The 56303-nt window shown below is 61.6% G+C and carries 54 protein-coding genes and 2 tRNA genes (1 of these 56 running past the window's edge); 29 read left to right on the top strand and 27 right to left on the bottom strand.

From position 1 onward, the window contains the following. The 3 genes from ahcY to VJS46_RS01305 form a co-directional block, all read right to left on the bottom strand. Positions 1–595: the 5' end (the start) of an adenosylhomocysteinase gene (gene ahcY, locus VJS46_RS01315; RefSeq protein WP_324057534.1), read on the bottom strand. It extends 818 nt beyond the left edge of the window; the window shows 595 of its 1413 coding nt (coding positions 1–595); the start codon lies at positions 593–595; the stop codon falls past the left edge of the window. A 126-nt stretch (positions 596–721) separates the two neighbouring features. Further along, positions 722–1207 carry a hypothetical protein gene (locus VJS46_RS01310; protein ID WP_324057533.1) on the bottom strand — a complete coding sequence of 162 codons (486 nt, stop codon included), beginning with the start codon at positions 1205–1207 and terminating at the stop codon, positions 722–724. A gap of 197 nt (positions 1208–1404) precedes the next feature. Next, positions 1405–1923 carry a YqgE/AlgH family protein gene (locus VJS46_RS01305; protein ID WP_324057532.1) on the bottom strand — a complete coding sequence of 173 codons (519 nt, stop codon included), beginning with the start codon at positions 1921–1923 and terminating at the stop codon, positions 1405–1407. Between the two features lie 212 nt (positions 1924–2135). On the opposite strand from VJS46_RS01305, the gene VJS46_RS01300 reads away from it, so the two are divergent. The 4 genes from VJS46_RS01300 to galE all read left to right on the top strand — a co-directional run bounded on the left by VJS46_RS01300 (position 2136) and on the right by galE (position 6384). Next, positions 2136–2618: a peroxiredoxin gene (locus VJS46_RS01300; protein WP_324057531.1), complete on the top strand. Its 483-nt coding sequence runs from the start codon at positions 2136–2138 to the stop codon at positions 2616–2618. Positions 2619–2795: 177 nt separating this feature from the next. Further along, on the top strand, positions 2796–4247 hold the full coding sequence (locus VJS46_RS01295) for an AMP nucleosidase (RefSeq protein ID WP_324057530.1): 1452 nt from the start codon (positions 2796–2798) through the stop codon (positions 4245–4247). A 194-nt stretch (positions 4248–4441) separates the two neighbouring features. Next, positions 4442–5401: a UDP-glucuronic acid decarboxylase family protein gene (locus VJS46_RS01290; RefSeq protein WP_324057529.1), complete on the top strand. Its 960-nt coding sequence runs from the start codon at positions 4442–4444 to the stop codon at positions 5399–5401. Beyond that, positions 5398–6384 (top strand): UDP-glucose 4-epimerase GalE, encoded by a 987-nt coding sequence (gene galE, locus VJS46_RS01285; RefSeq protein WP_324057528.1) that lies wholly within the window; start codon positions 5398–5400, stop codon positions 6382–6384. The genes VJS46_RS01290 and galE overlap by 4 nt, the downstream gene beginning before the upstream one ends. Before the next feature lie 102 nt (positions 6385–6486). Here the strand turns inward: galE and VJS46_RS01280 are convergent, their stop codons facing one another. Genes VJS46_RS01280 through VJS46_RS01270 form a run of 3 tightly spaced genes read right to left on the bottom strand, consistent with a single transcriptional unit; the run spans position 6487 to position 11481 of the window. Beyond that, positions 6487–8292, bottom strand: coding sequence for an ABC transporter ATP-binding protein (locus VJS46_RS01280; RefSeq protein WP_324057527.1), 1806 nt, complete (start codon positions 8290–8292; stop codon positions 6487–6489). Continuing rightward, on the bottom strand, positions 8285–10330 hold the full coding sequence (locus VJS46_RS01275; protein WP_324057526.1) for a glycosyltransferase family 2 protein: 2046 nt from the start codon (positions 10328–10330) through the stop codon (positions 8285–8287). The genes VJS46_RS01280 and VJS46_RS01275 overlap by 8 nt, the downstream gene beginning before the upstream one ends. Next, entirely contained in the window at positions 10327–11481 is a 1155-nt protein-coding gene (locus tag VJS46_RS01270) for a glycosyltransferase family 2 protein (RefSeq protein ID WP_324057525.1), read from the bottom strand. Before VJS46_RS01270 ends, VJS46_RS01275 begins: the two co-directional genes overlap by 4 nt. A gap of 108 nt (positions 11482–11589) precedes the next feature. Between VJS46_RS01270 and VJS46_RS01265 the strand changes: the two genes are divergently transcribed. Continuing rightward, complete coding sequence (locus tag VJS46_RS01265; RefSeq protein ID WP_414707951.1) at positions 11590–12624, top strand: glycosyltransferase family 2 protein; 1035 nt, start codon at positions 11590–11592, stop codon at positions 12622–12624. Here the strand turns inward: VJS46_RS01265 and VJS46_RS01260 are convergent. Together VJS46_RS01260 and VJS46_RS01255 are read right to left on the bottom strand one after the other, a co-directional pair. Continuing rightward, complete coding sequence (locus VJS46_RS01260) at positions 12579–13904, bottom strand: glycosyltransferase (protein ID WP_324057524.1); 1326 nt, start codon at positions 13902–13904, stop codon at positions 12579–12581. The genes VJS46_RS01265 and VJS46_RS01260 overlap by 46 nt on opposite strands. Beyond that, positions 13867–14067: a hypothetical protein gene (locus VJS46_RS01255; RefSeq protein WP_324057523.1), complete on the bottom strand. Its 201-nt coding sequence runs from the start codon at positions 14065–14067 to the stop codon at positions 13867–13869. Before VJS46_RS01255 ends, VJS46_RS01260 begins: the two co-directional genes overlap by 38 nt. Before the next feature lie 67 nt (positions 14068–14134). Between VJS46_RS01255 and VJS46_RS01250 the strand changes: the two genes are divergently transcribed. Further along, entirely contained in the window at positions 14135–14914 is a 780-nt protein-coding gene (locus tag VJS46_RS01250; RefSeq protein ID WP_324057522.1) for a DUF2569 domain-containing protein, read from the top strand. 155 nt (positions 14915–15069) lie between these two features. On the opposite strand, the gene VJS46_RS01245 is transcribed toward VJS46_RS01250, so the two are convergent. From VJS46_RS01245 to VJS46_RS01225, 5 genes are all read right to left on the bottom strand, one after another. Beyond that, positions 15070–16008 carry a right-handed parallel beta-helix repeat-containing protein gene (locus VJS46_RS01245; RefSeq protein WP_324057521.1) on the bottom strand — a complete coding sequence of 313 codons (939 nt, stop codon included), beginning with the start codon at positions 16006–16008 and terminating at the stop codon, positions 15070–15072. Between the two features lie 238 nt (positions 16009–16246). Further along, positions 16247–18913 carry a methionine synthase gene (metH, locus tag VJS46_RS01240; protein ID WP_324057520.1) on the bottom strand — a complete coding sequence of 889 codons (2667 nt, stop codon included), beginning with the start codon at positions 18911–18913 and terminating at the stop codon, positions 16247–16249. A gap of 129 nt (positions 18914–19042) precedes the next feature. Beyond that, complete coding sequence (locus tag VJS46_RS01235) at positions 19043–20086, bottom strand: homocysteine S-methyltransferase family protein (RefSeq protein ID WP_324057519.1); 1044 nt, start codon at positions 20084–20086, stop codon at positions 19043–19045. After that, positions 20083–21030: a methylenetetrahydrofolate reductase gene (gene metF / locus VJS46_RS01230; RefSeq protein ID WP_324057518.1), complete on the bottom strand. Its 948-nt coding sequence runs from the start codon at positions 21028–21030 to the stop codon at positions 20083–20085. The genes VJS46_RS01235 and metF overlap by 4 nt, the downstream gene beginning before the upstream one ends. Next, complete coding sequence (locus VJS46_RS01225) at positions 21027–21998, bottom strand: metalloregulator ArsR/SmtB family transcription factor (protein ID WP_324057517.1); 972 nt, start codon at positions 21996–21998, stop codon at positions 21027–21029. Before VJS46_RS01225 ends, metF begins: the two co-directional genes overlap by 4 nt. 250 nt (positions 21999–22248) lie before the next feature. Here VJS46_RS01225 and VJS46_RS01220 point away from each other — a divergent pair, with 250 nt between their 5' ends. From VJS46_RS01220 to modC, 10 genes are all read left to right on the top strand, one after another. Further along, complete coding sequence (locus VJS46_RS01220; RefSeq protein WP_324057516.1) at positions 22249–22455, top strand: circumsporozoite protein; 207 nt, start codon at positions 22249–22251, stop codon at positions 22453–22455. 207 nt (positions 22456–22662) lie between these two features. Beyond that, positions 22663–22863, top strand: a complete 201-nt coding sequence (locus VJS46_RS01215; protein ID WP_324057515.1) for a hypothetical protein — start codon at positions 22663–22665, stop codon at positions 22861–22863. A gap of 104 nt (positions 22864–22967) precedes the next feature. Continuing rightward, entirely contained in the window at positions 22968–23306 is a 339-nt protein-coding gene (gene yajC / locus VJS46_RS01210; RefSeq protein ID WP_324057514.1) for a preprotein translocase subunit YajC, read from the top strand. Positions 23307–23313: 7 nt separating this feature from the next. Beyond that, the gene (gene secD / locus VJS46_RS01205) at positions 23314–24912 is read left to right on the top strand and encodes a protein translocase subunit SecD (protein ID WP_324057513.1); all 1599 of its coding nucleotides are present in this window, start codon (positions 23314–23316) and stop codon (positions 24910–24912) included. Positions 24913–24927: 15 nt separating this feature from the next. Then, positions 24928–25905, top strand: coding sequence for a protein translocase subunit SecF (gene secF, locus VJS46_RS01200; protein WP_324057512.1), 978 nt, complete (start codon positions 24928–24930; stop codon positions 25903–25905). Further along, positions 25902–26279: an MTH938/NDUFAF3 family protein gene (locus VJS46_RS01195; protein WP_324057511.1), complete on the top strand. Its 378-nt coding sequence runs from the start codon at positions 25902–25904 to the stop codon at positions 26277–26279. The genes secF and VJS46_RS01195 overlap by 4 nt, the downstream gene beginning before the upstream one ends. Before the next feature lie 18 nt (positions 26280–26297). Further along, the gene (locus VJS46_RS01190; RefSeq protein ID WP_324057510.1) at positions 26298–26666 is read left to right on the top strand and encodes a winged helix-turn-helix domain-containing protein; all 369 of its coding nucleotides are present in this window, start codon (positions 26298–26300) and stop codon (positions 26664–26666) included. Between the two features lie 65 nt (positions 26667–26731). Further along, entirely contained in the window at positions 26732–27508 is a 777-nt protein-coding gene (modA, locus tag VJS46_RS01185) for a molybdate ABC transporter substrate-binding protein (protein WP_414707950.1), read from the top strand. Beyond that, positions 27505–28203, top strand: a complete 699-nt coding sequence (modB, locus tag VJS46_RS01180) for a molybdate ABC transporter permease subunit (protein WP_324057508.1) — start codon at positions 27505–27507, stop codon at positions 28201–28203. Before modA ends, modB begins: the two co-directional genes overlap by 4 nt. Further along, positions 28193–28852 (top strand): molybdenum ABC transporter ATP-binding protein, encoded by a 660-nt coding sequence (modC, locus tag VJS46_RS01175; protein WP_324057507.1) that lies wholly within the window; start codon positions 28193–28195, stop codon positions 28850–28852. Before modB ends, modC begins: the two co-directional genes overlap by 11 nt. Here the strand turns inward: modC and VJS46_RS01170 are convergent. The 3 genes from VJS46_RS01170 to VJS46_RS01160 all read right to left on the bottom strand — a co-directional run bounded on the left by VJS46_RS01170 (position 28821) and on the right by VJS46_RS01160 (position 31043). Next, positions 28821–29264, bottom strand: coding sequence for a hypothetical protein (locus tag VJS46_RS01170; RefSeq protein ID WP_324057506.1), 444 nt, complete (start codon positions 29262–29264; stop codon positions 28821–28823). The two genes, modC and VJS46_RS01170, sit on opposite strands and share 32 nt — an antisense overlap. 14 nt (positions 29265–29278) lie before the next feature. Next, positions 29279–30724, bottom strand: a complete 1446-nt coding sequence (locus tag VJS46_RS01165) for a GMC family oxidoreductase (protein WP_324057505.1) — start codon at positions 30722–30724, stop codon at positions 29279–29281. Between the two features lie 245 nt (positions 30725–30969). Beyond that, positions 30970–31043, bottom strand: a tRNA-Cys gene (locus tag VJS46_RS01160). 216 nt (positions 31044–31259) lie between these two features. Here VJS46_RS01160 and VJS46_RS01155 point away from each other — a divergent pair. The 5 genes from VJS46_RS01155 (at position 31260) to VJS46_RS01135 (ending at position 37235) form a co-directional block, all read left to right on the top strand. After that, positions 31260–31913, top strand: coding sequence for a protein-L-isoaspartate O-methyltransferase (locus VJS46_RS01155; protein WP_324057504.1), 654 nt, complete (start codon positions 31260–31262; stop codon positions 31911–31913). 9 nt (positions 31914–31922) lie between these two features. After that, positions 31923–33374 (top strand): TolC family outer membrane protein, encoded by a 1452-nt coding sequence (locus VJS46_RS01150; RefSeq protein ID WP_324057503.1) that lies wholly within the window; start codon positions 31923–31925, stop codon positions 33372–33374. Positions 33375–33383: 9 nt separating this feature from the next. Next, the gene (locus VJS46_RS01145) at positions 33384–33893 is read left to right on the top strand and encodes a DUF2497 domain-containing protein (RefSeq protein ID WP_414707949.1); all 510 of its coding nucleotides are present in this window, start codon (positions 33384–33386) and stop codon (positions 33891–33893) included. Between the two features lie 240 nt (positions 33894–34133). Further along, entirely contained in the window at positions 34134–36869 is a 2736-nt protein-coding gene (locus VJS46_RS01140) for a valine--tRNA ligase (RefSeq protein WP_324057501.1), read from the top strand. A gap of 289 nt (positions 36870–37158) precedes the next feature. After that, positions 37159–37235, top strand: a tRNA-Pro gene (locus VJS46_RS01135). Between the two features lie 135 nt (positions 37236–37370). On the opposite strand, the gene VJS46_RS01130 is transcribed toward VJS46_RS01135, so the two are convergent. The 4 genes from VJS46_RS01130 to VJS46_RS01115 form a co-directional block, all read right to left on the bottom strand. Then, complete coding sequence (locus VJS46_RS01130; protein WP_324057500.1) at positions 37371–38315, bottom strand: acetyl-CoA carboxylase carboxyltransferase subunit alpha; 945 nt, start codon at positions 38313–38315, stop codon at positions 37371–37373. Between the two features lie 11 nt (positions 38316–38326). Further along, the gene (locus tag VJS46_RS01125; RefSeq protein ID WP_324057499.1) at positions 38327–39223 is read right to left on the bottom strand and encodes a tyrosine recombinase; all 897 of its coding nucleotides are present in this window, start codon (positions 39221–39223) and stop codon (positions 38327–38329) included. 251 nt (positions 39224–39474) lie between these two features. Next, positions 39475–41298: a hypothetical protein gene (locus VJS46_RS01120; protein ID WP_324057498.1), complete on the bottom strand. Its 1824-nt coding sequence runs from the start codon at positions 41296–41298 to the stop codon at positions 39475–39477. Between the two features lies 1 nt (position 41299). After that, on the bottom strand, positions 41300–41464 hold the full coding sequence (locus VJS46_RS01115; RefSeq protein WP_324057497.1) for an LPXTG cell wall anchor domain-containing protein: 165 nt from the start codon (positions 41462–41464) through the stop codon (positions 41300–41302). A gap of 111 nt (positions 41465–41575) precedes the next feature. On the opposite strand from VJS46_RS01115, the gene VJS46_RS01110 reads away from it, so the two are divergent. Together VJS46_RS01110 and aroB are read left to right on the top strand one after the other, a co-directional pair. Continuing rightward, complete coding sequence (locus VJS46_RS01110) at positions 41576–42121, top strand: shikimate kinase (protein WP_324057496.1); 546 nt, start codon at positions 41576–41578, stop codon at positions 42119–42121. Beyond that, complete coding sequence (gene aroB / locus VJS46_RS01105; RefSeq protein WP_324057495.1) at positions 42112–43215, top strand: 3-dehydroquinate synthase; 1104 nt, start codon at positions 42112–42114, stop codon at positions 43213–43215. The genes VJS46_RS01110 and aroB overlap by 10 nt, the downstream gene beginning before the upstream one ends. 191 nt (positions 43216–43406) lie before the next feature. On the opposite strand, the gene VJS46_RS01100 is transcribed toward aroB, so the two are convergent. The 3 genes from VJS46_RS01100 to VJS46_RS01090 form a co-directional block, all read right to left on the bottom strand. After that, a complete protein-coding gene (locus tag VJS46_RS01100; protein ID WP_324057575.1) occupies positions 43407–44711 on the bottom strand; it encodes a HAMP domain-containing sensor histidine kinase in 1305 nt (434 codons plus the stop codon). A gap of 138 nt (positions 44712–44849) precedes the next feature. Next, a complete protein-coding gene (locus VJS46_RS01095) occupies positions 44850–45518 on the bottom strand; it encodes a response regulator transcription factor (RefSeq protein ID WP_324057494.1) in 669 nt (222 codons plus the stop codon). 120 nt (positions 45519–45638) lie between these two features. Then, the gene (locus VJS46_RS01090; RefSeq protein WP_324057493.1) at positions 45639–46049 is read right to left on the bottom strand and encodes a hypothetical protein; all 411 of its coding nucleotides are present in this window, start codon (positions 46047–46049) and stop codon (positions 45639–45641) included. A 192-nt stretch (positions 46050–46241) separates the two neighbouring features. Between VJS46_RS01090 and VJS46_RS01085 the strand changes: the two genes are divergently transcribed. Further along, a complete protein-coding gene (locus VJS46_RS01085) occupies positions 46242–48020 on the top strand; it encodes an ABC-F family ATP-binding cassette domain-containing protein (RefSeq protein WP_324057492.1) in 1779 nt (592 codons plus the stop codon). Positions 48021–48106: 86 nt separating this feature from the next. Here the strand turns inward: VJS46_RS01085 and VJS46_RS01080 are convergent, their stop codons facing one another. Next, the gene (locus VJS46_RS01080; protein WP_324057491.1) at positions 48107–48301 is read right to left on the bottom strand and encodes a hypothetical protein; all 195 of its coding nucleotides are present in this window, start codon (positions 48299–48301) and stop codon (positions 48107–48109) included. Between the two features lie 138 nt (positions 48302–48439). Here VJS46_RS01080 and uvrA point away from each other — a divergent pair, with 138 nt between their 5' ends. From uvrA to VJS46_RS01055, 5 genes are all read left to right on the top strand, one after another. Beyond that, the gene (gene uvrA / locus VJS46_RS01075; protein WP_324057490.1) at positions 48440–51430 is read left to right on the top strand and encodes an excinuclease ABC subunit UvrA; all 2991 of its coding nucleotides are present in this window, start codon (positions 48440–48442) and stop codon (positions 51428–51430) included. A 539-nt stretch (positions 51431–51969) separates the two neighbouring features. After that, positions 51970–52812, top strand: a complete 843-nt coding sequence (locus VJS46_RS01070; RefSeq protein WP_324057489.1) for a hypothetical protein — start codon at positions 51970–51972, stop codon at positions 52810–52812. A gap of 18 nt (positions 52813–52830) precedes the next feature. Continuing rightward, positions 52831–53016: a type II toxin-antitoxin system RelE/ParE family toxin gene (locus VJS46_RS01065; protein ID WP_324057574.1), complete on the top strand. Its 186-nt coding sequence runs from the start codon at positions 52831–52833 to the stop codon at positions 53014–53016. A 92-nt stretch (positions 53017–53108) separates the two neighbouring features. Beyond that, positions 53109–54119, top strand: a complete 1011-nt coding sequence (locus tag VJS46_RS01060) for a hypothetical protein (RefSeq protein WP_324057488.1) — start codon at positions 53109–53111, stop codon at positions 54117–54119. A 246-nt stretch (positions 54120–54365) separates the two neighbouring features. Then, on the top strand, positions 54366–54680 hold the full coding sequence (locus tag VJS46_RS01055; RefSeq protein WP_324057487.1) for a hypothetical protein: 315 nt from the start codon (positions 54366–54368) through the stop codon (positions 54678–54680). Between the two features lie 37 nt (positions 54681–54717). On the opposite strand, the gene VJS46_RS01050 is transcribed toward VJS46_RS01055, so the two are convergent. The 3 genes from VJS46_RS01050 to VJS46_RS01040 form a co-directional block, all read right to left on the bottom strand. Beyond that, complete coding sequence (locus VJS46_RS01050; RefSeq protein ID WP_324057486.1) at positions 54718–54990, bottom strand: BrnA antitoxin family protein; 273 nt, start codon at positions 54988–54990, stop codon at positions 54718–54720. Next, positions 54968–55240, bottom strand: coding sequence for a BrnT family toxin (locus tag VJS46_RS01045; protein ID WP_324057485.1), 273 nt, complete (start codon positions 55238–55240; stop codon positions 54968–54970). The genes VJS46_RS01050 and VJS46_RS01045 overlap by 23 nt, the downstream gene beginning before the upstream one ends. A gap of 464 nt (positions 55241–55704) precedes the next feature. Beyond that, positions 55705–56303: translocation/assembly module TamB domain-containing protein (locus VJS46_RS01040; protein ID WP_324057484.1), on the bottom strand; the 599-nt coding region annotated here is incomplete at its 5' end.

Here is a 56303-nt window from a genome sequence, read left to right as displayed (position 1 = left end):
TGGTCGTCTCTTCCGAAACGCCCTTGATGTTCTGGACGGTCTTGGTGAGATAACCCGGGCGCTCGGCAAGGAACCGCTTCAGCACCGCGCAGAAAATCTCCTCTTCCTCATTGGAGGGGGTGAAAAGTTCCTCCCCAGCCTCAACGCGCGCGCCCCAGAGGGCGAACATGGTGGCGTCGCCGCCATCGTCCAGGATCATGTTGCAGGTCTGGTCCTGGCCCCAGTCGAAGATGCGAACGACATAGTCCCAATAGTCCTGCAGACTTTCGCCCTTGATGGCGAAGACCGGGATAGAGCGCGCGGCGATGGCTGCCGCGGCATGGTCCTGCGTCGAAAAGATATTGCAGGTGGCCCAGCGCACCTCGGCACCCAATTCCACCAGCGTCTCAATGAGCACGGCCGTCTGGATGGTCATGTGGAGGGAGCCAGTGATACGCGCGCCCTTCAGCGGCTTGGATGCGCCGAATTCCTGCCGCAGGGCCATCAGGCCCGGCATCTCCGTTTCGGCGATACGGATTTCGGCCCGGCCAAAATCGGCAAGTCCAATATTGGCGACGACAAAATCGGTAAAATCAGCAACAGGTGCAGTGGCCACAATGGTCTCCCGGGGCTTCTTCGAAGGACATCCGGCCGCCACAGCAATGGGGCGGCACGGGTTGAGGTCTCTCTAACAACCCGTGCCGGCAGAATCAAATCAAATATAAAGATTTCTTTATATGAATCATTTGGCCGCCATGGTGAGAGGACATTTCGCCCCCGGAAGCCGCGGATCGGCGCCTGCCCGCTGCGCCAGAGCCACCAGTGCGGCCTTGTGCGGAGCTGCGGCATTGGCAGCCCTTGTCAAGGACTGCATATCGGAGCAGTCGAGACCTTCCGCCCCGGCGCCATAGCTGTTCGCAAGCGATGTCACATAGCCATCATAGGCATTGAGCGCCGCCTTCGCGCCCAGCGCCTGTTCGAAATGGCCGCGCAAATCATCATTCACCTGCGTCAGCGCTGTCCGCTTCGCTCTAATGAAATCATTATATTCATTGAGGAAATTCACACCCGTATTCCGGCACCTGAGCGCCGACACCATGAGCATGGTTTCAAAATCGCGCACCTGGGCCGCCTCTATGGCTTGAGTGCTCCAGCAGGAAGCCGCCTGCACCGGCGCCGTCGAAATGAGGGCCGTTACGCCCACCATCACCTTCAGAATGTTTCGCATGTTCAATCCCCGTCCCGATCCCCACGGACGGAGCATGCGCCTCACAACTTGTGCAAAGATTGAGCAGCTATCTTAATGCCCGGTTACGGATGACTGTTCAGCTTCGAAGAGCCGCTGGTAAAGATATCATGTCAAAATGACTATCGTCGCCCCTGCGCAGGGACGACGGAAATATCCTTCCAAGGCCCCGTCCCCCGTCACGCGTGGCCGCTCTGATTGGCGAGCAGGCTGGCATCAATGCCGCTGGCGGACCATGCCGCCGTCCAGCGGTCGCGGGTCTGCGTGCCGAAGAGCAGCATGTCGCTCGCCGGGGCGACGAACCAGCCATGGCGGGTCATCTCCTCTTCAAGCTGCCCCTGCCCCCATCCGGCATACCCCAAAGCCACAATATATTGGGCCGGGCCCCGCCCTTCGGATATGGCCTTCAGCACGTCGAGCGACCCGCTGAGCCCCCAGTGGCCGCTCACCTGCAGCATGTCCTGCCCGCCCCAGTCGAGGCTATGCAGAACAAAGCCCCGCTGCCGCTCGACCGGACCGCCTCTCAAGACTGGCACATGTTCCACCTCACCACCCGGAAGGTCGAACTGGGCCAGCAATTCTCCCAGGGAAAAGCCCGGAATTTCCAGCCCGATATTGATGCCCAGCGCTCCATTTTCATCATGAGCGCAAAGCGCGATCACAGACCTTTCGAAATTGGGATCCCCTATGCCGGGCATCGCCAGCAACAAACTTCCAGAATAGAATGGCGCCTGGTTCATACGGACAGGATATCGAACTTGCCGCCCCTGGTCCAATAGCGCGTCGGCTTTGCGCGCTTTCGATCGGGTCACCGGCATATATTTCGCGCCGGGAAGTTTCGGGCGCTTGACTTGAGGATGGTCAGGCACGACCTCTGGCGCGCCATTCAGAATCGGAAAGGACCTCCAAAATGACCATCAGCAAGGGCGACAAGCTTCCCCAGGTGACGTTCACGATCATGACCGCCAACGGCCCTGAAGCAGTCGACAGCGACACCTATTTCAAAGGGAAGCGGGTGGCGCTTTTCTCGGTCCCGGGGGCGTTCACGCCGACCTGCTCGGCCAAGCACCTTCCGAGCTACGTCGAGAAGGTTGAGGAATTGAAGGCAAAGGGCATTGACGAAATCGCCTGCACCGCCGTCAACGATCCTTTTGTCATGGGCGCGTGGGGCAAAGCCAACGGCGTCGAGGGCAAGGTGACCATGCTTGCCGACGGAAACGGCGCCTTTGCGAAGGCTGTCGGCCTGGAAATGGACGGCAGCAAATTCGGCCTCGGCACGCGCGGCCAGCGTTTCTCCATGATCGTGAATGACGGCGTCGTCGAGGAAATCTTCGTCGAAGCTCCTGGCGACTACAAGGTGTCTTCGGCCGAACATATGCTCGAGCAGCTTTAAGGTTTTTGCGGGATTTTCATTTCCACCCGCTCAGGCTGAGCCTGTCGAAGCCCTCTGCTTTCTTGAAAAGAAGAGGAGCCCTTCGGCAGGCTCAAGGCCAATGGAAGTAGCCAAGAAGCGGAATCTCTCTCCCTCAGGCCCCTTCCCGCATCCCGCCAAAAGCGTTACCCTTGCCCCATGACTCCTTTGGTTCAAGGCAAGGATGTCGTCGCCAGGCTCGACGAAATTTACCAGGCAGCTTTGCAAAATCTGCGCTCGGCCCTGTTGCGCTTTGCGGCCGAAGGCATCACGCCCGGCCCCGAAGCAGCGGAACAGCGGCTTTTCTGCTATCCCGAACTGCGTGTGACGCACAATGGAGGGCCCGATGCTTCCCAATATGGCCGGTCCTTCGCCCGGTTGTCGGCCCCTGGGGTGTTCATAAGCACAATCACTCGCCCCGCCATGTACGCCAATTATCTGTCCGAACAGATTGACCTGCTCGTCCGGGATTATGGCGTGAAGGTAGAGGTCGGAAAAAGCACGCAACAGATCCCCTTCCCCTATGTCGTCGACGGGCTCGACATGTCAGCGCTTGAGGGCGTTGCGCCAAGTGAGCTCGCCCGGCACTTCCCTTCCACTGACCTTGCCCATATCGGCGACGAGATCGCGGACGGCCTCTTCCTTCCGGATGCGGAGGGCGTCCGGCCGCTTGCCCTGTTCGACGGGCTGCGCACGGATTTTTCGTTGGCCCGCCTGCAACATTATACCGGCACGCCGCCGGAGCATGTGCAGCGCTTTGTCCTCTTCACCAATTACCACCGCTATGTCGATGAGTTCGTGAGCTGGGGCTGCGAGGCACTGAAAAAGGGAGGCCGCTTTACGGCGCTGTCCGGCGCGGGCGGCGTGTTTGTGACCCCTGATACGGCAGACCCAGCCCGCACCATAGCAGATAGCGCCTGGCGCAGGCATCAAATGCCTGCCTATCATTTGATGGCGCCCGACCGCAGCGGCATCACCCTCGTCAATATCGGCGTCGGCCCCTCGAACGCAAAGACGATCACGGACCATCTGGCGGTCGTCAGGCCAGAAGCCTGGCTGATGATCGGCCATTGCGGCGGGCTGCGTCCCAGCCAGCGGATCGGCGACTATGTGCTCGCTCACGCCTATCTGCGCGACGACCATGTGCTCGATGAAATGCTGCCCCCCGAAATCCCCATCCCGGCCATCGCCGAAGTCCAGCTCGCCATGGCGAGGGCTGCGCATGACATCCTCGGCGGCACGGAGGAGGAGTTCAAGCGGCGGCTACGCACTGGCACGGTCGTGACCACCGACGACCGGAACTGGGAACTGCGCTACTCCAATTCCGCGCTTCGCTTCAGCCTCTCGCGGGCTGTCGGGATCGACATGGAAAGCGCCACGATCGCAGCCCAGGGCTATCGCTTTCGCGTTCCCTATGGGACCCTGCTCTGCGTTTCGGACAAGCCATTGCATGGCGAATTGAAGCTGCCGGGCCAGGCGAACCGCTTCTATGAGGAGGCGATCGCCAGCCATTTGCGCGTGGGCGTCGAGACCTGCGAACTGCTGAGGCAGGAGGGGGCGAAACTGCATAGCCGCAAATTGCGGGCGTTCAACGAACCGCCGTTCAGGTGAGGTGTCGAGCTATTGGCCCCCTCTCCACGGCGGGGAGAGGGAAATCCACCCCAGCCCATAATCCGAACGGATGGTCCGACATTCCTTGGAATTGTCCGGAAGGAACATAGTGACCGGCCCGATTGTTTGGCATCGTCTCAACAGGGCTGGGATCGGACAGGATTAAACAATTGAAGCAGACCCGAAGGGCGCTGATGCGCCGGAAACGTGTGCTCGTGACGGGCGGCGCTGGGTTTCTTGGCTCCTTTCTGTGCGAAAGGCTGCTGGCCAAGGGCAATGAGGTCGTCTGCGTCGATAATTTCTTCACCGGCACGCGCGACAACATAGCTTCGATGCATGGCGATCACCGCTTCGAGCTGCTGCGCCATGACATCACCTTCCCCCTCTTTGTCGAGGTGGACGAGATCTACAATCTCGCCTGTCCCGCCAGCCCGATCCATTATCAGTTCGACCCGGTTCAGACGACCAAGACCAGCGTGCATGGCGCGATCAACATGCTGGGGCTCGCCAAGCGGACCGGCGCGAAGATCCTTCAAGCCTCCACCTCGGAAATCTATGGCGATCCGGAAGTGCATCCCCAGAGCGAGGACTATTGGGGCCGGGTCAATCCGATCGGCCCCCGCTCCTGCTATGATGAGGGAAAGCGCTGCGCCGAAACACTGTTCTTCGACTATTGGCGGCAGCACCAGCTATCGATCAAGGTCGCCCGGATTTTCAACACCTATGGCCCGCGCATGCAGCCCGATGACGGCCGCGTCGTGTCCAACTTCATTCTCCAGGCGCTGAGGGGTGACCCGATCACAATCTATGGTGACGGGATGCAGACACGTTCCTTCTGCTTCGTGGACGACCTGATCGAAGGGTTGATCCGGCTGATGGCTTCTCCCGATGATGTGACGGGGCCCGTCAATCTCGGCAATCCAGTCGAATTCACGATGTTCGGCCTTGCCGAGGCGGTCATCAAGCTTACTGGCAGCAAGTCGCGGATCGAACATCGTCCCTTGCCGAAGGATGATCCGCGTCAGCGAAAGCCGGATATCGGCCTTGCCAAGCGGCTGCTCGACTGGGAACCGACCGTTCCGCTGGAAGAAGGGCTGCGCCGCACCGTCAGCTATTTCCGGGACCTGATTGACCGGGGCGAACTGCACGCATGACGGAACGAACCATTTTGGTGACCGGCGGCGCGGGCTATGTCGGCTCGCATTGCTGCAAGGCCTTTGCCCGCGCAGGGTGGCGGGTGGTGACCTTCGACAATCTGTCCCGCGGCCATGCAGAAGCGGTGCAATGGGGTCCGCTGATCAAGGGCAATATTCTGGATGCCGAGGCTTTGGATGCTGCCTTTCGTGAATATAAGCCCGATCTGGTCGGTCACTTCGCCGCCTTTGCTTATGTCGAAGAGTCAGTCCGTCAGCCGGAGCTTTATTACCGCAATAACTGCATCGGCAGTTTCACCTTGCTGGAAAGGATGCGGGCGGCGGGAGTCAGCAAGCTCATTTTTTCAAGCACCTGCGCGAGCTATGGGGTGCCGGGGCACGTGCCGATCGGTGAGGATCATCCGCAATGGCCGATCAACCCCTATGGCTGGTCGAAGCTGATGGTAGAGCGGATGCTCTCGGACTACGCCTCCGCGCATGGTCTGGACAGCGTGGCGCTTCGCTATTTCAACGCGGCTGGATGCGATCCCGAGGGAGAGATCGGCGAGTGGCATGAGCCGGAAACACACGCCATTCCGCTGGCGATAGCGGGGGCATTGTCGAATGACCGCCCCTTCACTGTCTTTGGGAGTGATTTCGAGACGCGGGATGGCAGCGCCATTCGCGATTATATCCATGTCAGCGACCTAGCCCGGGCGCATGTGCTGGCCGGGGAATGGATCATGGGCCAACAGGGTTTCCATATGTTCAACCTCGGCACCGGCCAGGGGACGACAGTGCTTGAGATCGCCAATGCCGTTGCCAAGGCCTGCAACTCGACGCAGGCGCCGCAACTTGGGCCAAGGCGCGCAGGCGATCCGCCCATCCTGATTGCCGACGCAGCGAAGGCGAAAAGGGAGCTTGGCTGGGAAGCGGAGATGTCGGACATCGACACGATCGTGCGCACTGCGGTGCAATGGTATCGGCGTAGCCAAGCCGTCTGAGGGCGGCGAATATTTGACGATCAATTGACCGCAACATCACCGTCGTCTCTGCGAAGGCAGGGACGGCGGTTTTCTTCATGTTTCTTCACACACCAAGCGCGCTCATTCCTGCCGCCGGGCAAAGGGCATAGCGACCGCCGAAAGCGGCTGCTTGGGCTTCAGCATATCCTCAGGGCTGCCCTCACCAACCAGCTTGCCCTGGTCAAGGCAGATCACATGATCAACCTGCCGGACCGTCTCCAGCCGGTGGGTGATGATCAGAATCGTGCGGCCAGCAAAGCGATCCTCCAGCGCCGCGCGTATCCTTGCCTCCAACGAGGTGTCGAGGGCGCTTGTGGCTTCGTCGAGGATCAGCATGTCGGGATCGCGGAGGATCGCCCGAGCGATGCCCACGCGCTGCCTCTGACCGCCCGACAGGTTCAGCCCCTGCTGCCCAACCCAACTGGAATCGCCATATTCCAGGCCGGAGAGCAGTTCGGTAAGGCCGGAAAGCTCATAGGCTTCCTTAAGCGCGGGCTCATCGGGATTGTCCCGCGACATTGCCACATTGTCGCGAATGGTTCCCTCAAAGAGATCGATGTCCTGCCCGGCGACTGCGAGGCGGCCGAGCCAGTCCTCCCGGCGAATGTCGCCCATGTTCCGGTCCCCCAGCAGGATGCGTCCCTCATCAGGGCTGTATAGGCGGAGCAGGAGGTTCACGACGGTGGTCTTGCCGGAACCGCTTGCGCCGACGAGGGCCGTCACCTTGCCCTTGGGAATGTCGAAGCTGACGTCCCGCAGCGCCGGGCTGCCGTCATAGGCAAAGCTGATATTGCGGAAGCGAATGGCCTCATAACTTTCCGGCATTGCCTGGGACCCATCAGGGGGAAAGCTCTTGCCCTCTGGTCCGATCATCTTTCGAACCGCCTTGAGCTGAGGCGCGGACTGGGCGAGGAAAAGCAGATTGCCTTCGAACTCGCGCAGATGAGGCTGCAAGCGGTAGAGCAGCGCCACGATGGTAAGCGTTGCGTGGAAGTCGATCTGAAGCGCACTGGCTCCGGCGACAATGAGGCACAAGATGGCGAGATAGCCTATTTCGGTCGCGGGACTGATGGCCGCATTGAGGCGGTCCATGCGGGCAAGGCTTTGGCGCGCAGCGGCGGAAGATTGGAGGAAGGCCCGGTGCTGCGCCGATTCCCGGCCATAGGCACGGATGGCGCGCATGCCCTGAAGCGTCATGAGCATAAGGCCGCCCATGGACTGATGCTCTGCCTTCACCGCTGCGCCGAGTTCCGTAACGGGGCGGGAGAGCCTGCCGAGGAAAGCTGAAACCAGAAACGCGCAGACGGCGGCGGCGAGCGTGATCTTCCACGACAGGGCAAAGAGGAAGATCGCGAAAACCAGGATCGCGCATATATTGATGATGACGCGCGTGAACGCCGTATTGGCGGCGGCGACACCCCAGCTATCAGTGCCCAATATCTCCATCAGTTCCGCCTGTTCATGGCGGCGTATGAACTCATAGGCGACCTGGAGATATTGGCGATGAATGCGATTGCGGGCCGTTTCGCTGATGCGCGCGCTGAGCGCCGCCGAGATGCGGGCATAGGCATAGCCGATAATGCCCCGCAGCACGATAAGGCCGAAGATGACGGCCGCAAGCGGTGCCGGGCCTCCCAGCGTGTCGAGCAGCCAGACCGCGCCCGCGCCAAAGGTCTGCATGGCCGCTTCCGGCTGGTCAAATTGCCCGAGCGCCGCATAGAGAAACAGAATGATAAGGCTTATGCCTGCTGTTTCGGCCAGCGAGGCGAGGACGCCCAGCATGACCAGCAACGGCGTCCTCTGCCGCGCCGCCGGTATCATTTCCAGCAATGCCCACAGGTCTTTGAGCGTCGCGAGGCGATCGGCTAGAAGGCCACCATTACGCACCCATGGTTTCTCCCCCCGCAAAGCCGTCCCTTCCGCCGATAACGAACTTTCTTGGCCTGTAATCCCAGCGGCGGCGGCGCTCTCCAGAAACCCGCCGTCTTATGCCACGGATGAGGGCCCTTGGCAGCCGCCATGGCAGCGCAGCCGCCAAATGCATAGGCGCGCGGCGGCCCATTTCGCCCATCAGTTTCGCCGCGGACGAAAGGTCACCACGTTCAGCCGCAGTGATCAGGCTCCATAGCATGAATCCATTCTGTCCGCGAATGATGGCGCGGCGGCGATCGGGGTGGCGGCTCAGCATCTCCTTCCCGACCAGATCGAAGGAGCGGACCATCCGCATCATGTCGCTCGACATGTTTCCCGCAAGGTCGCGATAGCCGGTCAGCGGTTCGGGCACCAAGGCGAAGCGGTATTTCTCGGCAATGCGGAAATAGATCGAGAAATCCTCACACCCCTGGGCACCGCGCTCATGCAGGCTGCTGTCGAAACCGCCAGCCGCCTCAAGAGCAGCCCGCTTTATCAAAGGTGCGCTGCCATTGCCGACGAAATTGCCAGCGAAGATATCGTCGAGCACCTGCCCCGATATTCGGGGGCGGAAATTGGTGCTGATGATGAGGCTCTCGGCATCGATCTTGGCATACCAGGTATAGGCAAGGCCAGCCGCTTCCCCCGCCCGCTTCAGCGCCTCGAGTTGCTTTTCGATCTTGGCCGGCGCCCAAAGATCGTCCGAGTCCACAAAGGCGATCAGGTCGGAACCAGCGGCCTTCCACCCCCTGTTGCGCGCCGCCGCGACGCCGGCATTGGCCTGCTGGATCAAGGAAATGCGGGGGTCCTCCGCCGCTTCCCCCAGCACCATGTCTGGCGTGGCATCGGGCGAACCATCATCCACGACAATGATGTCCAGCGTCTTATGCGTCTGATAACGAACGCTGCAGAGCGTTTCGCCGAGCGTATCCATTGCCTTGTAGGCAGGGATGATGGCGCTCACCAACTCCTTGGGCTGCTCAGGATCGATCCCCAGCATGTCCGCAATGCTTTTCTTGATCTCGTCACAAGACCTGGACGCCATGCCCTGCTCCATGGCCCGGTCAAGCATGGCGCTCGTCGCGGGCCAGTCGAGCGCGAAACTCGCGGGGGTCCTGCAGGCGCCGGTGCACAATGCTTCCAGCAGCATGGAGGCAGCGAACCATATCCCTTCGTCTCGAGGTTCGAGCAGTGGCAGGGGCGGCAGGTTCTGGAGCGGTTGCCCTTGCGCGGAGGCCACAGCCCGGCACCAGAGTCCGAAATAGGCGAGCGCTATTTCCTGGCCTTCGGGCCGCTGATCGCCCCGACCGCAGATATCGCCCAACCCCCTGAAGCCCTTGCCGATGACCGTCGCGGCATCGCAAAATAGCTGAGTAACGTTCGCGGAAAGGCTGTCAGGGCCAAGCCTGTAATAGGAATAAAGCTCGGGGACCGGTGCAAAGCGCCCCCCGGCAAGGGCAAGGCGCTGCCACAGGTCCCAATCCTCGCAGGTCTTGAGGCTGCTGTCGAAGCCCCCCACCTCCTCGATTTGCTGGCGCAGCACCAGTAGGGAATGCGTGGCGAGTGGGTTGCGATGCGCCAGTTCCTGCACCGGATCCTGGGTGAGGCGCGGCGCAAAGCGCGGCATGAACGCCTGCCCATCGGGCGTAACGCGTACATAGCCGCAATAGCTGGCCACTGCCTCCCGTTCCTCGCGCAAAGCTGCGTGCAACCGCCTTATATGGTCACGCGCGATCCAGTCATCGGCGTCCAGGAACAGGACGGCCTGTCCCCTGGCCTGGCGCAAGCCCTCATTGCGGGCGGTGGCGGGCCCCTCGCCAGGCCCCGCCACCAGCCGGACGCGAGCATCTTCGCTTGCCTGCTCGGCAACAATCCTGGCCGTACCGTCGCTTGAGCCATCATCGACGATGATGGCTTCGATGTCGGCAAATTCCTGCGCAACGACGCTGGCCAGCGTCGTGGGCAAGGTCCCTTCGGCATTCCGGGCGGGTATGATGACGGAAACCGCCGTCATCGGGCGTCGCTCCGGCCATTGCGGGCGTAATAGAGTAGCCCCGCAATAAAGCCTTTTACCTCCTGATTGATGAAGCGGTTATGCGGCCGCTCGCCATAGCGGTATCTGTGCCAGAGACGCCTTGCATAATAGCGGGGCATCAGGTTGAAGGCGCGCCAGAGATTGCCGCGATTATGCGTCCGCTCATATTGGACCATCAGCGCCGCAGCATGGCCGCGCATATAATGGTAGATCTGCGAGGCCAGCCCCTCGATTTCCCGGCGATGATAGTGAAAGGCCACCGCTGTCGGTTCGTAGAAGCAGGTCCCCCCGACGCTCAACACCCGGTGCCAATATTCGGAATCGCCGGAACAGCCTGCAGCGCCGACATCAAGGCGCTCGTCGAACAGCCCGGCCATCTGGAAGGCTTCCCGGCGAAAAGCCATGCTGGCCCCGGCTCCGATCTTCCAGACCTCGCTTCCCGTGCTTCTGTCCGCAGCGAAGAAATCCGAACCGAATATATGCGGCTCATAGCCCTGGCCGAAGCTCCAATAGGTTTCGAATATCTGCTGCGCTTCAGTTTCAAGCTCGGCGGGCAGGACAAGGCCCGTGACCGCCATTGCATCATTATCCTCCAGCGCTTGCACCAGCCTTTCAAGCCAGCGGGGATGCAGATGCACATCGTCATCGGTGAAGGCGACGACGGGAGCCGTTGCGCGGCGAATTCCACTGTTCCGCGCAATATCGAGGCCCGGCCGGTCCTCCCGCACATAAATCACGCCGGCCGCTTCAGCCACTTTCCGGGTACGGTCGTCGCGTGAGGCATTGTCGACTACAATCACTTCGGCCGGCGGATGGCTTTGCGCCGGCAGGGAGGCAAGGCAGCGGCGCAATTCGTCCGGCCGGTCGCGGGTGCAGATGACGAGCGAGGCTTGAAGCCTCGGCCTGTCCCGCCGTTCCGCGATTTTCGTGGCGCGTTGGAAAGCTGGCGTGGAAGAAATCTCCCGCCAATAGCGGTGAATGCTGATGGGCCGTCCCACTATCCCACGGTCGCGCACCTGCCCCACAGGTACGTCATTCCACCAAAAAATGATAAGCGTCTCCGCCTCCTCCCTGGGCAGGGCTGGCGGCATGTTGGACGCGTCGATATGCTCGATGGCAATACGCGGCATTGGTACCTCTGGTCGTCGGGCACGACAATGAAGGAACTGCGCGGCTGCGCGTAGCGCTCAAAAGGATAGGCTGCGGCGACGGGTTCAATTTATACGGTAAACAAAGCTATTCTGACGAGCAGGCGCAAGGCATCTGATTGCCTGCGTAAAAACCGGAGCAAGGCCCTGGCACAGACAGACACGGTATCCGTCATCATTCCCGCCTATAATGCGAGTCGCACCATAAGGGAGACGCTGGAAAGCGCCGCTGCGCAGACCCATCAGGCATTGGAGATTCTGGTGGTCGATGATGGCTCAAGCGATGAGACGCCTGCTATCGTCCAGGCCTTCGCGAGCGGCGATCCTCGCGTCAGGCTGATCCGGCAGGCCAATGGCGGAGTTGCGGCTGCGCGCAATAGCGGCATCGCCGCTTCTTCGGGAGCATTCATTGCGCCGCTGGACTCGGATGATCTGTGGCACCCCGCCAAGATTGCACGGCAACTTGACATCTTCGCCCAGGGCGGACCGGACATTGGGCTCGTTTATACCTGGTTCGCCCTGATCGACGACAAGTCCCGCGTGAAGCAATTGCGCCATCATCCAGAGCACCAGGGAGAGGTGCTGGCGCCGCTCGCCTTTCACAATTTCATCGGCAATGGCAGCTCCGCGCTCATTCGGCGCTCGGCCCTCAGCCATACCCAAGGCTATGACAGTTCCTTAAGGGCGCGGGGCGGACAAGGTTGTGAGGACTGGAAGCTCTATTTCGAAATTGCCGAACGCTATCGCTTCGGGCTCGTGCCGGAACCATTGACGGGTTATCGCGATCTGCCCGACAATATGTCGAGCGACGTGCTGCAGATGCTTCGCTCCCGGGACCTCTGCACATTGGATCTTTTGCCCCGCCATCCAGAGCTTCGCCGTGCCTTCAGCACCGGCCGCAACAGGCTCAGCCGCTTTCTCTTCCACCGGGCGATCAGGCGCGGGCGGATCGACGAGATCACGAAGCTCGCATGGTCCATTGGCCGCCATGACCCGATTTATCTGGCAAGGCTTGTCGCAACGCTTCCGCTGGCGGCTTTTGACGGAGTTAGCGGACGGTTGTTCGGTAATGGCGCCTATCAGGGACGCGACATGATCCGCTTTGCCGACCTCAACCCGTCCTGACCCGCCCCTGCCGCATGCCTTCCGGTCAGCGAAGTGAAAAGACCAATAAGCAGTTCCAGATGACGGCCGGCGGAATATTCCCGCTGCGCCTTCGCCGGCCCCTCCTTGCGCAAGCGATCCTCCAATTCCCTGTCGGTCAGGAGCCGCTCTATGGATGAAGCCAGCGCTTCGGCATCGCCCGGCTGGAAAAGCAGGCCGTCCTTTTCATGTTCGATCGCCAGCGATAGCGAACCAAGATCGGAAGCAATCACCGGAACGCCTGCGCAAATGCTTTCCAGATAGCTGTTCGGCAGATTTTCGAACCAGAGCGATGGAATGATCGAGGCAACAGAATCCTTCAGCAGGGCTGGAATCTGCTCCGCTGGTACGGCCCCATCGAAGTGGATGCAGTCGACCAACCCGGCCCTCCGCACCCGGCGCACCAGTTCCCGTCCATAGTCGACATATTGCGGGCTGCCGACGATGCGGAGGGGAGGAATATGTGCCCGGCCCATGCGCGAGCGCAATAACCCCATGGCGTCAATCAGCGTCTCCAGTCCCTTGGATGGATCAAGGCGGCCGAAATAGAGCAGATGCCGCCGCGTGCCTTGCGGTTGGCCGCAGAACGTCTCCTCGTCGGCAAAGGTGGGGATGCACGCCAGCCGCTCCCGTGGAAAGCCGCCCTTCACCATCATCTCCGTCAGAAAGGGATTGGTGGTGACAAAACGGTCGATCAGGTCCAGCAGACCGCGCCTCCGGTGATACCAGGTGGCCGCCGCGTCCAGCGCCGAAACCAGCCGGCTGTCATGAACGCAGCCATGCACCACGCCGGGCCATAACCGCCCGTTCAGGCATTTGGTGCAGGTCTTGCCGTCCCGCAGGAAATGATGCTCGGCGCACAGAAAGCCATAGTCGGACACGCGAACCACGATCGGCACTTTCGCCTTGTGAAGCGCCACCAGAACCGAAGGCGATAATTTGCGCATGAACAACATCAGATAGGCGACGTCGGGCCGGAAGTCCTCAATCAGCCTGGTGAGGTCCTGTTCTACCTCGGCCGAATAAAAGAGACGCTGAAAGGTCTTCGCAAAGGAGGCGGGGCGCCTGCGATGCTGATCGAAGAAGACTTCTTCAGGGCCGCCGATGGGAGAAGTGAACCAGGGCGACCAAGGCGAAGGTTCATTTTGCTTATAATCTATTGAAAATACAGCCGTTTCATGGCCAGCACGGCCAAGTACGCGTTCAATATTGAACAGATAGCGCTCAGCGCCGCTGGCAACGAAATAGCGGTGATTGATCAATAGGATCCGCAATGCCTGAACAGCCCCACAGCTGAAAAATCCGTCCGAATTGCTGCCATTCTTTTTTCTTCAAACGATCAATCCCCATACCCGGCGCCCATTGCCGGCGGATTAATCCCAATTTGTCAGCTACACTTTGCGACATGAACGGAATATTGACCATTGGTTAACCACAATGGTGCATTCTACACTCTGACATTGCAGCCTCTCCTAAGATATAGTGGGTCCTGATGATCGAGCGGATTTCCCGAACTCTTCACGGAAAAAGCATCCGGCTGGTGGGTGCCCTGCAAGCCAATCTGCGGTCCATCGCCGCGATCTGGATCCTCCTTATCAGCTTTGCCTGCGGTCTTCGTATCGCTTTCGCGGTGACTCATGTCGATCCCGGCATTGAGTTCATCAGCAACGCCCTGCCCTATGTCGCCGTGACCACGGCTCCGGTGGCGACCTTGTTCTTCGCGCTTCGCCTGTTCCCGCCTGGGCAGCTTTATGCCCAGCCCGCCATCCGCCTTTCCCGCTATGGCCGCTGGCGCAAGGTGAATTGCCTCGAGGCGCGCGCCTTGCCGGCATTTGGCGCCACTGGTCTCATGGCCTCGCTCCTCATCGGCATGTTGTTGAACGTGCCGGTCAGGACGGCCGAATTCCTGGTCGCCATCCCCGCTCTCGGCAGCCATGCCCCAGGATGGTATCAGGCGCTTTTCCATGTGATGGTGGCCGATGTCGTCATCCTGACCAGCCTTTATGTCTTCGCCTTCGTGATGGCCATTCGCCTGGTCCCCTTCTTCCCCCGTTTCCTGCTGCTCGTCTGGGGCATCGACCTTTTGGCGCAGCTCGGCATTGCCAAGCTGGTATCCTCGGTTCCCGGAGTGCCCGCCGCTGTGGAAAGGGCCCTGCTCGACATGCTGGAGGGCAATTTGAAAAAGGTGCTGATCAGCGCCGCGATCTGGCTGCCTTATCTCATTCTCTCCGATCGGGTGAACGTTACCTACCGGCAACGCATCGGGGCCTGAACCCCGCTTTGGGGCGAAAATATAAGGCCGTCGTTCCTGCCCTTCGACTGCCCGCAGGGCGGGCGCTCAGGATGAACAGCGGGTTTCAGCCGCAGGCAGGAACGACAGTCATTTTCCTCTAACAACAAAGACCCGCAAGGCGGCGCCCGGTAAAATCAACGCCTGTCCAACGGCTTGATCCCTCGCCCAAGCTGGTTCGTGCCAAGGGCGATCCGGTCTCCACTCCAGTCCGCCACAAAGCTGCTCGCGCGGTCGACTCCCGGTGCAAAGGAGGCGCGATTATCCTTGATGGACAGACCGTTGGAACTGTTTTCCTTGCCCTCGGCCGCCACCGCGATGAAGGCGCTATAATTTTCCTTGCTGCGTCCCTGGACCATCAGGTTGCCGGAAATCAGGCCCGTCGCCCCTGCGGGCAGATCGATCATGTAATTTGTCTCTCGCCCGCCGGTATCGTCGAAGCTGTTGCCGACGATGTCCGCAATTGCCGCGCGCGATTTTACATAGTGGCCGCCATTGCCCAGTTCGAAGCGCGACCTCGTGATGCTTAGCTTGCCATAGCCGCCCACATAAATGCTATGGGCGCAGGAAAGCCCCCGGTCGCAGCGGCCAAGATGCTGAAAGCTGGAACGGTCGATGCGAATCTCGCCCGCTGGATCCGCAGCAGTCAAAATGCCCTGCTCGCTGTTTCGGAACAGGCTGTTGACCACATGGAGATCGCCTTGCTCCAGCCTTATCCCGGCTCCATTGGCATCAGGCACCCGCATATTCTGGAAGATGACCCCATCCACCGTGGCGCTGCGTCCACGCAGCACAAGGGCAGCCTTGCCTTCGCAGCTAACCCCGTCGAAAATCACCGTCCCCGGTTCGCGGGCCCTGAAGGTGATGCTGCCATCGGACTGGACGGCACATTCCCGATAGCCGCCCGGAGCGATCAGGATCGTGCCCGTACCGCTGCCGATCGCACGAACGGCGTCATCCAGCCTGTCATAGCTTCTGCTCTGCTCCGCCACCATGAAGGGCGCCTGCCCGTCCTGGGCCAATGCGGCCGCCGTTGCTGTGGCTGAAATGAGCAAGGCTATGGGGAGGATTTTCATGCCAGCCGCTTAACCCAAAGAAGTGAAATGCCGCTGAGTTCATATGGTTAATGAGGGTCCCCTATCACCCCCAATCGTCGTCCCTGCGCATGCAGGGACCCCGCTTTCTTCAACAACGCTCGCGAAAAGGCAGCGGGGTCCCTGCCTGCGGCCGAAAGCCGCAGTTTATCCAGAGCGCCCGCCCTGCGGGCAGTCGAAGGGCAGGGACGACGGAAATGGGGCGAAGCGCTTAATCTTGTCAATCCAGGTTCGGCCGCAGCCAGCGTTCCGCGGTCGCCATGTCCACATCGCGGCGGACGGCATATTCCTCAAGCTGGTCCCGCCCTATGCGGGCAACGCCGAAATATTCGCTCTGCGGATGGCCGAAGTAAAAGCCGCTGACGGCTGCGGTCGGCAGCATGGCGAAATGGTCGGTCAAAATGATGCCTGTATTTTCCGTCGCGTTCAGCATTTCGAACAGCAATGGCTTCTGGCTATGATCCGGGCAGGCAGGATAGCCGGGAGCGGGCCGGATGCCGCGATATTGCTCCCTGATCAGCGCGTCGTTCGTTAGCTGCTCGCCCTCGGCATAGCCCCAGAGCATGGTGCGGACATGCTGATGCATCCGCTCGGCAAAGGCTTCCGCCAAACGGTCCGCCAGCGCCTTCAGCAATATGTCGCTATAATCATCATGCGCCGCCTTGAAGCGCTCCAGATGCCGCTCGATGCCATGGCCCGCCGTAACCGCGAACCCGCCGATCCAGTCACCCGCCGGATCGATGAAATCGGCCAAGCACATATTGGCCCGCCCTTCCCGCTTACGGATCTGCTGGCGAAGGAAGGGCATGCGAATCTCCCCCTCCCGCTTGCAGGAGGGGTCAGAGGAGGGAATGTCAGCAGGCCGTCCCCCAACCCCTCCCACAGGCGGGAGGGGAGTAATCAGAACGTCGTCGCCATCCCGGCGGCAGGGCCAAAGCGCCGCCACACCCTTGGCGGTCAGCCATTTCTCCGCAATGATCTGGTCGAGCATCTTTTGGGCGTCGGCAAAGAGGCTCCTCGCGCTTTCGCCGACAATGGGATCATCGAGGATCGCGGGATAATTGCCCGCCAGCTCCCAGGCGCGGAAAAAGGGCGTCCAGTCGATATATTCGCGAAGATCGGAAAGGTCCCAGTCCTCATAGACATGAAGTCCCGGCTGCTTGGGCGCAGGGGGCTTCAGCGCCGGGTCGATGATGAAAGCGTTTGCCCTTGCTTCCGCCAGGGACGCCAGTTCGCTTTGCCCCTTGCCTTCGCGCGACTTGCGAACGGCTTCATATTCGTCCGCTGTCCTGGCGACAAATGGCTCGCGCTGCGTATCGCTCACCAGCGTGGCCGCGACGCCAACCGCGCGGCTCGCGTCAAGCACATGCACCACTGGCCCCTCATAGGCCGGTGCAATACGGAGCGCGGTGTGCACCTTCGATGTCGTCGCGCCACCGATCAGCAGCGGCATGTCCATTCCCGCCCGCTGCATCTCCTCGGCCACGGTCACCATCTCATCCAGCGATGGAGTGATGAGCCCCGAAAGGCCGATCATATCGGCATCATTCTCGTTTGCCGCCTTCAATATGTCGGTCCACGGCACCATCACGCCAAGGTCAATGACCTCAAAGCCGTTGCACTGCAGGACCACGCCCACAATGTTCTTGCCGATATCGTGCACGTCGCCCTTGACGGTGGCCATGATGATCCGGCCCTTGCCCCTCGCATTCTCGTCCTTTTCGGCTTCGATATAGGGAAGGAGGTGCGCCACGGCCTTTTTCATGACCCGCGCCGACTTCACCACCTGCGGCAGGAACATCTTGCCTGAGCCGAACAGATCGCCGACCACATTCATGCCGTCCATCAGCGGGCCTTCGATCACCTCGATCGGCCGGGCGGCCGACTGGCGTGCCTCCTCCGTATCCTCGACGACGAAGGCGTCGATGCCCTTGACCAGCGCGTGTTCGAGGCGCTTCGACACCGGCCAGCCGCGCCATTCCTCCGCAGCCTTTTCGGCGGCGGCGTCCGTGCCACGAAATTTCTCGGCGAGGGTGATCAGCCGTTCGGTCGCATCAGGACCCCGGTTGAGGATGACATCCTCGCACGCCTCGCGCAGCTCAGGGTCGATCGTGTCATAGACGTCGAGCTGCCCGGCGTTGACGATCCCCATGTCCATCCCTGCGGGAATCGCGTGATAAAGGAACACCGAGTGCATTGCGCGGCGTACAGGTTCATTGCCCCGGAAAGAGAAGCTGAGGTTGGACAGCCCGCCCGAAATATGCACATGCGGGCAGCGCTTGCGGATCTCCCGCGCCGCCTCGATGAAGTCCATGCCGTAATTATTATGCTCTTCGATCCCCGTCGCAACCGCGAAGATATTGGGATCGAAGATGATGTCTTCGGGGGGAAAGCCGATGCCCGTCAGCAGCTTGTAAGCGCGCTCGCAAATCTCGATCTTGCGGTCCCTGGTGTCCGCCTGCCCCTTCTCGTCAAAGGCCATGACAACGACGGCCGCGCCATAGGCCATGACCTTGCGGGCATGTTCGAGAAAAGCCTCCTCACCCTCCTTCATGCTGATGGAGTTGACCACGGGTTTGCCCGAAACGCATTTCAGGCCCGCCTCGATCACTGACCATTTGGAACTGTCCACCATCACCGGCACGCGCGCAATGTCCGGTTCTGCAGCGATGAGCTTCAGGAAAGTGGTCATCGCCAGCTCGGCGTCGAGCAAGCCCTCGTCCATGTTGACGTCGATGACCTGCGCGCCATTCTCCACCTGCTGGCGCGCAATCTCGACGGCGGCGGCATAATCGCCCGCCATGATCAGTTTCTTGAACTTGGCCGAGCCCGTAACGTTGGTGCGTTCGCCTATATTGACAAAAATAGCGGTGGTTTGCTGGTTCATTGGTCTTTTCTTCCCCCTCTCCCCTTCAGGGGTGAGGGCCGGGGAGAGGGGAATGTCCCTCTCCAGATGTTGTCTGATTTGAGAGGTGCCCCCCTCTCCCAACCCTCTCCTTGAAGGAGAGGGCAATTCTCACGCCGCGATATTCATCGGTTCCAGTCCCGCCAACCGGGTCACCACCGGCGGATGCGGGATGGCGCGCGGGGGCAAGCCCTCCACCGCCTTGCGCATCGCGGCGATATGCCCCGGGGTTGATCCGCAGCAGCCGCCAAGAATGTTCACCTGACCCTGATCGGCCCATTCCTTGACCAGCGCCGCCGTCTGTTCCGGCAGCTCGTCATATTCGCCAAGCTCATTGGGCAGCCCTGCATTGGGATAGACCATGATGAGCGTGTCGGCGATGTGGCTCAACGTCTGCACATGGGGGCGGAGCTGCTGCGCACCAAAGGAGCAGTTGAGCCCGATCGTCAACGGCCGGGCGTGGCGGACCGCATACCAGAAGGCTTCGACCGTATGCCCGGACAGGTTCCGGCCAGAGAGGTCGGTAAGCGTCATCGACAGCATCATGGGCACATCCTTCCCATGCGCCTGCGCGGCCTCGATGACTGCCATGATGCCTGCCTTGGCGTTCAGCGTATCAAAGACGGTTTCAATAAGGATGAAGTCCACCCCGCCTTCGATCAGCGCGTCGGTCTGTTCCCGATAGACGTCCTTCAGATAATCGAAGTCGATCTCGCGAAAGCCGGGATCATTGACGTCGGGCGAAAGCGACAGGGTCTTATTGGTCGGCCCGATCGCCCCTGCCACGAAACGGGGGCGCCCATCCTGCGCTGCCCTGTTCGCCGCCTGCCTGGCAAGTTGGGCCGAGGCATAGTTGATGTCCCGCACCAGATGCTCGGCCGCATAGTCGGCCTGGCTGATCCGGTTCGCGCTGAAGGTGTTGGTGGAAACGATGTCCGACCCCGCGTTCAGATAGGCCGTGGTGATCTCCTCCAGCACCTGCGGGCGGGACAGCGCCAATATATCGTTATTGCCCTTCTGATCCTTGGAAAGGCCCAGCGTTCCGGCATAGGCGGCTGCATCGAGCTTGTAGTTCTGGATCTCCGTGCCAAAGGCCCCGTCGGTCAGAAGGATGCGCTTCGATGCCTCCGCCTGAAGATGCGCGCGCGCACTCATGCCGCCTGCTCCTGCACCGGCGCCGCCGCCTTGGGGCGCAAGCCCAGCAAGTGACAGATGGCGTAGCTCAGTTCAGCGCGATTGAGCGTGTAGAAATGGAACTGCCGCACATCGCCAGCATAAAGTTTCCGGCACAGTTCTGCCGCAATCGTCGCGGCAACCAGTTGCCGGGTAGAGGGGTGATCGTCCAGCCCTTCGAACAGCCTGTCCATCCATGGCGGGATGGCCGCCCCGCACATCGCCGCAAACTTGCGGGTCTGAGCCACATTCGACACCGGCAGGATACCGGGCACGATCTCTGTCCTTATTCCTGCCGCTGCCACCTTGTCGCGGAAACGGAAGAAGGTTTCGGGCGAAAAGAAGAACTGGGTGATGGCCCGGCTGGCACCAGCGTCCAGCTTGCGCTTCAGATTGTCGAGGTCGGCCTGGCTGCTGATCGCCTCCGGATGCGTTTCCGGATAAGCGGCCACGCTGATGTCGAAAGGCGCGATTTTGTTGAGCCCTGCAACCAGTTCCGCCGCATTGGCATAGCCTTCGGGATGCGGCGTAAAGCCCCTGCCCTCCTCCGGCGGATCTCCGCGCAAGGCGACGATATGCCGCACTCCCGCTTCCCAATAAGCACGCGCAACCTCTGCGATTTCGTCCCGGCTCGCATCAACGCAGGTAAGGTGCGCGGCGGGAAGCAGGTTGGTTTCCCGAACGATTCGCGCAACCGTGGCATGCGTCCGCTCGCGCGTCGAACCGCCCGCGCCATAAGTCACCGAAACGAAACGCGGCTGCAGCGGCGCCAGCGTCTCGATGCTGCTCCAAAGCGTCTCTTCCATCTTTTGCGACTTGGGCGGGAAGAATTCGAACGAGACATTGGCATCGCCAGACAAATCGCCGAACATCGGCGCTTCCAGCGCGCGGCGTGCCTCTTCCAATTGAGTCAGCGTAAAAGTCATGATGCGGTGCGTCCCTTTAACGGCAGAATCTGCGCCTCCCGGCGGCGCGCAAGCCATAGCTTCACATTCAGCTCGCCGCCAGCCAGCGTTCGTTCCTGCTCAAGTTCAAAACCGGCCTTTTCAAGCCATCGCTCGATCTGATCATCGGAAAATCCAAGTCGGGCATGGGCGTTGTTGATCCGCAACTCCTCCCGCTCATGCGGGCCAAAGTCTACGATGAGCAGCCGTCCGCCGCCCTCCGTCACACGCGCAGCTTCCTCGATCACCAGTTCCGGCTGCTGCGCATAATGCAGCACCTGGTGCAGAATGATCGTATCGGTCGACGCATCGGGAAGCGGCAGGGCATAGAAATCGCCCAGCAGCAGCTCATATTTCTCCGCGCCCTTTTCGGGAAGCTTGGTACGGGCAAAGCGCAGCATTTCCGGGCTGCGATCAATAGCCACAACCTGATCGGCCGAAGCCCCGAAAAGCTGGATCATCCGCCCAGTTCCGGTGCCGATATCCAGCAGGCGGCCGATCTTTTCCTCTCCCAGCAACTCACCCATGACCGCCTCGACGTCAGGCTCCGGCGCGTGAAGAGAGCGAATGGCATCCCATTCCTCCGCATGTTCAGCAAAATAGCGCTCCGCCGCATGCGCCCGCTCCATGCGGACGGCCGCAAGCCGCGCCAGATCGGCCTTCACCCACAAGGCCTCGCTTTCCGACAGATCAACAGCATCCAGGAAACGCATGAGCGGCGCCACGTGACTCGACTGGCCAAGGCGAAGAAATACCCAGCTTCCCTCCTTGCGCCGTTCCGCGATCCCCGCTTCAACCAATATCCTGACATGGCGGGACACACGCGGCTGGCTTTGTCCGACAACCTGCGCAATCTCCCCCACCGCCAGTTCCATCGACCGCAACAGGCAGATGATTCTCAGTCTCGTTGGGTCGGCAAGAGCACCGAATATGTCCAGAACAGCCGTCATGAAATAACGATATAAAGATTTCTTTATATCGGTCAATCGAATTCGGCAGCGCACAACGGAGCCCTTGGGTTCCTCCTGCAAAACGCCCCCAAGTTTCTGGAATCTGGCAGGATCAATGTCATCCATTTCGGTAGGGATTGCGTTGCGCGTAACAAATCGTTACGTGTTGCGCCTGCAGGCCAAGCAGGGGTTGAGCTTTCTCTTGAGCCGGCCTGCAACAGGTTCAGTTCTCTAAGAGGGGGTTTTACCCATGTCGAAGTCTATCGCGCTTTCGCTCGTTATCGCCGCTTCTCTCGGTCTGGCTGCTTGCAGTGAAAAGACTCAGGAAAATGCCAGCAACGTAGCCGAAAATGCTGCGGCGACCGCCGAAAATGCGGCTGCTGACGCCATGAACGCGGCCGAGAATGCCACCGACGCCGCGGCCAATGCCACCGAGAACGCCGCGAACGCGATGTAATCGCCTTCAGGCTGAAAATTCGAAGGGGGTCGCGTCAGGGTGGCGCGGCCCTTTTTCTTTTCTGAGAAGTTTTTGCGAAATATAGGCAAACAAGCCCGTTCGGGCCGAGCCTGTCAAAGCCCTTCCTTCGCCTGAAGAGAAATTGAGCCCTTCGACAATCTCAGGGCCGACGATAATTACCGGAGCCTCCCTTTTTGAGTGCCGCAAATGCCCCAGACATCTCGCTCTATCATTCTTGCCTGCCTCCTCGCCCTTCCTGCCTGCGGGAGCAATGACAATGACCCGGGCCCCGGCGGCGTAACGGTCGGCGAAGCAGAAGCGCTCAACCAGGCGGCAGAGATGCTCGACGAGCGGCTGGCCGGCAATGCAGAAGCCGCATCGGTCCCGGAGAATCTGTCGGGCGAGTGACGGGCGCAATACGTTGCCGTTCCTATTTGTGCTTGCCCTTCGCCCTTGCTATGGGGCGAACCTTATAAACAAAACCGCCTTTTTCGGAAACGAGACCCCTGACGATGTTCATACCCACTGCCTTTGCCCAGACCAGCGGCGCGGCCGCGCCGGGTGGCGCCGGCTTCCTGGTTCAGCTTCTTCCTTTGGTGCTGATCTTTGCGGTTTTCTATTTTCTGCTCATCCGTCCGCAGCAAAAGAAGATGAAGGAGCATCGCACGACCATCGAGGCTGTAAAAAAGGGTGACCAGGTGATCACCGCCGGCGGCATGGTGGGCAAGGTGCTTCGGGTCGACGACAGCTATGTCGATGTGGAGATCGCGCAAGGCGTGAAGGTGAAGGTCGTCAAATCCACTCTGTCCGACGTTGTCCAGCCCGGCAGCGCCAAGCCGGCGAACGATTGAAGCGCCGATGCTTGACTTTCCTCGCTGGAAGACCTGGCTCGTCGCGCTGACGGTGATCGTCGGCGTTCTTTTTTCTGTCCCCAGCTTTCTGCCCGAAAAAATCCTGGCACAGTTGCCTTCCGCGCTTCAGGCGCAGATCAACCTCGGCCTGGACCTGTCGGGCGGCAGCCACATTCTGCTCGAAGCCGACGTCAAGGACGTCGAAAAGCAGCGGCTGGAGAATATGGAGGAAACCGTCCGCACCGAAATGCGGCGCGGCGATCCGAAAATCGCCATCGGGGACATTTCCCGCCGGGGCGGCAAGCTGAGCTTCATGGTCCGCGACGGATCGCAGGTCGATGCAGCCGTGGAGCGGCTCCGCTCGCTCACGCAGGGCGCGGGCATGACCGGCCAGCGGGACTGGAATGTGGAGGTCGTGGACAGCACGACCATCGTGCTGACGCCCACCTCTTCGGGTCTCGACGCCGCTGTTGAAAGCGCCATGGAAGTGGCGACAGAGGTTATCCGCAAGCGCATCGACGAAATGGGCACGAAGGAGCCCACCATCATTCGTCAGGGCGCGAACCGGATCGTGGTACAAGTGCCGGGCCTCCAAAATCCCGAGGCGTTAAAGTCGTTGCTCGGCAAGACGGCCAAGCTGGAATTCAAACTGGTCGACATCACTGCCGATCCCGCCGAACTGGCCGCCGGCCGCGCTCCGGTGGGCAGCCAGATCCTGCCCTATCCGACCAACCCTGCCGGCGTTCCCTATATCGCCGTGAAGCGCCAGGTGATGATCAGCGGCGACCAACTCATCGATGCGCAGCAAGGCTATGACCAGCAGAATAACGAGCCGGTCGTCAATATCCGCTTCGACGGCGCGGGCGGACGCAAATTCGCCCGGGTGACCACCGAAAATGTGAACAAGCCCTTCGCGATCATTCTGGACGGTACGGTGCTGTCGGCGCCCAATATCAACGAGCCTATTCTCGGCGGCTCCGCTCAGGTATCCGGCAGCTTCACAGTGGCGAGCGCCAATGAACTGGCGATCGCGCTCCGCTCGGGCAAGCTGCCGGTTGCGCTGACGGTGGTCGAGGAACGCACCGTTGGCCCTGATCTTGGGGCCGATTCCATCCGCAAGGGCATGCTCGCTTGCGTGATCGCCACCACGGCGGTGCTGGTCTTCATGCTGGTGACCTATGGGCGCTTTGGCCTGTACGCCAACATCGCCCTCATCGTGAACATCTTCCTTATCATTGGGGTCATGGCGATCTTCAATGCGACGCTGACATTGCCAGGCATTGCCGGATTCGTGCTCACCATCGGTGCGGCGGTGGACGCGAACGTGCTCATCAACGAGCGCATCAGGGAAGAGCAGCGTCGCGGGCGCGGGATCATCCAGACGATTGAGGTCGGCTACAAGGAAGCGAGCCGGGCCATTTTCGACGCCAATATCACCAATGTCATCGCGGCGGCGCTGATGTTCTATTTCGGTTCCGGGCCCATCCGTGGTTTCGCCGTGGTTCTGACCATCGGCATTGTCACCAGCGTCTTTACCGCCGTCACCGTCTCGCGCCTGCTGGTGAGCCTCTGGCTCCGCAAGCGCCCGGCGAAACTGGTCATCTGAGGACCGGAGAAGATCATGCGTTTGTTGAAGCTCGTCCCCGAAAATACGAACATCCATTTCCTTAAATGGCGTAACCTCGCCATGGCGATCAGTTTCCTGATGATCATGGCATCCATTGCGCTCGTGGCGGTCAGGGGCCTCAATCTGGGCGTCGATTTCGTCGGCGGCCAGATGGTGCGCGTGACGTTCAAGGAAGCGCCCAATCTTGACGACCTGCGGAGCCGCGTCGATACCCTCGGCCTTGGCGACACGACGATCCAGCAGTTCGGCGCGCCAAATGAGGTCACTATCCGCACGCCGCTGCCACAGGGCGGCGAAGGCGCATCCAACCAGGCGGCACAGGCGCTCAAGAAGGCCGTGCAGGCAGGCTATCCCGATGCCAAGTTCGGCAGCGTGGATGCGGTGTCCGGTAAGGTTTCGGGCGAACTTTTCCGCACTGGCACCTACGCCATGGTGCTGGCGATGATCGCGATCTCCATCTACATCTGGTTCCGCTTCGAATGGCAGTTCGGCCTTGGGGCGCTCTTTGCCCTCTTCCACGACGTGTCGCTCACATTCGGCTTTTTCGCGCTGACGCAGCTCGAATTCGACCTCAACATTGTCGCAGCGGTGCTGACGATCATCGGCTATTCGTTGAACGACACCATCGTGGTCTATGACCGCATCCGGGAAAATCTCCGCAAATACCGGAAAATGGAGATCATCCCGATCCTTGACCTGTCGGTGAACGAAACGCTGGCGCGCACCTTGATGACCTCGCTCACCATGATCGTGGCGCTGGTTGCATTGCTTGTCTGGGGGCCGGAGGTCATCTTCGGTTTCACCGCCGCCATGCTGCTCGGAATTTTCGTCGGCACCTATTCCTCCATCTATATGGCGGCCCCCATCCTCGTATGGGCAAAGGTCGGGCCGCACAGCTTCGTGCCAAAGGAAACGGGTCCCGCGCTGGGTGCTGAGCGGATGGGCCGAACGGAACCAATGGGCGAGTCATGATCGACCTGCGCCGCGATCCCGCTGCGTCGGGGCCGGTAATCACCGGCTTTTCTGGCACAGCCTTTCGCGTGCAGGACAAGCTGTTTGCCAACGGCTTGATGCTGACCACGGAGGAAGCCCTTGACTGGACGGCGCCGGAGATCGGCTCTCTTGCAGTCGGTGACTTGCGCCCGCTGCTTGAGGTCCAGCCGCCGCCCGAATTCCTGCTGCTCGGAACAGGCGCCTCCTTGACCCATCCGCCCCGCGCGCTGGTAAAGGCGCTGGAAGCCATTGGCATTGGCGTCGAGGCGATGGACAGTCGTGCCGCCGCCCGCGCCTGGGGCGTTCTGCGTGGCGAGGGCCGCTGGATCGTGGCGGCGCTACTGCCTCTCTGAGGGGCAGACGGAGGAGCGATGATCAGAACCGGCCCGCTCAAGATCAAGCTCCAGCTTTTTTGCGGGGATGAGATCGCCATGGGTCCGGGCAAGGCGGACCTGCTCGAAACCATCGCGCGGGAGGGTTCGATTTCCGCAGCCGGACGGGCACTCGGCATGAGCTATCGCCGGACCTGGCTTCTGGTCGACGCAATGAATCGGTGCTGGCGTGAGCTGTTGGTGGAAACCTCCCCAGGCGGCAGTCATGGCGGAGGCGCAAAGCTGACGCCCTTCGGCCAGTCGATCCTCGCCCGCTATCGCGACCTCGAAAAAGCCTGTGGAACCGCTGCCGAAGGCGAGACGCTCGACGCATTGGCAGGGGATCTTCTGCCGCAGCCGAAAAGCTGACCGGCGGATCGATGACTTGAGCCCCTGTTCACGCGCTGTATATCAACGAATATAACTCCCGGGAGGTGCGATTCGTGATCAGACTATTGCCGGCATTGCTTTCCGCGCTGCTCCTCCTCGTCTCGCCAGCAAATGCCCGGCAAAAACCGCCTTTGATCCTCGCAGCAGCCAGCCTTCAGGAATCGCTCAATGCCGCCGCTGATGCCTGGGCCAAAAAGGGCAAGGACAGGCCGGTCCTGTCCTTTGCCGCCTCCTCTGCGCTCGCGCGGCAGATTGGCGCGGGTGCATCGGCCGACATCTTCATTTCGGCGGATGAGCCCTGGATGGATGAGGTCGAGAAACAGGGTCTGATCCGCGCAGGAACCCGAAAATCCTTTCTCTCGAACCGGCTGGTCCTTATCGCTCCCACCAAATCCCGCCTGAAGCTCAATATCGCGAAGGGATTTCCGCTTGCCCGCCTGCTTGGCGAAGGACGGCTTGCCATGGCTGATCCCGATGCCGTCCCGGCAGGCAAATATGGCAAGGCGGCCCTTGAAAATCTCGGCGTCTGGGCACCTGTCGAATCCCGGATTGCCCGTGCGGAAAATGTCCGCGCCGCCTTGGCGCTGGTCGAACGGGGAGCAGCGCCCTTGGGGATTGTTTACGCGACCGACGCCCGGGCTGCCACGGGAGTCAGAATCGCCGGCACCTTTCCCGCCGCCACTCACCCGCCGATCACCTACCCCCTCGCCGTACTGAAAAGCGCCTCAAGCCCTGATGCCGAAGCCTTCCGGCGCTTTCTGCTGTCGCATCAGGGCCGCGCCATTTTCGCCCGCTACGGCTTCACCATGACCGGCCAATGAGCGCGCTGACCGCTGATGACTGGCAGGTCATCCTGCTGTCGCTGAAAGTCAGCGGTGCAGCGGTTCTACTGACTCTGCCGATAGCCTTCGGCCTCGCCTGGCTGCTCGCGCGGGGACGCTTTCCGGGAAAGGTATTGCTCGATGGCCTGGTTCACCTGCCGCTGGTGCTCCCGCCGGTTGTGACCGGCTGGCTGCTGTTGCTGGCTTTCGGTCCTGCGGGACCGCTAGGTCGCTGGTTCGAAAAATGGCTGGGCATCGTCTTCATGTTCCGCTGGACCGGCGCAGCGCTCGCAGCGGCGATCATGGCCCTGCCGTTGATGGTGCGCGCGATCAGGCTTTCGGTCGAAGCCATCGACCGGCGGCTGGAGGATGCCGCGCGGACGCTGGGCGCTGGACCTGCGCACATGTTCCTCACCATCAGCCTGCCTTTGGCGCTTCCCGGTATCTTGGCGGGAGCAGTACTGGGCTTTGCGCGCTCGCTGGGGGAGTTCGGAGCGACCATCACCTTCGTCTCGAATATCCCCGGAGAGACGCGAACGCTTCCCATCGCCATCTATTCCGCATTGCAGGTGCCCGGAGCCGATCCGGTCGTGGCCCGGCTGGCGATCGTTTCCGTGCTCCTTTCGCTGATGGCGCTGCTCGCATCCGAAGCGCTGGCGCGCCGTGGCGGCCGGGGGACGGCGCATGTCCTTTGAAATCCGGGTGCAACGGCCTGTAGGAGAGTTGGACCTCCGATTAGATATAGAGGCCGGTCCCGGCATTACGGCCCTCTTTGGGCCATCAGGCGCGGGGAAGACCAGCCTGCTCAACATGGTGGCTGGCCTGCTAAGGCCCAGCGAAGGCCGCATCGCCGTTGATGGAGAAGTGCTGTTCGACAGTGCACAAGGAATTGACCTTCCGCCGGAGAAGCGCCGGGTCGGCTATGTCTTCCAGGACGGCAGGCTGTTCCCGCACAAGCGGGTGCGCGCGAACCTGCTATACGGCTTGCGGCTCGCTTCGCCCGAGCATCGCTGGCTGACTTTCGAGGAGGCGCTGGCTTTCCTTGGCATCGGCCATTTGCTGGAACGCTGGCCCGCCACGCTTTCGGGGGGCGAAACCCAGCGCGTGGCGATCGGGCGTGCCTTGCTCAGCGGCCCCCGCTTCCTGCTGATGGACGAGCCGCTCTCCTCCCTCGATGCTCCGCGCAGGGCCGAGATCATGACAGTGATCGAGCGGATTCGCGACGAGCTGAAGCTGCCGATCCTCTATGTGAGCCATGACAGGCCAGAGGTGGAAAGACTGGCTACAAGGATCGTTCCGGTTGGCGGCGTCCCTATGGAAATTCAAAATGGGCAAAGGGGCTGACGCAAGGCGGCTCCATACCATAATAGGCCACCCGCCCCTTCCCTTCCTTGTACACATCCAGATAGTTGGTCGTGGTGATAAACGTCGCCAGCACCGTCCGGTCGAACCCTTCGAAACGATTGCGGATGGCATGAGGACCAGTGCTGCCAAGCAGATGGCTAGCGCCGAAAAAAGCTCCCGCGCGCAACATCAGCCCGGTTTCGCCGTCCATCTCCACCAATTTGGCGAAGTCGTTCGTGAAAGCGGCCATGTCCTTGTCGCTGATATCGAATTCGCCCAGGAGCCTGGTCAAGGTACGCCGCATGAGATCGGCAAGGTCGAAGGACGCCACTCCCGCAGCGCCAGCAGCCGCCAGGGTGGCCGCCCCCGCCGCTCCGGCGAACAATCCGCGTCTGGAGACGGAAAAAGCCATATCCCGTCCTCCTCTCAAATGATCCGGCCGGCGGCGCGAAGCGACAGCGCCGCTGCGGTCAGGCTGGGTCCGGAAGCCGTGCAGGTCGGAAAGACGGACGTGCCCACCGCGACCAGATTGCGCCAGCGGTGGTGGATCTGATTCTCGTCCACCACCGATAGAGCGGGGTCGCGTCCCATTCGCATCGTGCCTTGATGATGCGATTCGGTGCGGCGGACGTTGCGGAAGTAGATTTCTTCCACTGGCAATGGCGCAAGAATCTTCGGCAGCGCCGCCATGACGCGCTCAACCCCTTTCTGCGCATAGGGGGAAGGCCCTTTATGCACGACTTCGGGGATGCCGGGCTTCGGGCCCTTCGCCACATGATTGCCAGGCTCCAGCAATTCTTCGACCACGATCGTCAAGGGCAGCGTCTGCCGCCAGCGTCCCCTTTCCGCACGAAATCCGAAGGGCCAGCGATTTTCGAAGGAGATCATGGCCGAGCCGGATTCCGACCGGAACGGCCCATCATATTCGCTATAATTGACGCCGGTGGTGATCGTGCTTCCGTCGAAATTCTCCAGCCCGTCGAGAAAGGCTTCGACACCGATGCCATAGCCCTCATGCAGCCCCTTCCCTGTGTGGCCGCCGCCCATATCGGACTGGATCATGATCGCCGGACTGTGGATCGAATTGGCGCCCAGCACGAACAGGTCGCCATGAACGCGATATTCCTTGCCCCCATTTTCAAAAATCAGGGAACGAATATTGTTGGTCCCGCCTTCGAACCGCAGCGCTGTCGATTGCAGGCAAACCGAAACATTTGGCTTTTCGAAGATGCCGATCAGGCCGTTATTGACCGTGAACTTCGCATTTGCAGGGCAAAGCCAGCAGCGCAAGGAACAGCAACATGCCGGCCGCTGTTCCGTCGCCACGCGCGCGCGGGCGGTCGGCATGACGAAATGCATGCCCGGCTGCGCCTTCTTCATCAGCTTGTCCGGCGATGTCAGGTGATGCGGCGGCTGCGGATAGGGCGTGGAGCGCGGAAACATGCTGGCCATGTCCGGATCGCCGGAGATGCTCATGACCTCTTCGGCCTGGCCGTAGAACGGCTCCAACTCGTCATAATTGAGCGGCCAGTCATTGCCCACGCCGTACAGCGTCTTCAGCCGGAAATCGTTCGGGTGCAGCCGGTTGGCCTGGCCGAACCAGCAGTTCGATCCGCCGCCCAGGCCAATGGTAAAGTTCCAGGGCTTGCCGCTTTCGCTATGGAACGTGGCGTCATGGTCGATATCTGAATTGTCGTGATGGGCCAGTTGCCACTCATGGCTGTTGTGACGGCCCCGCTCGATGACCAGAAATTTGAGGTTTTTCCGGCGAAGCGCCTCAAAAAGAAAGAAGCTGGAGCCAAAGCCTGTGCCAATGACGACCATATCGAAATGGCCCTCATGAACGGACGATGGGTGAACGCTGTTTACCATGGCACGATTTCCCCTGGCCGGCATCTTTCATCGGGCCAATCGTGACTGTCTCTTGAGCGATATATTCTACGCTATCCCCGCAATGGCCGGTTTAGGCTCGGCTAGCGGGAGGGTCCATGGAGCAAAAGGACTACGCGATGTGCAGATGGATTAAACGGGGCGAACAGCGTCCACATCCATTTGGTTTCGTCCTCGTTCCGGATGAACGAAATCCGCTAGCGAAATGACCTGGCTGCATCAGGAAATGGAGGCCCGAGCCGGAATCGAACCGGCGTATACGGATTTGCAGTCCGCTGCGTCACCACTCCGCCATCGGGCCTCGCCCGCCTTGTCGCGGGAGCCCGGCTGCTACCGCAGAACAGGCGGTAGTGCAATGTTGAAAGTTGCATAAATCCCGGCTCAATGCCGCCATAGAAGCAAAGCGGAGCAAAAATTGCGCAAAGCCGCTTGGCCTCGCCCGTCAATCCGACTAGACAGCCTTGTGATCATTTACTGTATTGCATTTGCAATACAGTCATGCCAAGCGAGACCAGTCGTGACCGAGCATAATTTCAAATCGATGCGCACCGCCATGGTGGAGAGCCAGCTCCGCACGAGCGATGTCAACGATCCCCGCGTGATCGCAGCCATGGCAACCGTGGCGCGTGAGGCTTTTCTTCCCGCCGAGCGGCAGGCGCTGGCCTATATCGACCGCCCGGTGAAGCTCTCCGAAAGCCGCTGGCTCAATCCGCCGCTCGCCACCGGCCGGTTACTGACCGCCGCTGAGGTTGAGCCAAGCGACACTGTCCTGCTGATCGGGGCCGCCACCGGCTATACGGCGGCATTGCTGTCGCAACTCGTAGCGTCCGTCGTAGCGGTGGAGGAGGACGAAGCGCTGCTGCCACGGGCAAAAGCGGTGCTGGCGGGCTATGCCAATGTGAAGCTTGTGCCGGGCCCGATCAATCAGGGTGCGAAGAAATTCGGCCCCTATTCGCTCATTGTCATCGATGGCGCGGTCGAGGAAATTCCCGCGGCCATCGTCAAACAGCTTGCCGATGGCGGACGGCTGGCCGCAGCGATTTTGGATCGCGGCGTCGCGCGCCTTGCGATTGGCCGCAAAAGTGGGGAAGCGTTCGGAATCACCCATTTCGCCGATTGCGAATCCGTGTCCCTGCCCGGCTTTCAAAAGCCCAAAAGCTTCACCTTTTGAGATGAGCCTATGACCAAGCGCCGCATTGCCCTCACTGCCTCGACAGCGGCGCTTGCCATTCTGATAACCAGCCCAGCCCCGGCGGAGACGCTGCAGGAAGCGCTGGCCAAGGCCTATCGCAATAATCCAACGCTGACCGGCGCCCGGTCCGGGCAGCGGGCCATTGATGAAAATGTGCCGCTGGAACGGAGCGAAGGCTTGCCGGACCTTGGTGCAACCGGCTCCTATACGGAAAACATCAAGCGTTCCGAAAATAGCTTCACCTCGCCCCGCCGCCTGGCGCAAGGCGGCGTGACGCTGAGCGTGCCCATCTATCGCGGCGGCGGCGTCGCCAACCGGGTAAAAGCCGCCAAGGCCCGCGTGGCCGCCGGTCAGGCGGATTTGCGGGGGACGGAGGCGAGCGTCTTCAGCGCAGTCGTGGCGGCCTATATGGACGTGATCCGCGACACCGCCATCGTCGGCCTCAACCAATCCAATGTCCGCGCGCTCGAGGTAAATCTGGAGGCGACGCGCGACCGGTTCGAAGTGGGAGATCTCACCCGGACCGACATTGCCCAATCGGAATCCCGCCTGGCCGTGGCGCGCAGCGATTTGCGGGCGGCTGAGGCGCAGCTCATTTCCGCCCGCGAAAACTATATTCGCCTTGTCGGCAGTCCGCCGGCCGATCTCCAGCCACCGCCGCCCCTCCCCAACCTGCCGGCCGCGCCGGAACAGGCGGTAACCGTGGCGATAGAGAACAATCCGGACATCGCCGCTGCCAAGAAAGCCCGTGACGCGGCGGCTTATGACGTACGCGTGGCCCGCGCCTCCCGCCTGCCTACGGTTTCCGCCACGGCCGACGGCGGCTATGTCGATTATCTCGGCAGCATGAATTCTGCGCTCGTCACTTCACAACACGAAACCACAGCGGCGGCAGGCGCTCAGGTCACCATTCCGCTGTTTCAGGGCGGCGGGCCGGGTGCGCTGGTGCGGCAAGCTCAGGCGCGCGAAAGCCAATCAATCGAGCAGACGATCGAAGTCGAACGCGGCGTCATTGCCCAGGCCCGCTCCGCCTATGCGAGCTGGCAAGCGGCCAATTCCGTCATTTCCTCCAGCCAGGTCGCCGTCGATGCGACGCGGCTTTCGCTGGAAGGGGTGAGGGCCGAAAACAGCGTCGGCACCCGCACCATCCTGGACATCTTGAACGCCGAGCAGGAATATCTCAACGCACAGGTCCTGTTGGTGACGGCGCGCCGCGATGCCTATGTCGCGGGCTTCACGCTGCTGGCGGCGATGGGCAAGGCGGAGGCGCGCGACCTCGGGCTGGACGGCGGTGTCCTTTATGATCCCGTCGTCAATTATGAGCGGGTGAAGGGCCGGATCTGGGACTGGGACGAGGATCCCGCCCCGCAGGCGCAATCGACAAGCACCGTTGACACGCCCGCGCAAAACTCCATTGTGGGCCCATTGAACAGCGACTGAGGCAGGATTATGGGGGATTTGACGCGAGAACCCTCAATGGAAGAGATACTTTCCTCCATCAAACGCATCATAGCCGACGAGGGGGAAAGCCTCGGAAAATCGGTGTCGAGAGCGGCTGTCCGCGCCAAAGCCGGCAAGAAGGCAGCCGAACAGGATCTCTCCGCCGCGGACGAATCACAAGATATTGAAGCCAGTGAGGGAATTCTCGAACTGACAGAAGCGGTCGCACCCGAATTTGATGAAGAGGCACGACAATTCGCGCCTCCGCCACAACCGGAGGGTGGGGAAATGACCGATAAGACGATTTTGTCGCATGAAACGGCGGCGGCCAGCCGCAGTTCGCTTGCAGCCCTTTCCGCCTTGCTGATCCGCCCGGACGATGCGCCCAATACACTGGAGGGCCTGGTCCGCGAGATGCTGAAGCCGATGCTGCGCGAATGGCTGGACGCGAATCTGCCCGATCTCGTCGAGAAGATGGTGGCGAAGGAAATCGCCCGGCTGACGGCGGGGCAGCTTTAGCTATAGGTAGAACGCTCCGTGTGGAGTTCGTCGTCCCTGCGCAGGCAGGGACCCCGCTTTCCTACAGCAGTTCTTGTTAGCTGGGCCTTCGCAGAGGCGACGGATCAACCGATTGGCCTCCGCAGTCCACCCGCTTCAGCAAGCACCGCGCCCCCTTCATTTCGACCCGGCCGTAACAGAATCGCCCATCCTGCTATCCTGCCTATTTGCTCTGCTCGGCTCAGCCGCTAAAGCGCCAGAATGACCAACGAATTGCCAAAGACCTTCGATCCGGCCGCCATGGAGGCGCGCTGGTACGCGCATTGGGAAAATGAGGGGCTCTTCCGCCCGGAGCGGCCGCATGCGCAGCCCTTTACCATTGTCAATCCGCCGCCCAATGTGACGGGGTCGCTCCATATCGGCCATGCGCTCGACAACACGCTGCAGGACATCGTCATCCGCTATGAGCGGCTTCGCGGCAAGGACGCGCTATGGGTCGTCGGCACCGACCATGCCGGCATCGCCACCCAGATGGTGGTCGAGCGCCAGATGGCGGAGCGGCAACAGAGGCGCACTGATTTCACGCGTGAGGAGTTCGTTGCCAAGGTCTGGGAGTGGAAAGAGGAAAGCGGCGGCCAGATCACCCGCCAGCTCCGGCGCCTCGGTGCCTCGATGGATTGGGCCAATGAGCGCTTCACCATGGATGAGGGCTTTTCAAGGGCCGTCATCAAGGTTTTCGTTGAGCTCTACAATCGCGGCCTCCTCTATCGCGACAAGCGCCTCGTCAATTGGGACCCCCGCTTCCGCACCGCCATTTCCGACCTGGAGGTGGAGACAAAGGAGGTGCAGGGCAAGTTCTGGCACTTCAAATATCCGCTTGAGGATGGCTCGGGCCATATCAGCGTCGCCACCACCCGGCCCGAAACCATGCTGGCCGATATGGCCGTCGCCGTGAACCCCGAGGACGAACGGTACAAGGCCCTCATCGGGAAGCGGGTCCGCCTCCCCATAACCGGGCGGCTCGTGCCGATCGTCGGCGATGAACATGCGGACCCGGAGCTTGGCTCGGGCGCGGTCAAGATCACGCCGGGCCATGACTTCAACGACTTCGAGGTCGGCAAGCGCGCGGGCATCAAGCCCGCCGATATGCTCAATATGCTCGATGCCGATGCGATGGTCGTTCAGACCGCAGACAGCCTGATCCCGGAGGAATTGCTGGGCCTCGACCGGTTCGAGGCGCGCCGGATCGTCGTCGCCATGATCGAGCAAGCGGGATTGCTCGAACAGGTGGAGGACCGCGTGATCCAGACGCCCTTTGGCGACCGTTCGGGCGTGGTGATTGAGCCCTGGCTGACCGACCAATGGTATGTCGACGCAGCGACCCTGGCAAAGCCCGCTATCGAGGCGGTGAAGACCGGCAAGATCGAGATCGTACCGAAATCGTGGGAAAAGACCTATTTCAACTGGATGGAGAATATCCAGCCCTGGTGCGTCTCCCGCCAGCTTTGGTGGGGGCATCAGATACCGGCATGGTACGACGCGGATGGCAAGGTCTATGTCGCCGAGGATGAAGCGGGCGCCCAGGCGCTGGCGGGCGGCAAGCCCCTGGTCCGCGATACCGACGTCCTCGACACCTGGTTCTCCTCTGCCCTCTGGCCCTTCGGCACGCTCGGCTGGCCGGATGCCCAAAAGCCCTCTCCCCTTCAGGGGAGAGGGTTGGGAGAGGGGAAGTCCCTCACCTCCAACGCCGCATCAGGATCGCAGGACAGCCCCGTCTCCCCTGAAGGGGAGAGGGAGAGCTTGCTCGCACGCCATTATCCCAATGATCTGCTGATCTCCGGCTTCGACATCCTCTTCTTCTGGGATGCGCGTATGATCATGCAGGGCATTGAGTTCATGGGCGAAGTTCCCTGGCGCCGGCTTTACCTCCATGGCCTTGTCCGCGCGGCGGACGGGCAGAAAATGTCCAAGTCCAAGGGCAATGTGGTCGATCCCCTGGGCCTGATCGACAAATATGGCGCGGACGCGCTGCGTTTCTTCATGGCGGCGATGGAAAGCCAGGGCCGCGACGTGAAGATGGATGAAAAGCGCGTGGAGGGTTACCGCAATTTCGCGACGAAGCTCTGGAATGCGGCGCGCTTCTGCCAATCCAATGGTATTGGCGCGAGCAGCACGCTCCGCGCGCCCGACGCGGACCTGCCCGTCAACCGCTGGATCATTGCGGAAACCGTCGCGACGGTACAGGCACTTGATCTCGCCATGACGGAACTGCGTTTCGACGCCGCCGCCAACGCCATCTATCATTTCGTCTGGGACCGGTTCTGCGACTGGTATCTGGAACTGATCAAGGGCCAGATGGATGATGAGACAAAGGCAGTCGCAGGCTGGGTGCTCGACCAGATTCTGGTCATGCTTCATCCCTTCATGCCCTTCGTCACTGAAGAATTGTGGCATGCCATGGGCCAGCGGGAGAATGAACTTATCGTCGCCCATTGGCCGCAGCCGGATGCCCATGCGCTCGACCGGGCGGCGAGCGAGGAGATCGACTGGCTGATTCGGCTGGTGTCGGGCATCCGCACCGCCCGCGCGGAGCTTAATGTCCCTCCTGGCGCAAGGATGACCGCCTATGTTCGTGACGCCGCAGCGGCCACGGCTGGGCGGCTGCAACGCCAATCGGGCGCGCTTGCCCGGTTGGCGCGCATCGAAACATTGTCATTCGACGCAGCCCCCGCTGGCGGAGCCGCGCAGGTGGTCGTGGATGAGGCAACCTATGTCCTTCCGCTCGAGGGGGTCATCGACCTTGCTGCCGAAAAAGCCCGCTTGGCAAAAGCACTGGAAGCCGCAAGCAAGGAACGGGACACGCTGGCAAAGCGCCTTGAAAACCCAGCCTTCGTCGAGCGCGCAAAGCCCGAAGCCGTGGCAAAGGCGCGCGAAGATTTTGCGGAGAAGGCAGCCGAGGCTGAACGTCTCGAAGCAGCGCTCAAGCGCCTCGGTTAGGACCGGATTGTAGTGCACGTCATGTAAACCCGTCGTCCCTGCCCTTCGACTGCCCGCAGGGCAGGCGCTCAGGATACACTGCGGCTTTCGGCCGCAGGCAGGGACCCCGCTGCCTTTTATCGCGGCGGACCTTAAGAAAAGCTGGGTCCCTGCCTGCGCAGGGACGACGAGGAAGATGCGGCTGTAGAGACGTGCAACAAACATCAAGAGCATCGCGCAAAATTTCCCCAAAAGGCGCGTGATCGCTCTTGCAACATAGGGCGGATGATCATAAAGCCGCCCCTCTGGTCGGGGCGTAGCGCAGCCTGGTAGCGCATCACACTGGGGGTGTGGGGGTCGGAGGTTCGAATCCTCTCGCCCCGACCATAAAAAAGCCTGCTCCCAATGGGAGCAGGTTTTTTTATTACCTATGGCCTCGGCCAATCCGGCTCGACATATCCCGGCACATAACGCGCCATTCCCGCTTATGCGGGAATGGCGATGAAAAATGTCCCTGGGCGCCTACGCCCCAATGGCCAGGAATTTCTCCTGCCGCGCCACCTTCAGCTTTTCAGGCTTCATTCCCGAAAGCTGGTCCAATTCCTCGACGATTGCCTTGCCGAGCGACCTGATCGCCGCCGCCGGGTCGCGATGCGCGCCGCCCACAGGCTCCTTGACGATCCGGTCGATAACGCCCAGCCGCAACAGATCGGCCGCCGTCACTTGCATCGCAGTAGCAGCGTCGCTCGCCTTTTCCGCGGTCCGCCACAAAATGGAGGCGCAGCCCTCGGGCGAAATCACCGAATAGACCGCATGCTCGAACATCAGCACCCGGTTGGCCGCAGCAAGCGCCACGGCGCCACCCGATCCGCCCTCACCCACAACAGCCGCAACCATCGGCACGCCGAGTGCAAGGCACTGTTCGGTCGAGCGCGCGATCGCTTCCGCCTGCCCCCGCTCCTCGGCCTGCACGCCCGGAAAAGCGCCCGAAGTATCCACCAGCGTCACCACGGGCAGCCCGAACCGGTCAGCGAGCTGCATCAGGCGGATCGCCTTGCGATAGCCCTCGGGCTTGCCCATGCCGAAATTATGCTTGAGGCGGCTTGCCGTGTCGTCGCCCTTTTCGTGGCCGATCACCATCACCCGGCGCTTGCCCATGCGCGCAAAGCCGCCCAGAATCGCCTGGTCGTCGGCAAAGGCCCGATCACCGGCCAGCGGCATGAACTCGTCGAACATGCCCGCGATATAATGTTTGAAGTGCGGCCGCTCGGGATGGCGCGCGACCTGCGTCTTCTGCCACGGGGACAGCTTGGCATAGGTGTCGGCCAGCATCTTTTCCGCCCGCGCCTGAAGCCGCTGAATTTCCGCATCTATATCGATTGAACCTTCATTCGCGGTTTCGCGAAGTTCAGTGACGCGCGCCTGCAGCGCCGCTATCGGTTTTTCGAAATCGAGAAAGCTTACCATGGGCGATGGCGTTAAGGCGCTCTGCGCTTAAGGTCAACGAGCGGATGGCGGGCGTTTACAAGTTCCACCAGCCGGCGGCTGTCGACATGCGTATATATTTGCGTCGTCCCTATGTCGGCATGACCCAACATCGTCTGCAGCGCGCGAAGGTCAGCCCCGCCCTCCAGCAGATGCGTGGCAAAGGCATGGCGCAATACATGCGGACTGACCCGATCGGGCGGGATGCCCACAGCGGCCGCAATCTCCTTCACCATTTGATAAAGCCGGATACGGGACAAATGGCTTTTTCCAGAAGGGAACAGCCAGGGAGAATTCTGGGCCACTTGTTCGGCCCAGCGCGCCACCGCCATTCGCGCGCGGTCGGAAATCGGGACCAGCCGTTCGCGCCCGCCCTTCCCCCTCAGGATCAGAAATGGCCGGTCCTGCACTATCGCCTTGCGCGGCAAGGATACCAGTTCGGTAGCGCGCAGCCCTGAGCCATAGAGCAGTTCCAGCAAGGCCGCCAGCCGCAGGTCCAGCGGCGAGGGCGCGGCAAGCTCCACCCGCGCCTCGACCTCGGCAAATATGCGGTCCAGTTCCTCCCGGCCAAGCACCTTCGGAAGCGGCCGCCGCTGGACCGGCCGTGGTAGCGCGGACGAGGGATCATCCTCCCGCAAACCTTCTTCATGCAGGAAAGCGAAAAAACGCCGCAGCGCCGATGCCTTTCGAGCCGCGCTGGAAGGCGCAAGGGCGGCCCACTCCCCGGTCAGGCGCGAAAGCTCCTCTTTCCCCGCCGTCTCCAATCTCCCGCCAAGCGCTTCGGATGCCAGCGACAAATCGGTCCGATAGGCCAGCAGGGTATTCCGCGCCGCCCCACGCTCAGCCGCCATCATTTCCAGAAACCGTTCAATGAGCGCGCGGTCGGTCATTGGAGGGACAAAAACTCAGTCACAGCGAAGGTCTCGAAGTGTTGCCGCTGAGGCATAACCCGTCGTCCCTGCGAAGGCAGGGACCCCGCTATCTCTTCTACTTTCTGGAAAGAAAAGCGGGGTTCCTGCCTGCGCAGGAACGACCTGAAAAAAGGAAGGCTGCTTATGCAGATGTCTCGCCTTCACGGGAACGCCGGGTTTCATAACCATTCCCTATGACGGAAACCCATCTGATCCTTCCCCCACTGCACTCACAAACGTGCGATCGCCTCCGCCGCGATCATCCGCGCTTCCGGCTCAAGCCCCACCTGCCGCATCGCTGACACGATGTGCAACAGATGCTCGGGCGGCAAGCGGTTCCAATCCGTCACCTGCATCCCCACGGCGGCGAGCACCGCCACCGTCCCCGGTTCACCACGGCGGGCGGCTGCGTCAATGGCTTGCGTCCAGCGCGATCTGTAGCCGGTGCGCAATCCAATGTCGGGCGCAATCCGCGCCATGTCAGCCGCGCTCAAGCGCCCCAGGCCAGCCAGGCCAGCCACTAGCATCCGCGACTTGATGAAGTTGGTGCTGCCGTCCTGCTCCATATAGCTGTCGACCCGGCCATAATCGATGGCCACACGCGGCTGCGGGGAGCCCAGCGCCAGCAGCGCCCAGGCGTCCTGCCCGGCTTCTCCTTCCACTTGCCCTGTCACGTTGCTCCACGCCGCAGCGTTGCGGTCGAACCCGGCGGCCAGCATGGACGCAATCAGCGCCCTTACATCATCCCCGGCTTCCGCGGTGACCGGCAGCCGCGCGGCCGCTCGCGCCATGGCAATATAGCCCGCATAGTCGGCGGCGATGCCGTCGGGCATCCAGAAGCTGCGCATCGCCTCCAGCCGCTGCGGGACATCGGCGCCATTGAACGCCGTACGCATGACTTGCGCGCGCTCTGCCAGCTCTTCCGGCGCATCCTCGTCATCGGCAAGGCGGCTGTAGAAATCCACAAGCGCCGCATTGGAAAACACGCCAAGCCGCGCCGCCACATTGGCCGCCTGCACCCGTGATGCGAGCGGAAGCAGCGCCGCACGCGCCTTCCACGCCTGCACATGAGGGCTGACGCCTTCCCAAAGCCGCTCGGGTACCTCCACGGCGGTCGCGGTGGCCATGCCATAGCGCCAGACCGTGAGCTGATCGACGCCTTCCCATTCGATATTGACCGAGCGGCGGCTGTTGAAGCCCGCTCCGACCAGCTTTTCAGCCAGGCGGAAATCGATTCCGCGCGCGGTCCCGCGCCGTTCCGCCTGGTTGAGCACGGCGCTCGCGAGACCCTGATCGCCTGACAGGGAAGCGCAGACCGCCTGGCTCATCTGCCAGCCAGGCTCATCGCTGGTGCGCAGCGCCGGGGCCACGAGCGGGCAAAGGCCCGCCGGGTCCGCCGTCGCCAGATAGGTCTGCATGGCTATCGCATAAAGACGCGGCGTATAATCCAGGCTGTCGACGCTCTGCACCAGCATGCGGGCGGCATCCGCCTCCCCCATGCGCAGCAGCAGCCAGGCCCGGTCCGCGATCCAGTCGGCGCCGTTCACCCCGGCGGGCGTGTCGACCCTCGAAAGCAGGGCCCGGCGCAGCACGATGGAGGCCCAGCGCGACGCGATGGGCGCGCGGGTCTTTTGCATCAATATGCCTAGATAATGCCCGCCCGCACGTCCGAAAGCATCGGGTGCAAACCCTTTGGTGCGCGGCGACAGCACACCGATCTGGCTCATGGACCGGCGCGCATAGGGCGGCAGGTCATATTTCTGCCGCGCAAGCTCGACGTCCTCGGTTTCCGGCTCCTCGTCCCCCTGCGGCTCCTCGCCCGGAGTCAGCAGCAGCTCGGGAAGCGAGGCGGTCTCGTCCTCGGCCGGCTTCTCTCCTGGCCGCTTGGGTTGGGCCGGCGCGACCGGAGGAGGCGCGGCTTCGGGCGGCGGCGCTTCGCCAAATCCCGGCGGCAACAGCGATTCGGGGGTATCCTGTCCGATTGCGGGAATCGCCAGGACAACCGTTGCTATGCCTGCAATCAGCAGATTTCGGGAACGGCGGCGGATCGCCATATTATTGCGCGAACCTGTCCTGAGAGATCACTTTTTCCACGCGCGTCTGCGGCTGTTCCCCGCCCCGCTGCCAAAGATACCATAGTGCGCCTGCAAGCAGCGCGATCAGGATGATCCAGACGATGGTTGAGCGGCTGCTGCTGCGGCCAGTTCTTCTATTCCTCATAGACCTTCCCTACCGCCGGATGGGGACTGATTTCCAGCCTCCTTTTAAGCGGCGCAAGCGATAAAAAGACAATTTGCCGGACCGGCCCGGCGCTGTATAGCCGCGCCAGCCATGCAGCGAAACCTGAAATCCTTCAACCCGGCCATCAAGGGTCCTATTGTGCTTATCGGCATGATGGGGGTCGGCAAATCGACGGTGGGCAGGCGGCTTGCGGCACGGCTGGGCCTGCCCTTTGTCGACGCCGACGAAGAGATCGAGCAGGCTGCGGGTATGAGCATAGCCGACATTTTCGAACGCTTTGGCGAGGCGCATTTCCGGGACGGCGAGCGCCGCGTGATCGCCCGCCTCATGGACGGCGAGCCCAAGATCATCGCCACCGGCGGCGGCGCCTTCATGCAGGCGGAAACCCGGCAGCAGATATTGGACCATGCCATCGCCATCTGGCTCGATGCCGACATCGACGTGCTGGTCGATCGCGTCTCCCGCCGCGAAGGCCGCCCGCTGCTCGCCGGAAAGGATCCGCGCGCGGTGCTGATCGAGCTCGCGGAAAAGCGCAATCCTGTCTATGCGCTCGCCCCCATCCACATCAAAAGCATGGCCGCGCCGCATGAGGCGACCGTCGAGAAGATCATGAAGGCGCTGGAAGAATGGCAATAATCCCCGTCTCGCTTGGCGAACGCAGCTATGACATTCTGGTAGCCGATGGCGCCTTGGACCACGCCGCCGCGCATCTGGCGGGATATGCACGGGGCGGCCGCCTGGTCGTCATCACTGATGAGAATGTCGCCCGCGCGCAGCTTCCGCGCCTGGTGAACGCCCTGGCCCATGGGGGAATAAGGGCAGAACCCGTCATCCTCCCCCCCGGCGAAGGCACGAAAAGCTGGGAAGTGCTGGAAGTCCTGCTCGACCGGCTGCTGGACCTTGGCGTCGAACGCAGCGACCATGTCATTGCCCTGGGCGGCGGCGTCATCGGCGATCTGGTGGGCTTTGCCGCGACGATCCTGAAGCGCGGCTGCAATTTCGTGCAGATCCCGACCACTCTCCTTGCTCAAGTCGACAGCTCTGTTGGTGGCAAGACCGCCATCAACACGGTGGCGGGCAAGAATCTGGTGGGCGCCTTTCACCAGCCCTCCTTCGTGCTGATCGACCCTTCTTCGCTCGACAGCCTGCCTGAACGGGAAGTGCGGGCGGGCTATGCCGAGGTCGTCAAATATGGCCTCATCAACGATGCCGATTTCTTTGCCTGGTGCGAGGAGCATGGCCCTGCCCTGATCGCAGGGGACATGACGGCGCGCATCATTGCCATCGAAAAAAGCGTGAAGGCGAAGGCGGGCATTGTCGGCGAGGACGAGCGGGAAACGAGCGGCCGCCGGGCGCTGCTCAACCTCGGCCATACGTTCGGACACGCGCTGGAAGCTGAAACCGGCTTTTCCGATGTCCTCCTGCATGGCGAGGGCGTCGCGGCGGGCATGGCCCTCGCCTTCCGCTTCTCCGCCCGGCAGGGTCTTTGCAGCGCCGACGATGCAGCTCGTGTCACCGCGCATCTGAAGGCCGCCAGCCTCCCCTATGATCTTCCAAGCGCCCATGTCTCCGCCTCGGGCGAAACGCTCGTCGCGCACATGATGCATGACAAGAAAATGGCAGGCGGCAAGCTCCCTTTCCTCCTCGCCCGAAGCATCGGCCAGACCTATCTGGCGAAGGACGTGGATCTGAAGGAAGTCGCGGCCTTCCTGGACGAAGAGCGAGAATAGCCTTACTCGTCGTCCCTGCGCCTTCGCAGGGACGACGGCTCAATCGCCCTGGGATATGTGGGGATTCAGTTCAGGGTGAGGCGAAAATGTTGGATTTCGAGAACTGGAGCGCAGCGTACTTCAGTAGGTGAGCACCGGAAGCGCGGAAAGCTGCCATTTGCAGCCCGCCCTGGGCTGAAGCCCCACACATCCTAGACCGCAGGCAGCTTCAACCGCGCCAGCAACCCGCCAAGATCCTCGCTCTCCTCAAGCGAAACCCCGCCATCATAAATCTCGGCCACATCCCGCACGATGGCAAGGCCCAGCCCCGTTCCCGGCTTCCCGGAATCAAGCCGCGCGCCCCGGTCGAATATCCGCGCCCGCTCCTTCTCCGGGATACCGGTGCCGTCATCCTCGACCGATATCTCCACCATCTCGGAATTCCGGCGGACAGTGACGAACACGCTGCCGCCTCCATATTTGGCGGCATTTTCGACGAGATTGCCCATCATCTCATCCAGATCCTGCCGCTCGACCTTCACTACGGCACTCTTGTCGCCATCAATGTCCAGCCGTACATCGGGATAAAGCCGCCCCACGGCCCGCTCCACCGCTTCCAGGCTGGGCCAGACCTCTGCCCGGCAGTGCGCCGAACCGCGCCGCCCGACTGCCCGCGCCCGGGCGAGATGGTGGTCCACTTGCCGGCGCATCGTCGCGGCTTCGCGGATCACTGTGTCCGCAAGGTCTACCGTTTTGGCGGTGGCTGCATTCATGATGACAGTGAGCGGCGTCTTCAGCGCATGCGCCAGGTTCCCGGCATGCCGCCGCGCCTCCTCTGCCTGGCGCTCATTATGGGCGAGCAGCTCGTTCAACTCCTCGACCATCGGCATGATTTCATCAGGAAGGGGGGCGGTCACCCGTCCCTTCTCCCCCGCGCGCATCCGCGAAATCTCCTCCCGCACGCGGCGAAGGGGACGAAGGCCGTAATAGCTCTGCAGCGTCGCCATGATGATGAGGCCAATGCCCAATATCGCAAAGCTCTTCACCAGCGTCGAACGCAATGCGCTGATCTGTTCATCCAGGCTCTCGCGCGCCTGGGCGACGATGAACTTCCAGGCCACCTTTGACCCCGGCAGCCGCACCGTCCTTTCCATGACGCGCAGATCTTCGCCCGGAAACTGCCTGCTGTCATAGACATGGGCGCGCATGTCGTCAGGGCGATGATCGGCCTGCAACGCCCGGTCCCAAAGCGATCGGGACCGGAAATCGTCATATCCCTTGCCGCTGATCTGAAAATAGATGCCGCTTCCGGGCTCCAGAAAGCGTTGGTCCGCGAGCGGCCGGATCAACCGCACCTCGCCGTCCGGCCCGATTTCGGCCGAGCTGATCATTGCCGTCAGCACATAGTTGAGGCCATCGTCGAAACTGCGCGTGATCGCCTGCGTCAGCACCCGGTCCAGCGCCACCCCGCCTCCGATCAGCAATAGCGTGATCCATAGCGCGGCAATGCCGATCATCCGGCGGTTCAAGGAGCCGGTGGTGCGATGCACGACTTTTTGCTCGCTGGCGTCCATCAACTCCGTTCGTCCCGAGCGCATTCGAGGGACGTTTCCTTGGGCTGACGTGTCTCGACTTCGCTCGACACGAACGGTTGATCAGGCGGAGGCCGGCTCTTCAAGGCTGTAGCCAAGGCCGCGAATGGTCGTAATCACGTCCGGCCCCAGCTTCTTGCGGATTCGGGTCACGAAGACTTCGATGGTATTGGAATCCCGGTCGAAGTCCTGATCGTAAATATGTTCGATCAACTCCGTTCGCGACACCACCTTGCCCTTGTGGTGGAGCAGGTAGGAAAGCAGCTTATATTCCTGCGCCGTGAGCTTCACAGGCTCGCCCTTCAGCGTCACCTTGCCAGAGCGCGTATCGAGCCGCACATCGCCCGCCGTCAATTCGCTGGAGGCATTGCCCGACGCCCGCCGGATAAGCGCACGCAAGCGCGCGATCAGTTCCTCGCTCTGGAAGGGCTTGGCAAGATAATCGTCCGCCCCGGCGTCAAGGCCCGCCACCTTGTCCGACCAGCTATCGCGGGCAGTCAGCACCAGCACCGGAAAGCCGAGCCCTTCCTTGCGCCAGCGGTCAAGCACGGTAAGGCCGTCGATTTCCGGCAGGCCAAGGTCCAGCACAACCGCGTCATAGCTTTCCGTGGATCCCAGAAAATGCCCCTCCTCGCCATCGGTGGCCAAGTCCACGGCATAGCCCGCGCCTTCCAGGGTATTTTTCAGTTGCTGGCCCAGATTGGGCTCGTCTTCAACAATCAACAGCCGCATATCAGCCCTTTATCATGTTTTTCTTTTCAGCGTTAGCGCACCGTGCGGAAAAGTGGGAACCGGTTTTCCGCGAAAAGCGATGCGACAACAAAAAACTAGAGCGCGCTATTTGAGTCCGGTCTAGCGCGAACGCCGGACGATATCACCGGAACGGCCATCGACATCAACCCAGACCACGCGGCCGTCGCGCATATATTTCAGCCGGTATTCGCCGCGCCGGTCGTCAAACTCGCTGCCCAGATAATTGGCTCCGTCCATCTCGCGGCCCACGCGCCGCTTGATGATGGAAAAGGGCATGACATCCCCATCCAGCATGGCCCGGCGCGCGGCGTCCTGTTCATAGCGACGGGGATGAGCGCGCATCATTTCGCTCCGCTCATAGCCGCGATCGTCGCCACGGCCCCGGCCGCGCCCGCGTCCATCATCAGCCGAGGCAGGCAGCGAAAGCGCCGCAACGGCCAGACCAGCCGCCGCAAAGCCGAATATCAGAAGGGATTTCAACTGCATCATGATGTCCATGGCATAGGCCACGGCTATTGAACAGGTGGTGAATGGGGCTGAAATCTGGATGAAAGGTTTGGGATCAGCTTGATTTTGCAGGACTATGGCATTTTTGCACCAGCAAGGGGGACGTTAATGTTCCGCTTGCATAATATGACATTGATATAAGGCGCCCCCACCCCAACCTTGCGCCTCATCAAAATCCCCCCTAACTCCCGCGCCATGGCGGCACCTATTCTCTCCTATGAAGATCTCGGACTGATCCAGGGCAGCGGCTGGCTGTTCCAGGGCCTCAACCTCTATATCGGCGAGCGCGACCGCCTTGCCCTGATCGGGCGCAACGGTGCGGGCAAGACGACGCTGTTAAAGCTCATCGCCGGCCGCATCGAGCCCGATAAGGGCCTGCGAAGCATCGTTCCCGGCACGCATGTCGTTATGCTTGAACAGGACCCCGACCTCAGTGGTTGTGAAACGCTCCATGACTTCGCCTGTGGGGGCAGGGACGCCCCGCCGCGCCATGAGGTAGAGGCCATTGCCGACCAGCTCGGCATCGATCTTTCCCGGCTGGCGAGGACAGCTTCCGGCGGGGAGCGCCGTCGCGCCGCCATCTGCCGCGCCCTTGCCAGCCAGCCGGACGTGCTTCTCCTCGACGAGCCGACCAACCATCTGGACCTTGCCGCCATCGACTGGCTGGAAAGCTGGCTCAACCGCTACACCGGCGCGTTCATCGTCATCAGCCACGACCGAACCTTCCTGACCCGCCTGACGCGTCAGACCCTGTGGCTCGACCGGGGCAATCTTCGCCGCAACGAAATCGGCTTTGGCGGTTTTGAGGCGTGGATGGAAAAAGTCTATGCCGAGGAAGCGCGCGCCGCCGAAAAGCTCGACGCAAAGCTCAAGATCGAGGCGCACTGGCTGGAGCGTGGCGTCACCGCCCGGCGCAAACGCAACCAGGGCCGCCTTTCCAAGCTTCATGAAATGCGCGCCCAGCGGGCCGCCATGATCGGCCCCGCCGGAACGGCCAAGCTCGCCGTTGTATCAGACGAGGTAAAGACCAAGAGCGTCATCGTCGCGGAAAATGTGACCAAGGGTTTTGACGAGCGCACCGTCATCAAGGACTTCTCGCTGCGCATCCAGCGCGGGGACCGGATCGGCATCGTCGGCGCGAACGGCGCGGGCAAGACGACGCTGCTGAAGCTCCTGACCGGAGAGGTCCAGCCGGACAGCGGCACCGTCACCCAGGCAAAGACGCTGGACGGCGTCATCATTGATCAGCAGCGCAGCCTGATGGCGCCCGAAAAGCGCGTGCGCGACGTGCTGGCGGACGGCGGCGACTGGATCGACGTGCGGGGGTCTCGCAAGCATGTACAGGGCTATTTGAAGGAATTTCTCTTCGAACCCACGCTGATCGACGCGAAGGTCGGCACCCTGTCGGGCGGCGAACGTTCCCGCCTGCTCCTCGCCCGCGAATTCGCCCGCGCTTCGAATCTCTTGGTGCTGGACGAGCCGACCAACGACCTTGACCTCGAAACGCTGGACCTGCTCCAGGAGGTGATCGCCGACTATGACGGCACCGTCCTGATCGTCAGCCATGACCGCGACTTTCTGGACCGCACGGTCACGGTGACGCTGGGGCTGGACGGCAGCGGCCATGTCGACATCGTCGCGGGCGGCTATGAAGATTGGGAGGCAAAGCGCCGCCGCCCCACCGCCAAGGCAGCGTCCAAAAAGACCGAAGCAGCGCCCCCGCCGCCACGTCAGCAGACAAAGCTCAGCTATAAGGACCAGCGCGATTACGAACTGCTGCCCAAACGGATAGAGGAACTGGAGGCCGCAATCGCGCGCGACGAAAACGCGCTCCATGATCCCGACCTATACGTCAAAAACCCCGACCGCTTCGCCGCGCTCAGCAAGGCCGTGGAAAAGGCCCGCGCCGACAAGGACGCCGCTGAGGAACGCTGGCTAGAACTCGCAGAGATGGCGGAGAGCTTGGGGAGCTGACCTTACTTCCACTTTGCACAGCTACTCCGTCGTCCCTGCGCAGGCGGGGACGACGGCAAGATGGGAGATAAAGCCCAAGCGCCAACCTACCCCTTGGCGTGCGACTTGCCCTCCTCCTCGGCCTTGCGAAGCTCTTCCCCTTCCTTGCCCTCCAGCGCTTTTTTCGCTGCTTCAGCCTCTTTCTTCACGCGCTCCGGGTTCGCCGCGTGCGCCCGCACCTCTTCATCATATTCGCGTGCGGCGTCATAATTGCCTTCGCCCTGGACTTTGTCCTTGCCCATGACCGGTCTCCTTCGTTGAAGTCATGGAACCAACGAGACCCCTCGGGCGAAGGTTCCCGCTTGCGACTCCTGCGGCTCATCGCCATCTGAGGGCGAACCCCCTTGCCCCATGTGAACAAATCTGGAACAAAGCAGCCCATGCTGACTCATATTTCCGTCCGCGGCGCGCGCGAGCACAATCTGAAGGGCGTCAATGTCGACCTGCCCCGTGACAAGCTGATCGTCATCACGGGCCTTTCCGGTTCGGGCAAGTCCTCCCTCGCCTTCGACACCATCTATGCCGAGGGGCAGCGGCGCTATGTCGAGTCGCTCTCCGCCTATGCGCGCCAGTTCCTTGAGATGATGCAGAAACCGGACGTCGAGCATATCGACGGCCTCTCCCCCGCCATCTCCATCGAGCAGAAGACGACAAGCCGCAACCCGCGCTCCACCGTCGCGACCGTCACCGAAATCTATGATTATATGCGCTTGCTCTGGGCGCGTGTCGGCATACCCTATAGCCCCGCCACCGGCCTCCCCATCGCCGCGCAGACGGTGAGCCAGATGGTCGATCGCGTCATGCAGCTTCCCGAGGGCACCCGCCTCTACCTCCTCGCCCCCGTGGTGCGCGGGCGCAAGGGCGAGTACCGCAAGGAAATGGCCGAATGGCAGAAGGCCGGCTTCACCCGCGTGCGGATAGACGGCGAATTCCACGCCATCGAAGAGGCCCCCGCGCTCGACAAGAAATACAAGCATGACATCGAGGTCGTCGTCGATCGCATCGTCGTGAAGGAAGGCATGGAAACACGTCTCGCCGACAGCTTCGAAACCGCGCTGAAGCTCGCCGAGGGTCTGGCCTTTGTGGATTTGGTTGATGTTACGGTGGCGGAAGCGCTCTCTCCCCCCTCCCCTTCAGGGGTGGGGACTGTCCAGGAAGCGCGGCAGTCCTTCCAGGCGGACACGCCCCCCTCCCAACCCTCCCCCCTGAAGGAGGGAGGACTAAAAGGTAGCGCCATCCCCCCCAACCGCATCATCTTCTCCGAAAAATTCGCCTGCCCCGTCAGCGGCTTCACCATCCCTGAGATCGAGCCCCGCCTCTTCTCCTTCAACGCACCGCAGGGCGCCTGCCCCGCCTGCGACGGCCTGGGCGAGAAGCTGGAGTTCGATGTCCAGCTCGTCGTCCCCAATGAAGCCCTCTCGCTCAAAAAGGGCGCGGTCGTCCCCTGGGCCAAGTCCAATCCGCCCAGCCCCTATTACATGCAGGTGCTGGGCTCCCTCGCCCGCGAATTCGGCTTCTCCCTCGACACCCCCTGGACCGATCTCCCCGGCGAGGTGAAACTCATCATCCTCCACGGCACCGCCGGCCGTCCCGTCACCCTGCGCTTCCAGGACGGCAAGAAGACCTATGAAGTCCAAAAGCCTTTCGAGGGCGTCCTCGGCAATTTGAACCGCCGCATGCGGCAGACCGACAGCGCCTGGATGCGCGAGGAACTCAGCAAATATCAGACCGCCCAGCCCTGCGAGACCTGCAATGGCGCGCGCCTCAAGCCAGAGGCGCTGGCGGTCAAGATCGCGGGCGAGGACATCTCCATCTCCACCCGCCGCTCCGTGGTGGACGCCCTCGCCTTCTTCCAGCAGCTCCCCCAGCACCTCGGCGACCAGCAGAACCAGATCGCCCGCGCGATCCTCAAGGAAATCGTCGAGCGCCTCGGTTTCCTCAACAATGTCGGCCTCGACTACCTCAACCTCGACCGCACCAGCGGCACGCTTTCGGGCGGCGAGTCCCAGCGCATCCGCCTCGCCAGCCAGATCGGCAGCGGCCTCTCCGGCGTCCTCTACGTCCTCGACGAGCCCAGCATCGGCCTGCACCAGCGCGACAATGACCGCCTGCTCATCACCTTGAAGCGCCTGCGCGACCTCGGCAACACCGTCATCGTCGTCGAGCATGACGAGGACGCCATCCGCACCGCCGACTATATCGTCGACATGGGCCCCGGCGCGGGCGTCCATGGCGGAGAGATCGTGGCGCAGGGCACCCTCAACGACCTGCTCGCCCACCGCGACAGCCTCACCGCCGATTATCTGAACGGCACCCGCGCCATCCCCCTGCCGGACAAGCGCCGCAAGGGGTCGGGCAAGAAGCTCACCGTCCACGGCGCCCGCGCCAACAATCTTCAGAATGTCACCGCCAGCATCCCGCTCGGCACCTTCACCTGCATCACCGGCGTCTCGGGCTCGGGCAAGTCGAGCTTCACCGTCGACACCCTCTACGCCGCGTCCGCCCGCGCGCTGAACGGCGCGCGCATCATCGCGGGGCAACATGACAAGATCACCGGCCTTGAATATTGCGACAAGGTCATCGACATCGACCAGTCCCCCATCGGCCGCACCCCGCGCTCCAACCCCGCCACCTATACCGGCGCCTTCACCAATATCCGCGACTGGTTCGCGGGCCTCCCCGAAGCGCAGGCCCGCGGCTACAAACCCGGCCGCTTCTCCTTCAACGTCAAGGGCGGCCGCTGCGAAGCCTGCCAGGGCGACGGCGTACTGAAGATAGAGATGCACTTCCTGCCGGACGTCTATGTCACCTGCGACGTCTGCCATGGCGCGCGCTACAACCGCGAAACGCTCGAAGTGAAGTTCAAGGGCCACAGCATCGCCGACGTGCTCGACATGACGGTCGAGGACGCGGTGGAATTCTTCAAGGCCGTCCCCCCCATCCGCGACAAGATGGCGATGCTGGCCGAAGTGGGCCTTGGCTATGTCAAGGTCGGCCAGCAAGCCACCACCCTGTCCGGCGGCGAGGCCCAGCGCGTCAAGCTCGCCAAGGAACTCAGCCGCCGCGCCACCGGCAACACGCTCTACATATTGGACGAACCCACCACCGGCCTCCACTTCGAGGACGTCCGCAAGCTATTGGAAGTCCTCCACGCGCTGGTCGAACAAGGCAACAGCGTGGTCGTGATCGAGCATAACCTCGACGTCATCAAGACCGCCGACTGGATCATCGACATGGGACCGGAAGGCGGCGTCAAAGGCGGCGAAGTCGTCGCCGAAGGCACCCCTGAAAAGGTCGCGAAGAACGCCCGGAGCTTTACCGGCCGCTATCTCGCGCCGTTACTGGGGATGGAGGCTGTAGCGGCGGAGTAAAAACACGGACGGGCTCCCCTGCTCCCTCTCCCCGGCGGGGAGAGGGTTGGGGTGAGGGGGCTCGGCGGTCAGGCTCTTTCCCCGAAGTGGCTCACCCTCACCCAACTCCGGCTAAGCGGCAAAGCCGCCAAGCCTTCTTATCCCTCTCCCTCAAGGGAGAGGGCCCAATTGGGCGAACTATTCTCGCCCCACGCACCCCGTCATCCCCGCGAAGGCGGGGATCCATCTCCCAACGCCGCACCAAGCGGAAGGTCCAGGAAATGGCTTCCCGCCTTCGCGGAAATGACAAAAGACGGTATGGGAATGAGTCAGTCGGGATATGGGTCGGAAATTCGAGCCTTAGAAAACTGGCACCGTATTCCCGCGAAATGGTTGCCAAAGGCACACCGGAAAAGGTCGCGAAGAACGCCCGGAGCTTTACCGGTCGCTATCTCGCACCGTTGTTGGGGATGGAAGCTGTGACGGCGGAGTAAGAGTATTTACACATTGAAAATGCAAGAAAAATAAGCTCAAATGACCTTGCTTAAGAAGGGGGAGCAATGTTTTATATTCATCTTTTGCGTGTTAAATGCGAGACACTGCCGCAAGCCCAACTATTCACAACAGATCAAGCGCCTGTTGAGATCATCACTGAGTCACTGCGTTCAAAGCCAACTGCTGATGTCGGTCGAGGATCAGAGTGGCACATAGGCAATGTCGAATTCGTGGCGGATGGGGGCATCAGCTTCGCAATGGGGCGCACTCAAGCTGTCAAATCGCCACAATTTGACAGCAACACCCACGACTTCCTCGAAGAAGAGGCTATGCGCGCGCCTTTTGCATTTGGAGTATTTGACACAAAAAATCAGGTGTGCGGAATAGTTCGGAAAGCGGGCGTATCACAAAAATCAAGGGAAATAGCGAACAAGTTGCAGATCCTCTTGAATTCATCGGGCATCAGCGCCGCCAGCAATCGAGAAATTACCGTAGAGCCAATTGGCGATCCCATTGGGTTCATAGAAGAAATCCGAAACGCCGATGCAGTAATTAGATTCAGTTTTACGGTAAGCCGTCCGAACCCTGCTGACGTTAACCGATTAATCCAGAAACCAGCAGAAGAATTCACCGAACTGTCGAATGGATCAAAAGCGAAAGTTGAGGTAGAGGGGGAGAATTTAGACAAAGACGTCATTGAAGATGTAGCGAAAGCGGTAGCGTCGGTTGGGGAACATGCTTCCGCTAGCGTTCGACAACCGTCTGGCGGTCGACCAAAGGTAATACACCTCGGAGGCAATCCAGTTGTGGAATCCATTTCTCCTAAAAACAATGAATCTGTTTTCGAAGCCATCTTAAAAGGCGCACGAAAGGCCTATAGCCGCGTTCGCGAAAGAACGGCAAACTAAAATGGACTCATTTTGGAAATGGTTATTTTCCGGCACTTTCGCGACACGGCCGAACGTCTGCCCGACCATCCCTATACGTATCGGCCCGGCCGTATCCCCGGAACGCGCGAAGCCCTGATCACTCCCAACTACGTCCTCGTCTATCGCGTCACGGACGCCATAGAGGTGCTGGCCGTCCTCCACACCCGCCAGCAATATCCATGACTCCCCGCGCCCAAGTTCTCATTTTGTTCTTTCCTACATCCCCTCTCCCATATTAGCACCCCGGCAAACCCTCCCAAAAAAGGAGCTTTGCCATGTCCTACCACTTCCCCCCTCTTCCCCCGCCCGCGCCGCAAGCCCGCGAGGATGGCTGGCGCCCCGCGCGCCAGCGTACATTCCTCGAAACCCTCGCCGCCACCGGCGTGGTGCGCGCCGCGTGCGAGGCGGTGGAGCTTAGCCCGCGTTCGGCCTACAACCTCCGCATCCGGGCCGATGGGGCGGCCTTCCGCCTCGGCTGGGACGCGGCGATCCTGATTGCGCGCGCGCGGCTGGCCGACGATCTGCTCGCCCGCGCGATCGAGGGGCAGCAGGATGTCATCACTCGCGATGAGGAAAATGGCGAGATTGTCCGCCGCCGCCACGACAACCGCCTCGCCATGTCGCTGCTCGCACGGCTGGACCGCATGGCCGACGCGCCGCCGGAGGGCTCGGATGCCGCCCTCGCCCGCGTCGCGGCGCAGGATTTCGCGGCCTATCTCGACATGATCTGCCCCGATTCGGACAGCGGCGCACCCGCCCTTTCGGCCCACGAAGAAACGGAGGGCCAGCCCCCCTTTCCCGCGACCGATGCCCCCGCCCCCGCCGGCTTGGCCCTTTCCCCCGGCGCATCGGCGGCGCTGTTCCTTGCCGCGCGTATGGCCCCTCCCCCTTCCGCAAATGGCTGGCAACCGCCTGCGCAGGAACAGTGTGAACTTCGCTCGCCGGCCGCCTGGCAAAGCCCCGAATTGGTGGCATTCACAGCCCGGATGCGGGCGCGGGATGCAGCGAAGACGCCCGAGGACGCGGCGGCCACCCTGCGCGGCGTGTGGTGGGATGCGGCGGCGGAGGAATATCGTACCGATTTCCCGCCGCCCCCCGGCTTCATCGACGAAGAGGAGGATGAAGATTATGTAATCGGCGATTATGAGCGCAACCTGACGCCGGACGAGGAAGCGGTGCAAACCGCCCGCGATGAGGCCGAACGCACACTCTACACCGCCGCTGCCGCCAAGGCCCGCGACGCCTTTTTCGGCTTCCCGCTCCCCCAGGGGAAGGAAGCGACTTAGGGGGTTGTGCTGCTAGAGCGCGCTGCGTTTAATCTGACGCGGGCGGGCGCTCTAATTCTTTGTTGTCGCATCGTTTTTCGCGCAAAACCGGTTCCCACTTTTGCGCACGATGCTCTAATTCGAACCAAGCCCGTTCGGGTTGAGCCTGTCGATACCCAGAGGCTCTCCGCTCCAGCAAACAGCATTCACCGCCCATTCAACCCGGCCCAGCCACACTCCCCGCACGGGCTTGCAAGGAATTTCGCCATGAGAAACATCGCTCTACTGGCCGCCGCCGCCATTTCCGCCGCCACCTTCGCCAGCGCTCAGGCGCAACCCGTCGACAAGTTCGAGCATAAGGGCCGGAGCGAATGGGTGCGGGAATATGATGACGGTTACCGCTCTGTGAAACGCGAACGCAAACCCGGCGAGTACAAGGAAGAGATCAAGCACGGCAACGACGTCGCCAAATATGAGGAAATGGCCGACGGAAGCTGGAAGGAGGAAATCAAGGAAGGCAATTGCGAGATCAAGCGCGAGCGCACCAGCAGCGGCGAATATAAGGAAGAGCGCAAATGCTGACGCGCTTCCCGGCGGCAATCCGCGCGTCCGCCAAAATTCACAACCCCGCTGCTTTCCGCAAAGCCTCATTCATCCGCGATTGCCAGCCAGGCCCGCCTTCCTTGAACCTGGCGATCACATCGGGGTCCAGCCGCAGCGTCACCTGCCGCTTCGCCTGCGCCCCTTTGGGCGGGCGGCCGACCTTGAACCCTTCCTTGGACAGATAACCGGTGGCCGGACGGATCAGCTTGCCGCCAACCCGCACTTCCGCATGGCGGAAGAACTCCTCCGTCAGTTCGGGTGCATCATCAGGATCGACCCAATCGGACACGTTCCATCTCCCATTCATGCGCGCGCCGCATCGAAATGATCCGCCGCTTTCCATTACGCTCTGTCCAGACGACAACGATGGCTAATCCATCAATCCGACCATAGGAGACCATCCGGCCCTCCCCATAATCGAACCTTAAATCCGGCGCAGTAAAGGTTTCGCCATCGAACAGCCTCCAAGCATGGGCATAATCCAGGCCTCGCTCTCGTAATGTCCTTTCCCGCTTCACCGGATCGAATTCGATATCCATGCCGTCGGCTTGTCCCAATAATGTAGTTACAAAAATGACTCTGTCAACGCCACAATGGATGTTTCGGCCCGCCCGCCCCCACAACGGCCAAGCGACCCCCGGGGAAGGGCTTGGCTGCGGGCGGACCTACTTCCTTGAGACACAAGGGACTTTTCAATGACCAACCCTGGGGCAGGATACAATTGGTTACGGAGGCGGTTTGGTCCATTCTGGATGCAATGAACGCCAAGTCTGAAACGGGGCGCTCCCACTCCCTCCCGTCAAAAATGACCCGGCGGCTGTCGTCGCCGGGTCAGGGACAGGGCGTCTGAGAGGCAGACGCCCCGCGGGTCGCAAGGGGCGTTTACCATATTGCCTCCGTAACGACTGTGATCCACGTCACGCTGGCAGAGAGCGAACTGAGATTGGAGCTGGATGACTTTATCGCGCCGCTCGTCCCGAGCGAAGTCGAGGGACATACCCCATCAATAATCCTTCGAAACGCGAAGGTTCACGCTCTGGCGTCCCATGGTGGAGATGCTGGACAGGAGCGACAGCCAGCGGGTGATCTGGAACTCCACCCGTGTCGCGGAATAACCCTGCCCGTCGGTGATCAGTTCGACATAGGTCCGCCGGGTCACATATTTGCCCGCCGCCACGGACGTCCCCTGGCCAGTGACCGTGTCGGCGGGAAGGATGCGGAGCCGGTCCAGCCCCGCGGCCTTTCGGACTGCATTGATGGGGTTGATGCCCCCGCCTCCACCCCTCAGCGAAGCAACGGCCGCCGCCAGTTGCAGCGCTTCGGGCGCGGAAAGATCAGTGATGGAACTGCCAAAGAGCAGCCGGGACAGCAGCTCATCCTCCGGCATGGCGGGGGTGCTGGTAAAGCTGATTTCGGGCTGCAATCCCGTCCCGTTCACATGGATGACGGCGCTCAGGTCAGTCACATTCGCCGACGCCTCTATGTCCAGCGTGGGGTTGACCGGGGTGTTGCCGGTAAAGCGAATCTCTCCTTTCTCCAGGTCGAAGCTCCGCCCGGCAAACTCATAATCGCCGCGCACCAGCGTTGCCGTTCCGACGATAG

This window comes from Rhizorhapis sp. (assembly GCF_035276005.1).
In the GTDB taxonomy this organism is placed as follows: domain Bacteria; phylum Pseudomonadota; class Alphaproteobacteria; order Sphingomonadales; family Sphingomonadaceae; genus Rhizorhapis.
This window is presented reverse-complemented; position numbering and strand designations above follow the sequence as displayed.

What these genes read in the sequence shown, in the direction of transcription:
- VJS46_RS01310 (WP_324057533.1), bottom strand. Translation starts at nt 1,207, where the DNA reads ATGCGAAACATTCTGAAGGTGATGGTGGGCGTAACGGCCCTCATTTCG.
- VJS46_RS01305 (WP_324057532.1), bottom strand. Translation starts at nt 1,923, where the DNA reads ATGCCCGGCATAGGGGATCCCAATTTCGAAAGGTCTGTGATCGCGCTT.
- VJS46_RS01300 (WP_324057531.1), top strand. Translation starts at nt 2,136, where the DNA reads ATGACCATCAGCAAGGGCGACAAGCTTCCCCAGGTGACGTTCACGATC.
- VJS46_RS01295 (WP_324057530.1), top strand. Translation starts at nt 2,796, where the DNA reads ATGACTCCTTTGGTTCAAGGCAAGGATGTCGTCGCCAGGCTCGACGAA.
- VJS46_RS01290 (WP_324057529.1), top strand. Translation starts at nt 4,442, where the DNA reads ATGCGCCGGAAACGTGTGCTCGTGACGGGCGGCGCTGGGTTTCTTGGC.
- galE (WP_324057528.1), top strand. Translation starts at nt 5,398, where the DNA reads ATGACGGAACGAACCATTTTGGTGACCGGCGGCGCGGGCTATGTCGGC.
- VJS46_RS01275 (WP_324057526.1), bottom strand. Translation starts at nt 10,330, where the DNA reads ATGACGGCGGTTTCCGTCATCATACCCGCCCGGAATGCCGAAGGGACC.
- VJS46_RS01270 (WP_324057525.1), bottom strand. Translation starts at nt 11,481, where the DNA reads ATGCCGCGTATTGCCATCGAGCATATCGACGCGTCCAACATGCCGCCA.
- VJS46_RS01255 (WP_324057523.1), bottom strand. Translation starts at nt 14,067, where the DNA reads ATGGTCAATATTCCGTTCATGTCGCAAAGTGTAGCTGACAAATTGGGA.
- VJS46_RS01250 (WP_324057522.1), top strand. Translation starts at nt 14,135, where the DNA reads ATGATCGAGCGGATTTCCCGAACTCTTCACGGAAAAAGCATCCGGCTG.
- VJS46_RS01245 (WP_324057521.1), bottom strand. Translation starts at nt 16,008, where the DNA reads ATGAAAATCCTCCCCATAGCCTTGCTCATTTCAGCCACAGCAACGGCG.
- metH (WP_324057520.1), bottom strand. Translation starts at nt 18,913, where the DNA reads ATGAACCAGCAAACCACCGCTATTTTTGTCAATATAGGCGAACGCACC.
- VJS46_RS01235 (WP_324057519.1), bottom strand. Translation starts at nt 20,086, where the DNA reads ATGAGTGCGCGCGCGCATCTTCAGGCGGAGGCATCGAAGCGCATCCTT.
- metF (WP_324057518.1), bottom strand. Translation starts at nt 21,030, where the DNA reads ATGACTTTTACGCTGACTCAATTGGAAGAGGCACGCCGCGCGCTGGAA.
- VJS46_RS01225 (WP_324057517.1), bottom strand. Translation starts at nt 21,998, where the DNA reads ATGACGGCTGTTCTGGACATATTCGGTGCTCTTGCCGACCCAACGAGA.
- VJS46_RS01220 (WP_324057516.1), top strand. Translation starts at nt 22,249, where the DNA reads ATGTCGAAGTCTATCGCGCTTTCGCTCGTTATCGCCGCTTCTCTCGGT.
- VJS46_RS01215 (WP_324057515.1), top strand. Translation starts at nt 22,663, where the DNA reads ATGCCCCAGACATCTCGCTCTATCATTCTTGCCTGCCTCCTCGCCCTT.
- yajC (WP_324057514.1), top strand. Translation starts at nt 22,968, where the DNA reads ATGTTCATACCCACTGCCTTTGCCCAGACCAGCGGCGCGGCCGCGCCG.
- secD (WP_324057513.1), top strand. Translation starts at nt 23,314, where the DNA reads ATGCTTGACTTTCCTCGCTGGAAGACCTGGCTCGTCGCGCTGACGGTG.
- secF (WP_324057512.1), top strand. Translation starts at nt 24,928, where the DNA reads ATGCGTTTGTTGAAGCTCGTCCCCGAAAATACGAACATCCATTTCCTT.
- VJS46_RS01195 (WP_324057511.1), top strand. Translation starts at nt 25,902, where the DNA reads ATGATCGACCTGCGCCGCGATCCCGCTGCGTCGGGGCCGGTAATCACC.
- VJS46_RS01190 (WP_324057510.1), top strand. Translation starts at nt 26,298, where the DNA reads ATGATCAGAACCGGCCCGCTCAAGATCAAGCTCCAGCTTTTTTGCGGG.
- modB (WP_324057508.1), top strand. Translation starts at nt 27,505, where the DNA reads ATGAGCGCGCTGACCGCTGATGACTGGCAGGTCATCCTGCTGTCGCTG.
- modC (WP_324057507.1), top strand. Translation starts at nt 28,193, where the DNA reads ATGTCCTTTGAAATCCGGGTGCAACGGCCTGTAGGAGAGTTGGACCTC.
- VJS46_RS01170 (WP_324057506.1), bottom strand. Translation starts at nt 29,264, where the DNA reads ATGGCTTTTTCCGTCTCCAGACGCGGATTGTTCGCCGGAGCGGCGGGG.
- VJS46_RS01165 (WP_324057505.1), bottom strand. Translation starts at nt 30,724, where the DNA reads ATGGTAAACAGCGTTCACCCATCGTCCGTTCATGAGGGCCATTTCGAT.
- VJS46_RS01150 (WP_324057503.1), top strand. Translation starts at nt 31,923, where the DNA reads ATGACCAAGCGCCGCATTGCCCTCACTGCCTCGACAGCGGCGCTTGCC.
- VJS46_RS01145 (WP_414707949.1), top strand. Translation starts at nt 33,384, where the DNA reads ATGGGGGATTTGACGCGAGAACCCTCAATGGAAGAGATACTTTCCTCC.
- VJS46_RS01140 (WP_324057501.1), top strand. Translation starts at nt 34,134, where the DNA reads ATGACCAACGAATTGCCAAAGACCTTCGATCCGGCCGCCATGGAGGCG.
- VJS46_RS01130 (WP_324057500.1), bottom strand. Translation starts at nt 38,315, where the DNA reads ATGGTAAGCTTTCTCGATTTCGAAAAACCGATAGCGGCGCTGCAGGCG.
- VJS46_RS01125 (WP_324057499.1), bottom strand. Translation starts at nt 39,223, where the DNA reads ATGACCGACCGCGCGCTCATTGAACGGTTTCTGGAAATGATGGCGGCT.
- VJS46_RS01120 (WP_324057498.1), bottom strand. Translation starts at nt 41,298, where the DNA reads ATGGCGATCCGCCGCCGTTCCCGAAATCTGCTGATTGCAGGCATAGCA.
- VJS46_RS01115 (WP_324057497.1), bottom strand. Translation starts at nt 41,464, where the DNA reads ATGAGGAATAGAAGAACTGGCCGCAGCAGCAGCCGCTCAACCATCGTC.
- VJS46_RS01110 (WP_324057496.1), top strand. Translation starts at nt 41,576, where the DNA reads ATGCAGCGAAACCTGAAATCCTTCAACCCGGCCATCAAGGGTCCTATT.
- aroB (WP_324057495.1), top strand. Translation starts at nt 42,112, where the DNA reads ATGGCAATAATCCCCGTCTCGCTTGGCGAACGCAGCTATGACATTCTG.
- VJS46_RS01100 (WP_324057575.1), bottom strand. Translation starts at nt 44,711, where the DNA reads ATGATCGGCATTGCCGCGCTATGGATCACGCTATTGCTGATCGGAGGC.
- VJS46_RS01095 (WP_324057494.1), bottom strand. Translation starts at nt 45,518, where the DNA reads ATGCGGCTGTTGATTGTTGAAGACGAGCCCAATCTGGGCCAGCAACTG.
- VJS46_RS01085 (WP_324057492.1), top strand. Translation starts at nt 46,242, where the DNA reads ATGGCGGCACCTATTCTCTCCTATGAAGATCTCGGACTGATCCAGGGC.
- VJS46_RS01080 (WP_324057491.1), bottom strand. Translation starts at nt 48,301, where the DNA reads ATGGGCAAGGACAAAGTCCAGGGCGAAGGCAATTATGACGCCGCACGC.
- uvrA (WP_324057490.1), top strand. Translation starts at nt 48,440, where the DNA reads ATGCTGACTCATATTTCCGTCCGCGGCGCGCGCGAGCACAATCTGAAG.
- VJS46_RS01070 (WP_324057489.1), top strand. Translation starts at nt 51,970, where the DNA reads ATGTTTTATATTCATCTTTTGCGTGTTAAATGCGAGACACTGCCGCAA.
- VJS46_RS01065 (WP_324057574.1), top strand. Translation starts at nt 52,831, where the DNA reads ATGGTTATTTTCCGGCACTTTCGCGACACGGCCGAACGTCTGCCCGAC.
- VJS46_RS01060 (WP_324057488.1), top strand. Translation starts at nt 53,109, where the DNA reads ATGTCCTACCACTTCCCCCCTCTTCCCCCGCCCGCGCCGCAAGCCCGC.
- VJS46_RS01055 (WP_324057487.1), top strand. Translation starts at nt 54,366, where the DNA reads ATGAGAAACATCGCTCTACTGGCCGCCGCCGCCATTTCCGCCGCCACC.
- VJS46_RS01045 (WP_324057485.1), bottom strand. Translation starts at nt 55,240, where the DNA reads ATGGATATCGAATTCGATCCGGTGAAGCGGGAAAGGACATTACGAGAG.